Source organism: Mesorhizobium sp. ZC-5, assembly GCF_025753855.1.
GTDB lineage: Bacteria > Pseudomonadota > Alphaproteobacteria > Rhizobiales > Rhizobiaceae > Neomesorhizobium.
In genome coordinates this window covers 1-56,051 of the sequence record NZ_JAOWPT010000012.1, presented here as the reverse complement: position 1 = coordinate 56,051, position 56,051 = coordinate 1, and the positions used below count along the sequence as shown (strand labels likewise).

The 56,051-nt window shown below is 61.3% G+C and carries 55 protein-coding genes and 1 pseudogene (1 of these 56 running past the window's edge); 24 read left to right on the top strand and 32 right to left on the bottom strand.

The window, feature by feature from the left end:
• Together OHD58_RS24260 and OHD58_RS24255 are read right to left on the bottom strand one after the other, a co-directional pair.
• Window positions 1-578 carry the 5' portion of a winged helix-turn-helix domain-containing protein gene (locus OHD58_RS24260; RefSeq protein WP_263806173.1) on the bottom strand. 31 nt of this gene lie to the left of the window's left edge, so only the first 578 of its 609 coding nucleotides appear in the window; the start codon lies at window positions 576-578; its stop codon lies off the left edge, out of view.
• 217 nt (window positions 579-795) lie between these two features.
• A complete protein-coding gene (locus OHD58_RS24255; RefSeq protein ID WP_263806172.1) occupies window positions 796-1,272 on the bottom strand; it encodes a hypothetical protein in 477 nt (158 codons plus the stop codon).
• A 368-nt stretch (window positions 1,273-1,640) separates the two neighbouring features.
• Here OHD58_RS24255 and OHD58_RS24250 point away from each other — a divergent pair, with 368 nt between their 5' ends.
• On the top strand, window positions 1,641-2,633 hold the full coding sequence (locus OHD58_RS24250; RefSeq protein WP_263806171.1) for a hypothetical protein: 993 nt from the start codon (window positions 1,641-1,643) through the stop codon (window positions 2,631-2,633).
• 258 nt (window positions 2,634-2,891) lie between these two features.
• Here the strand turns inward: OHD58_RS24250 and OHD58_RS24245 are convergent, their stop codons facing one another.
• The 3 genes from OHD58_RS24245 to OHD58_RS24235 form a co-directional block, all read right to left on the bottom strand.
• Window positions 2,892-3,752, bottom strand: coding sequence for an alpha/beta fold hydrolase (locus OHD58_RS24245; protein ID WP_263806170.1), 861 nt, complete (start codon window positions 3,750-3,752; stop codon window positions 2,892-2,894).
• Window positions 3,753-3,875: 123 nt separating this feature from the next.
• Window positions 3,876-4,337, bottom strand: a complete 462-nt coding sequence (locus OHD58_RS24240) for a GFA family protein (protein WP_263806169.1) — start codon at window positions 4,335-4,337, stop codon at window positions 3,876-3,878.
• 172 nt (window positions 4,338-4,509) lie between these two features.
• Complete coding sequence (locus OHD58_RS24235; protein ID WP_263806168.1) at window positions 4,510-4,962, bottom strand: hypothetical protein; 453 nt, start codon at window positions 4,960-4,962, stop codon at window positions 4,510-4,512.
• Between the two features lie 280 nt (window positions 4,963-5,242).
• On the opposite strand from OHD58_RS24235, the gene OHD58_RS24230 reads away from it, so the two are divergent.
• On the top strand, window positions 5,243-5,887 hold the full coding sequence (locus OHD58_RS24230) for a TetR/AcrR family transcriptional regulator (RefSeq protein ID WP_263806167.1): 645 nt from the start codon (window positions 5,243-5,245) through the stop codon (window positions 5,885-5,887).
• 199 nt (window positions 5,888-6,086) lie between these two features.
• Complete coding sequence (locus OHD58_RS24225) at window positions 6,087-6,320, top strand: hypothetical protein (protein ID WP_263806166.1); 234 nt, start codon at window positions 6,087-6,089, stop codon at window positions 6,318-6,320.
• A 56-nt stretch (window positions 6,321-6,376) separates the two neighbouring features.
• Here OHD58_RS24225 and OHD58_RS24220 read toward each other — a convergent pair whose 3' ends face one another.
• Window positions 6,377-7,036 (bottom strand): lytic transglycosylase domain-containing protein, encoded by a 660-nt coding sequence (locus OHD58_RS24220; protein WP_318528293.1) that lies wholly within the window; start codon window positions 7,034-7,036, stop codon window positions 6,377-6,379.
• A gap of 198 nt (window positions 7,037-7,234) precedes the next feature.
• On the opposite strand from OHD58_RS24220, the gene OHD58_RS24215 reads away from it, so the two are divergent.
• A complete protein-coding gene (locus tag OHD58_RS24215; protein WP_263806165.1) occupies window positions 7,235-7,792 on the top strand; it encodes a methylated-DNA--[protein]-cysteine S-methyltransferase in 558 nt (185 codons plus the stop codon).
• Window positions 7,793-7,803: 11 nt separating this feature from the next.
• Here the strand turns inward: OHD58_RS24215 and OHD58_RS24210 are convergent, their stop codons facing one another.
• Window positions 7,804-8,130 (bottom strand): hypothetical protein, encoded by a 327-nt coding sequence (locus OHD58_RS24210; protein WP_318528292.1) that lies wholly within the window; start codon window positions 8,128-8,130, stop codon window positions 7,804-7,806.
• 309 nt (window positions 8,131-8,439) lie between these two features.
• On the opposite strand from OHD58_RS24210, the gene OHD58_RS24205 reads away from it, so the two are divergent.
• Window positions 8,440-8,652 carry a cold-shock protein gene (locus OHD58_RS24205; RefSeq protein WP_149760505.1) on the top strand — a complete coding sequence of 71 codons (213 nt, stop codon included), beginning with the start codon at window positions 8,440-8,442 and terminating at the stop codon, window positions 8,650-8,652.
• Window positions 8,653-8,853: 201 nt separating this feature from the next.
• Here the strand turns inward: OHD58_RS24205 and OHD58_RS24200 are convergent, their stop codons facing one another.
• The 5 genes from OHD58_RS24200 to OHD58_RS24180 all read right to left on the bottom strand — a co-directional run bounded on the left by OHD58_RS24200 (window position 8,854) and on the right by OHD58_RS24180 (window position 15,339).
• Window positions 8,854-9,471 (bottom strand): glutathione S-transferase family protein, encoded by a 618-nt coding sequence (locus tag OHD58_RS24200; RefSeq protein ID WP_263806163.1) that lies wholly within the window; start codon window positions 9,469-9,471, stop codon window positions 8,854-8,856.
• Window positions 9,472-9,628: 157 nt separating this feature from the next.
• Entirely contained in the window at window positions 9,629-11,314 is a 1,686-nt protein-coding gene (locus tag OHD58_RS24195; protein ID WP_263806161.1) for a putative bifunctional diguanylate cyclase/phosphodiesterase, read from the bottom strand.
• A 41-nt stretch (window positions 11,315-11,355) separates the two neighbouring features.
• The gene (locus OHD58_RS24190) at window positions 11,356-13,047 is read right to left on the bottom strand and encodes an ATP-binding protein (protein ID WP_318528291.1); all 1,692 of its coding nucleotides are present in this window, start codon (window positions 13,045-13,047) and stop codon (window positions 11,356-11,358) included.
• A gap of 247 nt (window positions 13,048-13,294) precedes the next feature.
• Entirely contained in the window at window positions 13,295-14,158 is an 864-nt protein-coding gene (locus OHD58_RS24185; RefSeq protein ID WP_263806158.1) for an EAL domain-containing protein, read from the bottom strand.
• 278 nt (window positions 14,159-14,436) lie between these two features.
• Entirely contained in the window at window positions 14,437-15,339 is a 903-nt protein-coding gene (locus OHD58_RS24180) for an EAL domain-containing protein (protein WP_263806157.1), read from the bottom strand.
• A 193-nt stretch (window positions 15,340-15,532) separates the two neighbouring features.
• Between OHD58_RS24180 and OHD58_RS24175 the strand changes: the two genes are divergently transcribed.
• A complete protein-coding gene (locus OHD58_RS24175; protein ID WP_263806155.1) occupies window positions 15,533-16,735 on the top strand; it encodes a pyridoxal phosphate-dependent aminotransferase in 1,203 nt (400 codons plus the stop codon).
• A gap of 38 nt (window positions 16,736-16,773) precedes the next feature.
• Here the strand turns inward: OHD58_RS24175 and OHD58_RS24170 are convergent, their stop codons facing one another.
• On the bottom strand, window positions 16,774-17,169 hold the full coding sequence (locus tag OHD58_RS24170) for a cupin domain-containing protein (RefSeq protein WP_263806154.1): 396 nt from the start codon (window positions 17,167-17,169) through the stop codon (window positions 16,774-16,776).
• Between the two features lie 225 nt (window positions 17,170-17,394).
• Between OHD58_RS24170 and OHD58_RS24165 the strand changes: the two genes are divergently transcribed.
• Window positions 17,395-19,446 (top strand): elongation factor G, encoded by a 2,052-nt coding sequence (locus OHD58_RS24165; protein ID WP_263806153.1) that lies wholly within the window; start codon window positions 17,395-17,397, stop codon window positions 19,444-19,446.
• A gap of 613 nt (window positions 19,447-20,059) precedes the next feature.
• On the opposite strand, the gene OHD58_RS24160 is transcribed toward OHD58_RS24165, so the two are convergent.
• A complete protein-coding gene (locus OHD58_RS24160) occupies window positions 20,060-20,956 on the bottom strand; it encodes a LysR family transcriptional regulator (protein ID WP_263806152.1) in 897 nt (298 codons plus the stop codon).
• Window positions 20,957-20,981: 25 nt separating this feature from the next.
• A complete protein-coding gene (gene trxB, locus OHD58_RS24155) occupies window positions 20,982-21,956 on the bottom strand; it encodes a thioredoxin-disulfide reductase (protein WP_263806151.1) in 975 nt (324 codons plus the stop codon).
• Window positions 21,957-22,225: 269 nt separating this feature from the next.
• Here trxB and OHD58_RS24150 point away from each other — a divergent pair, with 269 nt between their 5' ends.
• Together OHD58_RS24150 and OHD58_RS24145 are read left to right on the top strand one after the other, a co-directional pair.
• The gene (locus OHD58_RS24150; protein ID WP_263806149.1) at window positions 22,226-22,708 is read left to right on the top strand and encodes an Lrp/AsnC family transcriptional regulator; all 483 of its coding nucleotides are present in this window, start codon (window positions 22,226-22,228) and stop codon (window positions 22,706-22,708) included.
• A gap of 10 nt (window positions 22,709-22,718) precedes the next feature.
• Window positions 22,719-23,516 (top strand): glycosyltransferase family 2 protein, encoded by a 798-nt coding sequence (locus tag OHD58_RS24145; protein ID WP_263806148.1) that lies wholly within the window; start codon window positions 22,719-22,721, stop codon window positions 23,514-23,516.
• A gap of 3 nt (window positions 23,517-23,519) precedes the next feature.
• Here the strand turns inward: OHD58_RS24145 and OHD58_RS24140 are convergent, their stop codons facing one another.
• Both OHD58_RS24140 and greA read right to left on the bottom strand, forming a co-directional pair.
• Window positions 23,520-24,602: a glycosyltransferase family 4 protein gene (locus OHD58_RS24140; protein WP_263806341.1), complete on the bottom strand. Its 1,083-nt coding sequence runs from the start codon at window positions 24,600-24,602 to the stop codon at window positions 23,520-23,522.
• A 26-nt stretch (window positions 24,603-24,628) separates the two neighbouring features.
• A complete protein-coding gene (gene greA / locus OHD58_RS24135; RefSeq protein WP_263806147.1) occupies window positions 24,629-25,102 on the bottom strand; it encodes a transcription elongation factor GreA in 474 nt (157 codons plus the stop codon).
• Between the two features lie 302 nt (window positions 25,103-25,404).
• Here greA and OHD58_RS24130 point away from each other — a divergent pair, with 302 nt between their 5' ends.
• The gene (locus OHD58_RS24130) at window positions 25,405-26,544 is read left to right on the top strand and encodes a PQQ-dependent sugar dehydrogenase (RefSeq protein ID WP_263806146.1); all 1,140 of its coding nucleotides are present in this window, start codon (window positions 25,405-25,407) and stop codon (window positions 26,542-26,544) included.
• Between the two features lie 63 nt (window positions 26,545-26,607).
• Here OHD58_RS24130 and OHD58_RS24125 read toward each other — a convergent pair whose 3' ends face one another.
• A complete protein-coding gene (locus OHD58_RS24125; RefSeq protein WP_263806145.1) occupies window positions 26,608-27,132 on the bottom strand; it encodes a tetratricopeptide repeat protein in 525 nt (174 codons plus the stop codon).
• Window positions 27,133-27,333: 201 nt separating this feature from the next.
• Here OHD58_RS24125 and OHD58_RS24120 point away from each other — a divergent pair, with 201 nt between their 5' ends.
• A complete protein-coding gene (locus tag OHD58_RS24120; protein ID WP_263806143.1) occupies window positions 27,334-28,224 on the top strand; it encodes a DMT family transporter in 891 nt (296 codons plus the stop codon).
• Here OHD58_RS24120 and OHD58_RS24115 read toward each other — a convergent pair.
• Entirely contained in the window at window positions 28,214-28,564 is a 351-nt protein-coding gene (locus tag OHD58_RS24115) for a DMT family protein (RefSeq protein WP_263806141.1), read from the bottom strand. The two genes, OHD58_RS24120 and OHD58_RS24115, sit on opposite strands and share 11 nt — an antisense overlap.
• Window positions 28,565-28,721: 157 nt before the next feature.
• Here OHD58_RS24115 and OHD58_RS24110 point away from each other — a divergent pair, with 157 nt between their 5' ends.
• The 5 genes and pseudogenes from OHD58_RS24110 to OHD58_RS24090 all read left to right on the top strand — a co-directional run bounded on the left by OHD58_RS24110 (window position 28,722) and on the right by OHD58_RS24090 (window position 33,592).
• A complete protein-coding gene (locus OHD58_RS24110; RefSeq protein ID WP_263806140.1) occupies window positions 28,722-29,147 on the top strand; it encodes a DUF3775 domain-containing protein in 426 nt (141 codons plus the stop codon).
• Window positions 29,148-29,225: 78 nt separating this feature from the next.
• Entirely contained in the window at window positions 29,226-30,170 is a 945-nt protein-coding gene (locus tag OHD58_RS24105) for an extensin family protein (RefSeq protein ID WP_263806139.1), read from the top strand.
• Window positions 30,171-30,689: 519 nt separating this feature from the next.
• Window positions 30,690-31,403, top strand: a pseudogene (locus OHD58_RS24100) (extensin family protein); the annotation flags it as partial.
• A gap of 83 nt (window positions 31,404-31,486) precedes the next feature.
• Complete coding sequence (locus tag OHD58_RS24095; protein WP_412177287.1) at window positions 31,487-32,188, top strand: LssY C-terminal domain-containing protein; 702 nt, start codon at window positions 31,487-31,489, stop codon at window positions 32,186-32,188.
• Between the two features lie 96 nt (window positions 32,189-32,284).
• Window positions 32,285-33,592, top strand: coding sequence for a hemolysin family protein (locus tag OHD58_RS24090; RefSeq protein WP_263806138.1), 1,308 nt, complete (start codon window positions 32,285-32,287; stop codon window positions 33,590-33,592).
• 63 nt (window positions 33,593-33,655) lie between these two features.
• Here OHD58_RS24090 and OHD58_RS24085 read toward each other — a convergent pair whose 3' ends face one another.
• On the bottom strand, window positions 33,656-34,261 hold the full coding sequence (locus OHD58_RS24085) for an NADPH-dependent FMN reductase (protein WP_263806136.1): 606 nt from the start codon (window positions 34,259-34,261) through the stop codon (window positions 33,656-33,658).
• Window positions 34,262-34,347: 86 nt separating this feature from the next.
• Between OHD58_RS24085 and OHD58_RS24080 the strand changes: the two genes are divergently transcribed.
• The gene (locus OHD58_RS24080; RefSeq protein WP_263806135.1) at window positions 34,348-34,767 is read left to right on the top strand and encodes a winged helix-turn-helix transcriptional regulator; all 420 of its coding nucleotides are present in this window, start codon (window positions 34,348-34,350) and stop codon (window positions 34,765-34,767) included.
• Between the two features lie 54 nt (window positions 34,768-34,821).
• Here the strand turns inward: OHD58_RS24080 and OHD58_RS24075 are convergent, their stop codons facing one another.
• Together OHD58_RS24075 and OHD58_RS24070 are read right to left on the bottom strand one after the other, a co-directional pair.
• The gene (locus OHD58_RS24075; protein WP_263806134.1) at window positions 34,822-35,712 is read right to left on the bottom strand and encodes a hypothetical protein; all 891 of its coding nucleotides are present in this window, start codon (window positions 35,710-35,712) and stop codon (window positions 34,822-34,824) included.
• A 312-nt stretch (window positions 35,713-36,024) separates the two neighbouring features.
• On the bottom strand, window positions 36,025-36,420 hold the full coding sequence (locus tag OHD58_RS24070) for an acyl-CoA thioesterase (protein ID WP_263806133.1): 396 nt from the start codon (window positions 36,418-36,420) through the stop codon (window positions 36,025-36,027).
• A gap of 193 nt (window positions 36,421-36,613) precedes the next feature.
• Here OHD58_RS24070 and OHD58_RS24065 point away from each other — a divergent pair, with 193 nt between their 5' ends.
• From OHD58_RS24065 to OHD58_RS24050, 4 genes are all read left to right on the top strand, one after another.
• Complete coding sequence (locus tag OHD58_RS24065; protein ID WP_263806132.1) at window positions 36,614-38,227, top strand: GMC family oxidoreductase; 1,614 nt, start codon at window positions 36,614-36,616, stop codon at window positions 38,225-38,227.
• The gene (locus tag OHD58_RS24060) at window positions 38,227-39,438 is read left to right on the top strand and encodes a mandelate racemase/muconate lactonizing enzyme family protein (RefSeq protein WP_263806131.1); all 1,212 of its coding nucleotides are present in this window, start codon (window positions 38,227-38,229) and stop codon (window positions 39,436-39,438) included. The genes OHD58_RS24065 and OHD58_RS24060 overlap by 1 nt, the downstream gene beginning before the upstream one ends.
• Window positions 39,439-39,705: 267 nt before the next feature.
• The gene (locus OHD58_RS24055) at window positions 39,706-40,140 is read left to right on the top strand and encodes a hypothetical protein (RefSeq protein ID WP_263806129.1); all 435 of its coding nucleotides are present in this window, start codon (window positions 39,706-39,708) and stop codon (window positions 40,138-40,140) included.
• Window positions 40,141-40,146: 6 nt separating this feature from the next.
• The gene (locus OHD58_RS24050) at window positions 40,147-41,274 is read left to right on the top strand and encodes a hypothetical protein (RefSeq protein ID WP_263806128.1); all 1,128 of its coding nucleotides are present in this window, start codon (window positions 40,147-40,149) and stop codon (window positions 41,272-41,274) included.
• 28 nt (window positions 41,275-41,302) lie between these two features.
• Here OHD58_RS24050 and OHD58_RS24045 read toward each other — a convergent pair whose 3' ends face one another.
• Together OHD58_RS24045 and OHD58_RS24040 are read right to left on the bottom strand one after the other, a co-directional pair.
• A complete protein-coding gene (locus OHD58_RS24045; protein WP_263806127.1) occupies window positions 41,303-41,866 on the bottom strand; it encodes a helix-turn-helix transcriptional regulator in 564 nt (187 codons plus the stop codon).
• Entirely contained in the window at window positions 41,867-42,745 is an 879-nt protein-coding gene (locus OHD58_RS24040; RefSeq protein WP_263806126.1) for a S1C family serine protease, read from the bottom strand. It abuts the gene before it with no gap.
• Window positions 42,746-42,911: 166 nt separating this feature from the next.
• Between OHD58_RS24040 and OHD58_RS24035 the strand changes: the two genes are divergently transcribed.
• Window positions 42,912-43,880, top strand: coding sequence for a S1C family serine protease (locus tag OHD58_RS24035; RefSeq protein ID WP_263806125.1), 969 nt, complete (start codon window positions 42,912-42,914; stop codon window positions 43,878-43,880).
• Window positions 43,881-43,937: 57 nt separating this feature from the next.
• On the opposite strand, the gene OHD58_RS24030 is transcribed toward OHD58_RS24035, so the two are convergent.
• The gene (locus OHD58_RS24030; protein WP_263806123.1) at window positions 43,938-44,588 is read right to left on the bottom strand and encodes a 5-formyltetrahydrofolate cyclo-ligase; all 651 of its coding nucleotides are present in this window, start codon (window positions 44,586-44,588) and stop codon (window positions 43,938-43,940) included.
• A 426-nt stretch (window positions 44,589-45,014) separates the two neighbouring features.
• Between OHD58_RS24030 and OHD58_RS24025 the strand changes: the two genes are divergently transcribed.
• Window positions 45,015-46,460, top strand: coding sequence for a hypothetical protein (locus tag OHD58_RS24025; RefSeq protein ID WP_263806121.1), 1,446 nt, complete (start codon window positions 45,015-45,017; stop codon window positions 46,458-46,460).
• 27 nt (window positions 46,461-46,487) lie between these two features.
• On the opposite strand, the gene OHD58_RS24020 is transcribed toward OHD58_RS24025, so the two are convergent.
• From OHD58_RS24020 to OHD58_RS23990, 7 genes are all read right to left on the bottom strand, one after another.
• Window positions 46,488-47,399, bottom strand: a complete 912-nt coding sequence (locus tag OHD58_RS24020; protein WP_263806120.1) for an NAD-dependent epimerase/dehydratase family protein — start codon at window positions 47,397-47,399, stop codon at window positions 46,488-46,490.
• The gene (locus OHD58_RS24015; RefSeq protein WP_263806118.1) at window positions 47,396-48,220 is read right to left on the bottom strand and encodes a glycosyltransferase; all 825 of its coding nucleotides are present in this window, start codon (window positions 48,218-48,220) and stop codon (window positions 47,396-47,398) included. Before OHD58_RS24015 ends, OHD58_RS24020 begins: the two co-directional genes overlap by 4 nt.
• Window positions 48,221-48,248: 28 nt before the next feature.
• On the bottom strand, window positions 48,249-49,469 hold the full coding sequence (locus OHD58_RS24010; RefSeq protein WP_263806116.1) for an NAD-dependent epimerase/dehydratase family protein: 1,221 nt from the start codon (window positions 49,467-49,469) through the stop codon (window positions 48,249-48,251).
• 111 nt (window positions 49,470-49,580) lie between these two features.
• Window positions 49,581-51,203, bottom strand: coding sequence for an FAD-binding protein (locus OHD58_RS24005; protein WP_263806115.1), 1,623 nt, complete (start codon window positions 51,201-51,203; stop codon window positions 49,581-49,583).
• A 131-nt stretch (window positions 51,204-51,334) separates the two neighbouring features.
• Window positions 51,335-52,309 carry a hypothetical protein gene (locus tag OHD58_RS24000; protein WP_263806114.1) on the bottom strand — a complete coding sequence of 325 codons (975 nt, stop codon included), beginning with the start codon at window positions 52,307-52,309 and terminating at the stop codon, window positions 51,335-51,337.
• Window positions 52,310-52,420: 111 nt separating this feature from the next.
• Complete coding sequence (locus tag OHD58_RS23995) at window positions 52,421-54,223, bottom strand: NAD(P)/FAD-dependent oxidoreductase (protein WP_263806113.1); 1,803 nt, start codon at window positions 54,221-54,223, stop codon at window positions 52,421-52,423.
• Between the two features lie 136 nt (window positions 54,224-54,359).
• Window positions 54,360-54,920, bottom strand: a complete 561-nt coding sequence (locus OHD58_RS23990; protein WP_263806112.1) for a Kazal-type serine protease inhibitor domain-containing protein — start codon at window positions 54,918-54,920, stop codon at window positions 54,360-54,362.
• A 125-nt stretch (window positions 54,921-55,045) separates the two neighbouring features.
• On the opposite strand from OHD58_RS23990, the gene OHD58_RS23985 reads away from it, so the two are divergent.
• Entirely contained in the window at window positions 55,046-55,879 is an 834-nt protein-coding gene (locus OHD58_RS23985; protein ID WP_263806111.1) for a hypothetical protein, read from the top strand.
• Window positions 55,880-56,051: the final 172 nt, after the last annotated feature.

The window sequence follows — 56,051 nt, the reverse complement described above, 5'->3', positions numbered from 1 at the left end:
TCTAACCCGAGATGATTGATTTCATAAGACCCTCGGCTAGAGCTTGACATCAGTTTTTCTTTCTTCAGATAACGGAGCGGCCATCCAAAGTCTTCAAATCCAACAGACCAACCGATCACTCGATATCCCGTATAGATATGAGCAGTTGTAACGGCAGGCGTATCTCGATGCTCCTTAAACCAAGCAGCGATGACAAGATTTTTCTCAGGCTCAGTTTCGGCAGGATGCTGTTCGGCAAAATTCACCAGTGAAAGATCTGATGAGAAATCTAGATCAAGAACCTCGGGTGTTGTTGGTTTACGAGGGCGTGCCGGACGGCTTGTTTTTGGCGGAGATGGCACTTCTTCCTGCTCTTCTAGGTCTATGACCTCAGCGTTCTCTGACATCTGGCCATTACCACCCGCCAACATAACAGTCGCTGGTGAGGAACCGTTAAGTCGCTGCTGGACTATGGTAGTCGGCTTCAAGGCATTCTGAATAGCAGCTGTTATTTGGCTAAGATCGCCGTCCGGAATATCAGCCTCTAGCATTATGAAACGAACCTTAGCGCCGCCTTTTGACAACTGTTGCTTCGCCATTTTCCACCCCCTTGCCTCAACGAACAATAAGAGAACATTGGGTGGATCGCAAGATTCGTCAAGCGATTTTATATTTGTATGCAGTGTCTGAATCGCAGAAAGAAAGAAACTACCGTGAAGGCGCTTACTTTGCTTTGAATGAGGCGACGGTTATAGTGTAATAAATAATGGCGCATTCCCTCGAAGATCCCTCTCTTGCGATTTCTAGAACTCAGAGTCACTCACACCCCTCGCCCCCAAACCCCTTGACCATCCGCGCCACCACCGCGTCATAAGCCTTCATCTCCGCCTCCCCATATTCCAGCCGGAAGAACGCCGCCTCGTCGGCGCAGAGCGGCACGGCGCGCATGTAGAGCACGCGGCCGTTTCGCGTGCCCGACCAGCTGGCGCCGGCGCCGTTGCCCTGCCGGTAGCTGATTTTCCAGCCGTCCGCCTCGTCAGACGCCATGCGCCCGGCCACTTCGGTCTCGAACGGCGTGTCGAGCAGGTTGGTGCCCCACACGGCAAGCGTCGCCGTGCCGTCGGCGGAGCGGCTGGTGCCGCCGTCGCTGTTGTCGGCCTCGGCGACCGCCGAAAAGCCGGGCGGCAGCGGCATGAGATAGGAAAAGCGCGCATTGCCGTAGACGCCCCAGCCATCGGCCAGCGCGGGCCAGGCAAGGCCGGCCGCAACGAGAATGATTGCCCAACGCCGCATGACACCTCCTCCGGTTGCAGCCACCATATCCCCGCCCCAGAGCTTGTCGAGGGGCGAGCTTGTTGCGCCTCCCCTTCTCCCCTTGTGGGAGAAGGTGGCCGAGCGCAGCGAGGTCGGATGAGGGGTGCTGGACGGAGCGAGACGCTTCAGAAACGGCACGACGGCAACGCCAGGCAACGATCTTGAAACATCGCATTCCTCGCAGCACCCCTCATCCGCCTTCGCTGCGTTCAGGCACCTTCTTCCCACAAGGGGAGAAGGGAGAGCCGTCATCTTTGTCATCATCTGTCAGGAATTTTCTCTCCCTTTTATCCCCACCCCTCCAGCCGCCCCGCATAATCCTTTCCATGAGCTTGGAAGGAACGGCAATGGACTGGAACCTGGCGATCGAGCGGAACACGGAGGCGCTGAAGCGCATCCTGGCGATGCTCGTCGCCATGGCCGGGCTGGGCTCCCGGGGACAGTTTACTTTCTTTCCGCAGGAAAGCGCGCTGCCTCACGGTTCGGCGCTGGCGGAAAAAAGTAAACTGTCCCTTGCATTTACCCTGCCGCGCCATCTCCACACCACCGTGCTCCGCCTGCTGCGGCCGGCCGAGTCTGCCGTGCGGCGGCTCATCATCGTGGCGGCGCGCGGGATCGTGGTGGCGCCGCCATCGCCGTCGCGCCGGCGCAAGGCGAAGCCTGCGCCGACGATCCTGCGCAACGGCATCGGAACCGGCATCCTGATGCCGCCCGGACCCCCACCCCTTACCCCTACCCTCAAGGGGGAGGGAGGCGTCCTCGCCGCACAAGGTCCAGCAGCGAACGCGTCAAGCGCAAACGCGCCAAAATCCCCCTCCCCCTTGTGGGGAGGGGTAAGGGGTGGGGGTAAGAGCGCATCTACCCCCACGCTCACGCTGCCGCTGTTCGACCGGCTTCCGCGATGGGAAAGTCGCCCCCGCCGTCCCATCCCCAACAGCGTGCCGCGCATCTCGGTGCCCGGCTACACCACACTGTCTCCCATCGTGCCCCGCCGTCTGCCATCGCCCGACGACCCGGTCGACGCCACGCGGCTTGGCCGCCGGCTCGCCACGCTTGCCTCGGCCCTCGACGACCTGCCGCGCCAGGCAAAACGCTTCGCCCGCTGGCGCGCGCGCCGCGATGCGATCATCGCGCAGGAAAGAAACGGCGATGCCGCCGCGCCAACCGGAGAACCGCGCCGCAGCAAGCCGCACCGCATATGGCCGCTGCGCCCCGGCCGCCCACCCGGCCAGCACCCGAGGCGGGGCCGGAAAAAATCCCGGCACGAGATCCACGAAATCCTGAAAGACCTGCACGGCCTTGCCTTCGACGTCCTGGAGGAGCGCCGCGACACGTCCTGACGACGGCCGCTGCGATTGCTTCTCCAGCCTGGGTTCCTCGCCCCCGCGGAGCGGGGGAGAGGTGGCTCGGGCCTGAGCTTGTCGAAGGGCCGAGACGGAGAGGGGGCGCTTCCAAAACAAGAAGCCGAAAAATGCGAGGCGCCGGCTCAGGCGGCCCGCTCTCACGGTCGCGAGGGGCGATTCGTTAATCCCCCTCTCCGGTTTGCTTCGCAAACCACCTCTCCCCCACATGCGTGGGGCGAGGAATGCGCGCCCGCCCTACTCGAACATGCCCTTCGGCGTCTCGCCCTTCAGGAACTGCTCGATGAACCCGTGCAGCACGGCCGCCTGGCCGATCACCGCCGTGTGCGAGGTCGCCGGCAGCACGGCCAGCCGCGAGGCCGGCAGCGGCTTGCCCATGTCGCCCATGCCGCCGCCGCCGAGCAGGCGGAACATTGCCACCGCGTGCTCCAGCGTGTTGACGTCGGCATCGCCGGTAATGATCAGCACAGGCGCCTTCAGCGCCTTGACGTCCGCCTCCCATTCCATCGGCTCCTTCTCCAGCTGGATCAGCTTTTCCACCAGCTTGGGAAAGCCGTCCGGGTCGGCGGCGAGCTTCTTGTAGTCCTCCGCGAACGGCATGTTGACCATCATCTCCACCGTCATCTGCGGGATGAAGGCGGTGAATTCCGGTTGCCAACCCTTGAGGTCGTAGGCGACCGAGGCGGCGATGAGCTGGTCGACCTTCTCCGGATGGCGGATGGCGAACTGCAGCCCGGCCCCCGCGCCCATCGAGTAGCCGAACACATCGGCCTTCTCGAGCCCGACCTTGTCCATGAAGGCCGCGACATCGTCGGCGAGGTTCGGATAGGTGATCGGCCGGTCGATATCGGTGGTGCGGCCGTGGCCCTGGAACTCCAGCGCATAGACCTTGTGGGTCCTGGCCAGCATCGGGACGATCTCGCCCATCGACGGGATGTTCATGTAGGCGCCGTGCAGCACGATCAGCGGATCGCCCTCCCCGCTCGTCTCGTAATACATCTGCATGCCGTTGACCTCGACACGCTCGCCCTTCGGCGCGTCGTCGGCAAAGGCGGGTGCTGCCATCAGCGCGAAGGCGGCAATCAGGGTACGCAACATCGGTGTTCTCCTCGTATGATCCGATCTGGATGCCTGTACGACGAACGGCGGAGCGCGGTCCCGACATCGGCGCAAAAAAATTTGCCGCCCGGTGTTGCGGGCCAATCGATGTGCTGCGCTTCGCTACGCGCCAGGCGGCGTCCACTCCCGGTAGCCCTTCATCAGGCCTTCCCATGCATCGTCGGGCGGCAGCTTTTCGAAGGAGTGCGGCGCACCGGTCTTCGCCCACGCAAAACCCTCGGCTCTCCAAGTTTCCACGAATGGCGCAGTGCCGCCGGTGTCGTCGATCATGGTGGAGCGGATATTGACGAACCAATCGAGCCCTTCCGGCCGGGTGAACATCCAGCTCATGCAGCGCGGACAGAAATAGTGCCGCGTCGCACCGTGCAGTCCGCCGATCACCGGCTCGCCCTGCGTGACTTCAAAACCGTCGGCGGGAATGGCGGCAGAGAGGGAAAAGGCCGACGAACTCATCCGCTGGCAGCCGGTGCAGTGGCAGGCCATCGTGACATAGGGCGCTGCGCTCACTTTGAACCGCACCTGGCCGCAACGGCAGCCGCCCTCGCGCGGCAGTTTCCAGTGCATGGCAAAAGCTCCTCCGTTCGTGTCGACGGTTTTATCGCCTGCACGAACGAGAAAGCAAACCGGGGGACGACGGCAGGCGCGCTATGCTGCCATCAGCTTGCGTGGGAACGACGCATCGGATTTCATTTCGTTTGGGGATGTTCGCCGCCCGCATGAAGCGCGGGCGAACGCCTCATGCCGCGACGGACTGCGTGCCGTGCTCCCAATGGTACTTGAACTTGCCTTCCACCGGGGTGCGCTGGATCTCGTTGCGCTCGAACATGGTGGTGAGCGCAGCGCCCACCTGGTTGACGTTGTGGGCATGCCCTTGCGCCTCGAGCCCGTGCACGATGTCGCTGATGCCGCGCCTCTCGGCGAAGAAGCCGTCGTCGCGCAGCCGCTTGACGCGGTCGCGGCAGGAATCGCCCAGCGGCGTCGGCGTGACCCGGCGCCTGGTGCGGACCTTCGGGGCGGTATCATCGCCGGTCGCCATGGCGACGCCATTGGCGATCACCGCACCGGCGCCGAAACGGGCGCGCTCTATGATCGGTATGAGTTTGTCCAGATAGGTGCGGACAAAGGAATCCTCACCTTCCAGTTCGATCGTTCCCGCTTGCGTGTTGATCAGTACCTTCGCGTTCGTCATTCAGCGCACACTCCCAAGCCATCCCCAAGCCAAATGTATCAAAAAAATCGGCAAATGATAGTTTCCCGCGCCAAGTTGTCAGGGCCGCACACTGTTTTCATGTCTTTATGCCCTCTATCGACCGCAACTATTGTGCGAAATGCCGAATTCACCAACCGCGCCGGGAAATGACGTTGCGTCAATCCTTGTTGAGGCAGCCGGAATAGCTTCAACTTGTTGTGGTCCCGTACAGCGTATATAATTCGTGCAGGTACGGAAGAAGAGCAGGACCACCACGCAAATGCCGGTCACCGTCCAGAGCCGCCGGGAACGTCACAAGGCCGAGCTGCGCTCAGAGCTTGTCGCCGCCGCCCATGCGCTGGTCAAGGACGAGGGCTATGAGGGCCTCACCATCCGCAAGCTGGCGAAGCGCGTCGGCTATGCGCCGATGTCGGTCTATTCCTATTTCGCCGACAAGCAGGATATCCTGCTGGCGCTCGCCGAAGACGTCTTCGAGCAGTTGGCGCGGCGGGCCGAGCGCAACCTGCCAGAAGAACCCCTTGCGGCGCTGCGCCACGGCATGCGCGAGTTCGCCGCCTTCGGCCTCGAAAACCCGAACGAGTACCGCATCATCTTCATGACCCAGAAACCGCAGCCGGCCGACCCGGAGATGGCGGCGGAACTGGAGAAGAAAAACCCGGCGCTGCTGTCGATGCGCAAATGCGTGATGGCTTGCCTCGAGGCGGGCCTGCTCAAGGGCGACGAGCACGCCATCACGACCTTCCTGTGGACCACCACCCACGGTGCGATCTCGGCCGTGATCAACTTTCCGCAGTATTCGTTCGGCCCCGGCCAGGACTATGCCGACGCCGTCATCGAACTGGCACTGGCCGCTATTCGTTCGCGCGAAGTGCAGCCGCTGTCAGGACCAGCCGCCCTCTGCTGAATTCTGCCCGCCGGCAGCGCACAACCGCATCGTCATTCTCTGCATCGCCATTTCACGAGGTACCGCCGCTCCGGGTTTTCGGCGCGCTCTCGAAAATTTTACCGTACATGTACGAAATTATGTTGAAAGTCTCCCGATTGGCTCGTATATGTACGAAGTAGCGTACGCGTATAAGAATTATTGCCAACGGAGAATGACCATGAAGACGATTGCTCTCACCCTCGCGGCCCTCGCCGTCACTTCAGGCGCAGCTTTCGCAGGCGATTTCGCCGCAACCCTCCACTATCCGGAAGCCCGGAGCGTCAGCCAGCCGGCAACGCCCGAACTCGACCGCACGTCGACCGGTTCGATCGTCCGCAAGATCGTTTCCGGCAAGCACCAGACCAAAAGCAACGCCGACGCGATGCCGGCGGCCGACACGCTCAAGAAGTAAATGAGATATTCCGCATAGCAGAAGGGCGGCCCAAGCCGCCCTTTTTGCATGTTTAATCAGGAATTGGACGCCATCCGCCGTCGCCGGTCCTTGCCGAGCCCGGTTTCGTCGAGCAGGCCCTTGCGCTTAGCGTCATAATAATAGCCGCGCTGGTAAAGCCGGTCGGCGAGATCCTGGTTGCCGTCCGCGACGAGGAAAGCGCCTTTCAGATACTTCACCGCGTATTTGAGATTGGTCTCAGCGTCGAGCAGGCCTTTCGCCGGACCGGTGTAGCCCATGCCGCGCGCCGTCGCATGCTTGATCTGCATCAGACCCCAATGGCCCTTGTTGTAAGCGCGCGGATTGAACGTGCTCTCGCGCTTGACCACGCGGCGCACCAGGTCGACCGGTACTTCATAGACCGCGGCGTATTTGGCGATCAGCGTGTCGAGATCACTGCTGGGCGTATTGGCCTTGGCATAGGCGTTCGGCGTGAAAGCCACCTCGGTCACCGCTGCCTTGGCTTCGCTGGTTTCCGCGAATGCTGCCGGTGCAGTGGGATCCGGGGCGAAGGATGTAGGCACGACCGCCACGGTGTCCGGCAACGTCAGGTCGGCACTGGAGGACATGGCAAGGCTTGCCGACGTGCTGTCGCCGGTCGACGTACAGGCGGTCAGCCCGATCGAGGCAAGCATGGCGCCAACCGCCAGGAAGGTCCGGATTTCGGACAAAAACACCTCTCGTTCCATCAAAAAACAGGCGTCGCGCCCTGGTTCTCCTTACATCAAGGCCGTTGTGTCAGCAACGTGTCTGGAATCGGGTGTTCGAAAACGCCGCGGCACACTAGATTACGGTGCATGGGTAGCTGACGGCCGTTCCTGAAATGTCCGTCGGACCAGTTCATGATCAAGAGACAAGACCGTTGGGAATTTGCCATGTCTTCCTTGCAAAAATACCACGTATTCGAAACGCCGCTCGGCTGGCTCGGTATCGCCTGGAGCGAAAAGGGCCTGACTCAGTTGCAATTGCCTTCGCATGACCGCACCGCGACGGAACGCCGGCTGCAGCGCCGCACGGTCGACGGCGTCGAAAGCGATCCTCCTGCCTGGGTGGCCGAGATTGTCGAGACCCTGAGGCGCTATGCAGCGGGCGAGCAAGTCGATTTCTCCTCGGTGCCCGTGGACCTCACCGGCATCGATGCCTTCCGGCTGGCGATCTACGATGCCGCCCGCAAGCTCGCCTTTGGCGAGACCACGACATATGGCGAACTGGCAACCCGCGCAGGCTATCCGGGCGAAGCGCGCGATACCGGCCAGGCTCTCGGCCAGAATCCGGTACCGATCGTCGTGCCGTGCCATCGCATCCTGGCAGCCGGCAACAAGATCGGCGGATTTTCGGCTCCCGGCGGAAGCACCACCAAGGAAAAGCTACTCAACATGGAAGGCGTGCGCGTCGGTCCGCCACCGCCGGCTCAGACTGCATTCGGGTTTTGAGGCGCGATCGCTCAGTCGCGACGCAGCCGGAAGATCGGGAAATCGTCGTCGAAATCCACGACCTTGCATTCGTAGACCGGACAGGATTTGCGGTCTGCGGAGGGGATGAAGACCGTTTCCGCCCTCTCCTCCTGCTTGCAGAAGCGATCGTCGCTGACGTAGCGGCCATAAAGCTGAAGCGATGGATTGCGGGTCGATCGATAGCGCATGATGGCCGCGCCATCCCGGCGGATCGTCGCCTGGACCTCCTGGCAGGTCATGCTGGTCGAGTTGTAGCGGGTGATCGCGTGCGCCGGCATGGAAACCAGCAGGACCGACATCGCGAGCAGAAATTTCATCATGGTCCAGCCTCCACGGAGGGTTCTTCGTCTGAAGATACGGACGGCAACGGTGCTCTGTTTCACCCGTTGCAATGGATTTAGGCGACGTTAGGGCACCTGCCAATGCCCGTTCGAGGAATAGTTGCCCAATGCCTCTTGTGTTGGCGGGCTTTCCGGCCTATATCCGTTCCGTTGATATTTCGGCCGATCGATCTAGTGGCCCCGCGGAACCCGCGTTTGCTGACGTCTATCTCCAAAATCTCGATACAACCGGTCTGACATCTAGTCGGACTATTCACGTTGCAAACTTTGTCAAGGAATACGCATATGGCTACTGGCACCGTTAAGTGGTTCAACAGCACCAAGGGCTTCGGCTTCATTCAGCCGGACAACGGCGGCGCGGACGTTTTCGTCCACATCTCCGCTGTCGAGCGCGCTGGCATGACGAACCTCGTTGAAGGCCAGAAAATCAACTTCGAGATCGAGCAGGACCGCCGCACCGGCAAGTCGTCCGCTGGATCTCTTAGCAAGGCAGCCTGATTTTTTCGCGCGCCCCGGGCAACCGGAAGCGCGCGGCAAGTCACGGATGTACTGGCGGCCGCGCCAAGAGCGCGCGAGTGCATGATGACGAACCGGACGTCGACGCAGCAGATTGCTGCCGACACCGGAACCGAGCATGTTACAGATCAGGCTACCAAGCAGTGGAAGGCGGGATCAGTCCCGCCTTTTTTGCGTCTGGCGTTAAGCCGACGGCGTCCAGTCGAGCGGCACGTGGCCATCGTCGGCCTCGACCCGCCGCAGCCACGCCGACACCGCAGGAAACGATCCGAGATCGAATCCATGCAGACCGGCGTCATGCGTGTAGGCATAAAGAGAGATGTCCGCGACCGAGATTGCATCACCGACAAGGAACGGTGTGCGCTTCAACTGGGCTTCCATGACATCGAGCGCCTTGTTGCCGCCCGCAAGCGTCGACGCCAGCCGCTCCGGCGTTGCATCCTTCGCTCGCTCGGGAAATCTCAACAGCGCGCGCCTCACCGCCACATAGGGTTCGTGGCTGTATTGTTCGAAGAACAGCCATTGATAGGCCAGACCCCGCTCATAGTGCCGTGCGGGGACAAAGCGCGTTCCCTCCGCCAGATAGAGCAACATGGCGTTCGATTCAGCCAACAGCCTTCCGTCCTCGAACTCCATCAGCGGCACCTTGCCATTGGGGTTCTTGGCCAGAAACTCGGCATAATGGGTCGAACCATCCATCGCGTTGGTCTCGACGTGGCGAAACGGCTCGCCAAGCTTCGCCAACAGCAGCCTGGGTTTGTAGCAATTGCCGCTGTCGGTCATGCCGTAGAGGGTGATCACGTGGCGCTTCCTCCCAATTCCGTTGCAAATACCCCGGACGATGGAGCGGCTTCCAGTCAGTTGTTTTTGGGAAAGCATCAGTCGCGCTGATGCCGGGCATCGATGTCCCAACCGGTCCGACACCGACGGTTGTTCAGGCGAAGCCGGATCTCAGGAATCAACGGCTCCCAGCATAGCCCGCAGTTCTGCTGGGCGCGTTGCTGCGGGCGAGCGAGGTGGGCCGCAATTCGCTGATCGAAACCGCCTCCAGATCCTCCAGAAGGATAGCCTGGGAAAAATAGTAGCCTTGGGCATATTTGATCCGCGTCGCGGCCTGCAAGTACGCCAACTCCTCGAAGGTCTCGACACCTTCGACGATCACGGACATGCCGAGCGAATGTCCCAGCGCCTCGATCGCCTTGAGGATCGATTGGTTGCGCGGCTTCTTGTGGATGTCCGTAATGAACGAACGATCGACCTTCACTTCGTCGGCGGTTATGTCGGCCAAGGCCGACAGCGAGGAATACCCGCTGCCAAAATCATCGATCGAAACGCGCGCGCCGGTTTTCCTGACCAGCGGCAATATCCGCGTCTGGAAGACGCTTTTTGAAAGAAACGCCTCTTCGGTCAATTCCAGCATGAACCTGTCCGCAAAGCCGGTCACGTCCAGCGCAGCTACCAGGGATTCCATGAAATCCGGGTTGTCCGCCTGTCGGGCAGCGACATTGATGCTGATCGAACAGCCGGCGCCGAACGCCTCGTTGATGCGGTCGATCGATCGTATGGTCTCGGCGAGAATAAGATGAGTAAGGTCATCCATGAGTCCCAACTCAATGGCGAGTTGCAGGAACTCTCCAGGCGGCTGGATGGCGCCGTCCTCGTCTCGCCAGCGCATAAGAACCTCGATACCGGCAACGGCTCCCGAGCGGAGATCGACCTTTGGTTGATATGCGCAGCAGACCCGACGGTCGCGGATTGCAAGCCTGAGCCTCTGTTCCAGGCGGCTGCGCTCGGCCGCCGCGTGTTCAATGCTGGAATCGAAGAATTGTATCGAACCCTTGGCCTTGCCCTTGCTCTTGTACATCGCGCGATCCGCATTCGAGCGAAGCATCTCATAGTTGCTGCCGTCGCGCGAATAGATGCTGACGCCAATCGAAGCCGAGGTAAAAACTTCATGTCCCATGACGAAGAAAGGGTCTTTGATCCGGCTGGCGATCCAGCCGATGGTTTCGACAAGTTCATCCATCTCGCCGAAAGGTGAAATCAGGAGGGCAAACTCGTCGCCTCCGAGGCGCGCCAGCATGTCTGATGAACGCAAGCTGCCGCCCAGACGTTCAGCGATTTTCGCGAGCAGTTCGTCGCCTGTATCGTGTCCGTAGTAGTCGTTGACCTGCTTGAAGCCGTCGATATCGAGGAAGGCCAGTGCGAAAGGCGGCTGGCCGTCCTCGATAAGGGACTGGACGCTCCGCTCGAACAACGCGCGGTTCGGCAGCCTGGTCAGGTCGTCGAAATACGCTTTCTGGATGAGTTCACGTTCCCGCTCGTCGTGCTCCGTCTCGTCCAGTGTCAGGTCAACCCGGTAACTCTGCGCACTGCAAGAGACATCATACCTCCTGCTGCGGAATTTCCGGCCGGGATTTGCATTGCCTTCCGTTGTCAGTTCATGCGCCAACAAACCAAGTTTGTTGGAATAAACGGTAGTCCCTAGCGCAGACCTGATCTCGATGCCGAATCCGGCGCCTTCGAGAATGGCATTCAACGGATGGAATGTTGCGGTCGCTCCAGATTGATCCCGACCACCAGCAGCCCAATCGGTGGCCGGACTGGTTTGATCAGTGAGACTGTGGGCAATTTCCGGTGACATTTTATTGCAACAAAATCCAAGACTGCGATCGGTCGTTCGATCTAGCGCTTCAGCAACGTATATCGCTCGGGATCGAGGGGGCGAAGCCGCTCGTGCTCCGCCGCCAAAGCCTGCAAGCCACGCGTCAGGGCGCTTTGGGTTTCGGGAGCCTTCTCGATTTCGGGCGTGTTCTCTTCCATCAACCAGGGGGTCTGATTGGTGGTGGCGCGGCGCCAGCGCTCGACTGCTCGTTTTACGAGCTCCCCACGTCCGAGATTCTTGACCTCATGCGAGTCATCGGTCCCTGGCTCGCTGCAGGGCAACAGTTCCCTGGGCAAGGTGTTGAACGAAAACCGCGCGGGCAATGGCATGCCTTCCCCGATACCGACCACCTCTCCGGTGCCGAGCGACGGAATGAAGGACAGCAGATTTTCCGTCGCATAGGAGACCGCGGATCGCATGATGTGCTGATCGCTGTCGTTCGCCATGCGCATGAAGAAGAGCGTGCTGCATTGCGAAATAATCGTCGGATCCAACTCGGCCGGCCGTTGCGTAACCAGGCCAAGGTGGACGCCATATTTGCGACCTTCCTTGGCGATTCTCGATAAAGCCCGGCGTGCCGGAGCAAACCCGAGCGAATGATCGGCGGAAGCGTAGCGATGCGCCTCCTCGCACACCAGGAGCAGCGGAATACCGCCATCGCTCCACAGACCGAACTCGAATGCGAGACGGGCGGTCACGCAGACGATTGCATCGACGACTTCGCCAGGAAGACTCGCCAATTTCAGGATGGTGACGCCGCGCTTTTCGGAATCAAGATGGAACAGCTGGTTGAGCACCGCCGCCATCGTATCGCCGCCTACATTCGCGTTCTCGAACATGAATGAATAGCGCTGGTCGTTCTTGATGCCCTCGATGCGCATCATCAGCCGGTGATGAGCCATCCGCGTGGAGCGATTCTCCAGCTTGCCCATCCGCTCATCGATAAGCGAAAGCAGGTCCTGGACGAGGTAAGGGGACGGAGTGTCAGCCGTGAAACCGCCGATCTTGTGGCTCTTGCGCGACAAGATGGGGCGATCGCCGCCGTTTTTGTAATTCAGGTAGACCCCTTTCGCGACGGGGATCAGTTCGGCCAGGATCTCTACTTCTTCAGGGATCGCTGGTTTTCCACCATAGATGATGTCGGTCATCTCATCAAAATTCAGCAACCAGAACGGCAGCTTGAAATTGTGAGAGCCAATGACGATCGCGTCTTCGGCGAAGCTTTTGCCGTACTCGTTGTGAACGTCGAGCAACAGAATGCGAACGTCCGGCCTCGCCTTCATAAGCTCACCCAGAATCACCGCCACTCCGCTGGACTTGCCAACACCGGTCGATCCCAGAACGGCGAAATGCTTGGTCAGCAAACCTTCCACGTTAACGCTGGCGGGAATCGATGCGTCCTGATGCAGATGCCCGATCGAGATCGAGCTTTCATCGGCGGGCGCGTAGATGAGGTTGAGGTCCGACCGGGATATCACTTCGGCCTGGTCGCCGATTGCAGGGTAGTTGCGAACACCGCGGCGAAAAACGTTTGCCTGGCCGGGAGCGAGAACGATCTCTCCCATCAGATCGACGCGAGCGACAGCACTGTAACCCGGGGCCGACCTACTGTCGGATTGGGTGTTGGTCACCTCGGAAATCATGCCTACGGACAGCGTCTGTCCGCATTTGATGGCGACGAACTTGCCGATCGTGGCGCGTTCGGTGCCCAATGAAGGCAATCCGCTCAATCCGATCCGGGCTTCCGAACCGCGACAGGACAGAACCTGCCCGAGGGACACCTTTGCCCGATTGCCGCCGATCTCGCTGGAAATTCGCTCTTCAAAATTCACAGTACGCCCCCGCCTGCCAATCCGGCCATTGATATCAGGTTTCAAATTTCGGTGGAGTTAAGCGCAAGCACTTAATAATTTGACATGGTGAATACTTTATTCATTGAAGCGGACGGTCGGACGATGCTTAACTCCGGGTTGGCATGATCTTGCGGTCCTGCTCCGTGAAGTAGGTAATCGGCCGAGGCCTGTCGTCTACGATCGTCCCGACTAGAGCCGGGCGCGCCAGCAGCACACCCTGCAGGTAGTTGGCGTTCGATTTCAATGCTGCGTCCAGTTCAAAAGGCGTTTCGATACCCTGCACCAGGAGGTTGGCGCCAAGTCCCTGAAACGCCGTTATGACCGCCGGAAAGAGCACGGCGGTTTCGGCGCTGTCCTGTACGTTGCGGAACCAGGCTCCATCGATCTTGATGACGTCCGGCTCGATCCGCATGATGCGGTCGATCGCGGATTTACCCACCCTGAATTCGGCAATCGAAACCCGCACTCCATAGTCACGCAACGCATCCACGGTCGCCGCAAGCGCTTTCGTCGATAGCGTCGGTGCATCAAGGATTTCGCACGTGATCATGCCGGGAGACAGGTCCGATTCTTCGGCCAGTCTGGTGATCGAAGCCAGCAGGCCTGAGTTTTGACCCTGCATTTCGAGGCGCGGATCCACCGTGAGATAAAGCTGCAGGCTCGCGGCGTCGTCGGCGCCGAGATTGCGGTGATTGCGCAAATGCAATGTCCGGCAGACCGCTTCGACAAATCGCCTGTCCGCCGATGGCACCACATCGAAAAATTCGGTGGCGGTCGTCTGCTGGCCCTCGCGATATGGCGCCACACGCGCCTCAAGGGCGAAAGGAACGAGGTTCGATCCTTCGCGTCTGAAAATCGGCTGGTAAGAGGTTTTCAGGCGATATTGCCCGTAAATTCCGATCTCCAGCCCGACCTCATCGACAAAGATCGCCCTGTCGACTTCGTATTCCTCCGGGAAGCCCTCAGCCATGGACCGACCTCTCCAGGCATGGAAGCACCGAGTTGGAGAAGCAAGGGCGGCATAGCGATGCCGAGCACCAATGCGGTCGTTGCGACCGGTGCCCGAAAAACGTGAATGCCAGCGATCCGAACGGATGCGCCGGGAAACCCAGACCCTTATACACGACCTGCCCTGTTCAGCTCTTCTTCGGCTTTGGGCAGAACATAACAGGAGGAGTTTGACCGGCAGTTAATGCAACCGGGACGATTTGTGGTTTGTCGTCTGCTACTGATCCGATGCCATTTCGGCTATGGCAATTTGACCCGCCGGCCGAAGACGCCGCGCGCAGGTCCCTTGTGCTCGTGAGGTCCGGTCCCGGGGTATTCGCTCGATGTCGCTGCGCCGGGCGATTTGCCAAGCGCCGGGTAATCGAGTGCCAATCGCGTGGAGGCGATTTGCGGTCTCGCCAAGACGTAGCCCTGCACCATCGACGCACCGGATTTCTCGGCGAGTTCCAATTGCCAGGATTCCTCGATGCCTTCGAATACCGTTTTTATGCCTTGCTCGGTGAAAGCCGAAACCATCGTCGACAGCAAGGCGAAACCCGGTCCGGTCTCCATCAGCCGCGTGATCCATTGGGCATCGAATTTGACGATGTCGGGTTTCAGCCCTCTTACGCGGTGAATATCCGAATCCGCCGAACCGTAGTCGTCGATGGCGATGCGGAAACCGTGCAGCTTGAGCGCCTGCACGAAGCGGTAGAGTGCAGCCTCCGATGCGGATTTCTGCTCGGTGACTTCGCAGACAACCCGCCTGGGGTCGATGGCGGCAGCCTGGAGCACAAGCCGCATATCGCTCAAGGCGGCGTCGGCGACGCTCTTCTCATCGAACACCGACGGATCGAAATTGATGAAGATCGATGCCTCGGGATCAAGGCATACGCCGGCATTCTGTAAATGTAATGTACGCGTCAACGTCTCGACATGCAGCCGCTCACTTGCCGGAACCGAATTGAAGAAAGTGGTGGGCGGGACGGGCTCGCCATCGCGTAGCGGCCGGATCAAGCCTTCGAAGGCTCCCGCGAAAAGTCGGTCTTCCTGAAAGGTGAAGATCGGCTGGAAAGCCGTCTTCAACGCAAAAGGGCCCCAGACGCCGGCAAAGGTGCCGTCGTCTTGCCGGATGATTGGAGCGAATCCGCTACTGCCCGACACGTTCATTGCTCCGGCATTCCGTCAGGATTGACGGAGAACCATAGCTGCTCAAGATTTTACCGCCCGTTAACGGGTTGGAAACGTCTGGACGAACCATAGCGACATTGTCGGCCCTTGCGGAAGCCGTGATGTTCGGACATTAAGGCGCGCTGCTTGCGCAAGCGGCGCAAGCCTATCCTGGAGACAAATTGTCATGGCCTTTCTTGCCGATGCCCTTTCCCGCGTTAAGCCTTCAGCGACCCTCGCTGTCACGCAGAAAGCGCGCGACATGAAAAACGCCGGGCGCGAGGTCATCGATCTGAGCGCCGGCCAGCCGGACTTCGACACGCCAGACAACATCAAGAACGCGGCGATCGAGGCGATCCGGCGCGGCGAGACGAAATATCCGCCGGTATCGGGCATCGTGCCGCTGCGCGAGGCGATCTCCAAGAAATTCAAGCGCGAGAACAACCTCGACTACAGACCGGAGCAGACGATCGTTGGCACCGGCGGTAAGCAGATTCTTTTCAATGCTTTCATGGCGACGCTTAACCCCGGCGATGAAGTCATCATCCCGAGGCCGTACTGGGTCAGCTATCCCGAAATGGTTGCGCTCTGCGGCGGCACGTCCGCCTTTGCCGAGACCTCGATCGACAACGGCTTCAAGCTGACGGCGGCGGAACTCGAAAAGGCGATCACGCCGAAGACGAAATGGCTGCTGATGAACTCGCCGTCCAACCCATCCGGCGCTGCTTACACGGAAGCCGAACTGAGGGCGCTGGCCGACGTGCTTTTGAAGCACCCGCATGTCTGGGTGCTGACGGACGACATGTACGAGCATCTCACCTACGGCGACTTCGTGTTCAAGACGATCGCCGAGGTTGAGCCTAAACTCTACGACCGCACATTGACCATGAATGGCGTGTCGAAAGCCTATGCCATGACGGGCTGGCGCATCGGCTACGCGGCGGGACCAGTCCAGTTGATCAAGGCAATGGACATGATCCAGGGGCAGCAGACTTCGGGTGCCTGCACCATCGCGCAGTGGGCGTCAGTCGAAGCGCTGAACGGCCCGCAGGACTTCGTCGCCAAGAACAAGGCGATCTTCCAGAACCGGCGCGACCTCGTCGTGTCGATGCTCAACCAGGCGCGCGGCATCACCTGCCCGTCGCCCGAAGGCGCGTTTTACGTCTATCCGTCCTGCGAGGGGCTGATCGGCAAGAAAACGCCCGGCGGCAAGATCATCGACAATGACGAGACATTCTGCACCGAACTCCTGGAGGCGGAAGGTGCCGCGGTGGTGTTCGGTTCGGCCTTCGGTCTCGGACCCAACTTCCGCATCTCCTACGCCACGTCGGAAGCCTTGCTCGAGGAAGCCTGCACGCGCATCCAGCGCTTCACCGCATCATTGAGCTAAGAATGCCCTGCCCTTCGCTCCGGCGGAGGGCAGTCGCCTCACCCGCCATACTGCTCGTCGGTAACCTTTTCCAGCCAGTCGGCAGCCTTGCCGTCGAGCGCTTCCTGCATGGCGATGTGGGCCATGACCGTCGACTGGCCGGCACCGTGCCAATGCTTTTCGCCTGGCGCGAATGAAACCACGTCGCCTGCCTTGATCTCGAAAACCGGCTCGCCCCAGCTCTGGGCGCGACCGGCGCCCGAAACCACAAACAGCGTCTGTCCGAACGGGTGCGTGTGCCAGGCTGTGCGTGCACCGGGTTCGAATTGGACCATCGTGGCCCGCAGCCTTGCGGGCGCCTCCTTCTCGATGATCGGCGTCTGCAGGACGCGGCCGGTGAAATATGCGTCGGGCGCAACAATAGTCTGAACGCTCCCGCAGGGTATGATCTTCATCGTTGGTAATCCTCAGCCGTTTGCGGTTAGACAGTACCTTCGGCCGATATGAGTTGCAGCGCAACCGCATGGCAGTCGTTCGCCGGCGACCTATAGTCCCTATTTTTCTTGCCCCATTCGCAAAGCCGTGTGACGATAAGGCAAGGCAGGAGGCTGACAAAAATACCCGCGACGGTCGACAGGCCGGCCGCCGCTCACAGGGAAACGCCTGAGTGGAGGTCAGTCATGGGTAATCGCGCCGGAGGACGACGCACGGGACCGAAATGCATCGCCATAGTCGGTCCCTTTGCAAGCGGTAAGACGACACTTCTCGAAGCAATCCTAGCCCGAACGGGCGCAATTCCCCGCCAGAACCAGGTCTCGTCCGGCAATACGGTGGGAGATCACTCGCCCGAAGCCCGCGCTCACCAGATGAGCATCGAGGCAGCGGCAGCGACAACCGAATTCATGGGCGAAAGCCTGACCTTCATCGATTGCCCCGGCTCCATCGAATTTTCCTTCGAGGCCGAACCGACGCTCGCAGCTTGCGACATCGCCGTCGTGGTCGCGGAAGCCGACGAGAAGAAGATCCCTGCCTTGCAGCTCATCATGCGCAAGCTCGATGATCTCGGTGTCCCGCGCATTCTGTTCCTCAACAAGATCGACAAGGGCGACGCCGGCGTCCGCGACACGCTGAAACTGCTGCAGCCGACCAGCAGCGCGCCTCTGCTGCTCCGCCAGATTCCGTTGCGCAAGGAAGGCATCGTGATCGGCTCGATCGATCTGGCGCTCGAGCGCGCCTACATCTATCGCGAATATGCCGAGAGCGAGATCGCCGAGATTCCGAGCGACGAAAAGGCCCGCGAGATCGAGGCGCGGTTCTCGATGCTCGAAACGCTGGCCGACCATGACGACCAGTTGATGGAGCAATTGCTGGACGAGATCGATCCGCCGAAGGATGCGATCTTCGACGATCTGGCGGCAGACGTGCGCGACGGCCTGGTCACCCCCGTTCTCATCGGTTCGGCTGAAAAAGGCAACGGCGTGCTGCGGCTTCTGAAGGCCATTCGTCACGACGCTCCGGACGTCGCCGCGACCCGCAAGCGACTCGGCGTGCCCGAGGGCAGCAACACCGTCGTCCAGGTGATGAAGACCATACACACCGCCCATGGCGGCAAGCTGTCGATCTCGCGCATTCTTTCCGGCGCGGTGACAGACGGCGCCGAACTGACCATCTCCGGCGGAGATACCGCAAAAGTCTCCGGCATCTACCGCATGCTCGGCAAGGACCAGGCAAAGCTCGCATCCGCCAAAGCCGGCGATACGGTCGCGCTGGGCAAGCTCGACGACGTCAAGACCGGCGCCACGCTGAGTTCGGTCAAGGGCGGCATCCCGGCGCTGGTCGGCTTGGAGGTTCCGCAGCCTGTTTACTCAGTGGCGTTGCGTTCAAGAGAACGCAAGGATGATGTGAAACTCTCGGCAGCCATCCACCGCATCGCCGAAGAAGACCCATCGCTGCGCATCGAGCACCATCAGGATTCCAGCGAGATGGTCATCTCGGGACATGGTGAAATGCATTTGCGCGTCACCATTGAACGCCTGGAGGGCAGGAACCAGATACCCGTGGACGGGCATGCACCGGCGGTTCCCTACCGCGAAACCATCCGCAAATCGGTGTCGCAACGCGGCCGCCACAAGAAACAGTCGGGCGGCCACGGCCAGTTCGGCGATGTCGTGATCGACATCAAGCCACTGCCACGCGGCAGCGGCTTCCAGTTCACCGACACGATTACCGGCGGCGTCGTTCCCAAGACCTACATCCAGTCCGTGGAGGCCGGCGTGCGCGACTATCTGAAATCGGGGCCAATGGGATTCCCGGTCGTCGATGTGTCGGTCAACCTGTCGGATGGCTCGTACCATTCGGTCGACTCGTCCGACATGGCATTCCAGATGGCGGCCAAGCTCGCCATGAAGGAAGGCATGGCGGCATGTTCGCCGGTTCTGCTGGAACCCATCATGAAGGTGGACATCTATACGCCCAACGACGCGACCGCGAAGGTGACTGCGATCGTACCGCAACGGCGCGGACAGATCCTTGGCTTCGACGCTCGGCCCGGCTGGCCGGGCTGGGATGTGGTGGAAGCGACCATGCCGCAATCGGCGATCGGCGACCTCATCATCGAATTGCGTTCCGCCACTGCGGGCGTCGCCAGTTATAGTGCCCACTTCGACCACATGGCGGAACTGACCGGCCGGCTGGCGGACGAAGCGATGAACGCAAACGGCAAGGCCGCCTGAGCTTCGCATCAAACAAAAAAACGGCGCCCGGGTACCGGGCGCCGTTTTTTGCGGACCGTAACCGCGGGAGGCGGTACGGCAGGTCCGCCGCGGTCTGCCGCCATGGTGGCGGACGAATAAAGCTGGACGCGAAGGTTGCTGAGCCCGTCTGCCGAGTGATGCCCCCATCTCCCGGCGGACAACATCGCGTCCTGACAACAGGTCTACCTGTCCGTCTCGCCGGCCATAAGGTTACCTGACGTTACATGTGACTGTTACGTCAAACGCAGGCGGCGTTATATGTAACCCGACACAGCGTTTCCGATGCTACGTTCGCCGAAACCCGATTGCATTTTAGAGACGAAAAAATCGTCGGGAAGCTCGAGAAAAAAGGCAACAAAAAAGCCGGATCGAAACGATCCGGCTGAGTTGATTGGAAGTGCCCGTTAGGGCTAAACCTCCAGAGGGGAACACTCACTGGGCGCTAATGGGAGGAGGAACGCGCCCAGGAGATGATTGAGATATGGGCGCCTCTTGCCCAAAAAACAAGCTTTCCCTCTGCATTTCACCCATGCATTTTTGCATGAGTGCGTATTTTTAGAATTTATGTAGAAAAACTAGACAGTTAGCGCCGTCAGAATGACCAGCTGCGGGCTTTTGAGAATACGAAATCACGGAAAGCCTTGAGCTTTGCCTGATTTTTCATCGCTTCGGGATAGCAGAAAAACGTGTCGAAGGACGGCACTTCGATCTCCGGCAGGACCTGCACGAGGCTGGAATCCTTGTCAGCCATGTAATCCGGCAGCATGGCTATGCCCACACCCCGCTTGACCACCCGGCGCACCGACATCAGGTCGTTGATCTGCAAGGTTGCCGGCCGCCGATCGCCATCAAGCCGGCCAAGCGTTTCGAGCGAATTCAGTTCACGCAGGAAATTGGGCACCGGTTCGCCGAAGGTGATGATGCGATGCTTGTCGAGATCCTTCACCGTTGTCGGCCTACCGTAGCGCTCGAGATAGGACGGCGCCGCGAAGAGATGCAGGTGCACGGTGAACAACCGGCGCTGGATAAGGTCAGGCTGCTGCGGCTGGCGCAGACGGATAGCACAGTCGGCCTGCCGCATCGTCAGGTCGAGTTCCTCATTGGCGAATACCAACTGGAGCTGGATGTCGGGATAGAGGTCGGTGAACTCCTGGACGCGGTCGGTCAGCCATCCTGTACCCAGACCGACCGTGGTCGTCACACGCAGCACGCCCGACGGCCGATCCTTCGCTTCTGTCAGCCGCGTGCGGACGTTCTCGAGCTTCATCAGCACGTCGTGAGCGGTGCGATAGAGGATCTCGCCCTGCTCGGTCAGCACCAGGCCGCGGGCGTGGCGATGGAAGAGCGGCACGCCGACATCGTTCTCCAGCGCGCTCACCTGCCGCGAAATGGCCGATTGCGAAAGCCGCAGCGTCTCGGCTGCATGGGTAAACGACCCAGCCTCCGCCGCTGCGTGAAACACGCGTAACTTGTCCCAGTCCAGTGACATGCCGACCCCTCAGTCTATCGGCGGCTTATTCTGCCGCTTCGCGATGCACGTCCATTTCAGCAAGATACTTCTCGGCCTCCAGTGCCGCCATGCAACCCAGTCCGGCAGCGGTCACCGCCTGGCGATACACGTCGTCCGTCACATCGCCGGCGGCAAATACGCCGGGCACGTCCGTCTTGGTCGAATCCGGCGCGGTCCAGAGATAGCCGTTCGGCTTCTGCTTCAGCTTGCCGGCGAAAAGCTCGACCGCCGGCGCATGGCCGATCGCCACGAACACGCCATCGACCGGAAGCTCCGAAACCGTCCCGCTCTTGGCGTTCTTCAGACGAATACCGGTGACCGACGGCGGCAACGGCTTGTTGCCGGGCACGCCGGTGATCTCATCGACGATCGTATCCCAAAGCACCGTGACGTTTTCCTTCTTGAACAAACGCTCCTGAAGGATGCGCTCGGCCCGGAATTCGCCGCGGCGATGAATGACGGTGACGTGCCTGGCGAGGTTGGAGAGGTAAAGCGCCTCCTCCACGGCCGAGTTGCCGCCGCCGATCACCACCACCTCCTTGCCGCGATAGAAGAAGCCATCGCAGGTCGCACAGGCCGAGACGCCGAACCCCATGTAAGTCTGCTCGCTCGGGATGCCCAGCCACTTGGCCTGGGCACCGGTCGCGATGATCAATGCATCGCTGGTATACGTGACGCCGGAATCGCCTTTAAGCTGAAACGGCCGGCTCTGGATATCGACCTCGACGATCAGGTCGTGGATGATTTCGGTACCGACATGCTCGGCCTGCTTCGCCATCTGTTCCATCAGCCAGGGACCCTGGATCGGGTCGGCGAAACCGGGATAGTTTTCAACGTCGGTGGTGATCGTCAGCTGGCCGCCCTGCTGCATTCCGGCGACCAGGACCGGCTTCAGCATTGCGCGTGCCGCATAGATCGCGGCCGTGTACCCGGCCGGGCCGGAGCCGACAATGAGAACGGGCGCGTGTTTCACGGTCATAGGTGTTACCTTCTATGTCGGCCGGCACCAAAGATGCGCCGGGCGGATATGAATCCATTCCGCCGTAATTTAGGTGTTGCCAGACCCCTGATGCAAGGCGACGAATCGTTCCTCCCCGGAAAGCTTTGGCATTCCACCGCGGGTTTTGGCCCAATGCCATGAAATCCTTGTCAAGGCCGTGGCAGAACTTGGCCGAGCGGGCATCTTCCGATAGTTTAATTTCAAGCGAGCGACAGATTCTTGCGCCGCCGATGCCCGGAGTGAATTAAATGCCGCTGAAAGCAGACCTCGATTCCATCGACTGGAAGATATTGAGGGAACTGCAGGACGACGGCCGCATGACCAACGTCGAACTGTCAAAGCGGGTCGGCATCTCCGCACCACCGTGCCTGAGGCGCGTCAAACGGTTGGAAGACGCCGGCATCATCCGCGGCTACCGGGCATTGCTGAACAGCAAATCCCTGGGTTTCGATGTCGTCGCCTTTTGCCTTATCGGCCTGCATCACCAGCATGAGGTCGAGTTGAAGGCGTTTTCCGACCGCACCCGCAACTGGCCGATGGTGCGGCGCGCCTGGATGGTATCGGGCGAATCCGATTTCCTGCTGCATTGCGTGGCAAGCGACCTCGGGACATTCCAGAGCTTCGTCATCGAGGAACTGACCTCGACACCGAACGTCGACACGGTGCGTACGGCACTGACCATACGCCAGATCAAGGACGAAGGACTGGTTGCCATCGACGATCCCGCGTGAAGGCCGTTCGATGAACCGGTTCGAAAGGCCGATCTCGGCCTTCATCATCTGCAAGAACGAGGTCGCGGTGCTCGGCGATTGCATCGAGAGCCTCGATTTCTGCCGCGAGATCGTCATCGTCGATTCTGGTTCTACGGACGGCACCCTCGCCCTGATCGACGCATACATCGGCCAGGGCTACCCGATCCGGCTGATCTCGAACGAATGGCCGGGCTTTGCCAAGCAGAAGCAGTTTGCGCTCGAACAGTGCACCCAGCCCTGGTGTCTGAGCATGGATTCCGACGAGCGGCTGGACGATCGCATGAGGGCCACCCTTGCGGCGATGCCGTTCGAAGAGGCGAAGCTTTCGTCCTACGCGATCGTTCGCCGCGATTATCTGCCGGGCTACGGCTACCAGCCGTCATACGTGCACGCGAAGGCATTCCTCAGGCTGGTGCGCAAGGGAACAGCGCGGTTCGACGACAGCACGCTGGTTCACGAGGCGCTGATCGGAGAGGGACCGATACATACGATCCCCAAGGGCGCAATCCTGCATTTCCGAAATATGTCGATCAAGGAAGATGCGGCAAAAACAAGCTCCTACGCCGACCTGAAAGCCAAGGAGCAATTCGCGCGCGGTCGCCGGACAAATCCGATGCGGCTCTTTTTCAAGCCCATCGGCTGGTTCCTGAAGAGCTACGTCGCGCACCGCAATTTCCTATGCGGGGTGCCGGGTTTCATCTACGCGATGATGTTCGCGCACTACGCGTTCCTGGTGGAAGCAAAGCTCTACCGGCTGTCGCTTGGCGACAACGCGCCGCCGGAATAGCTTTCAGCCCTTCGACCACATCTTTTCATAGACGTCGCCGATGGCGCGTGCCTCGCGCTCCAGAGGAAACCGCTCAACGACGTCAGCAAGGCCTGCCTCGCCCTGTTTCCGGGCGAGGTCGGGATCGGCGAGGTAAGGCTTGATCGCTTCCCGCAGCGCATCGCCATCGCCTGCGGGAACCACAGCACCCGTCTTGCCCGGCACGATCAGTTCGGCATAGGCGCCCGCGTCGCTTGCCACGACGGCGGTGCGTGACGCCATCGCCTCGAGCGGCGTCAGCCCGAACCCTTCGTTGCGCGACGGCGCCACATAGAGCGATACGCGCCGGTACCAGACTTTGATATCCGGCACTTCACCGAGGAATACGATCCGTTCCGACAGCCCTGCCCGCTCGATCTTGGCCTTGAGTTCGTCGGCAAAGCCCCGATGCTCGGGCGTCACGCGACCGGTGATCACCGCCGTCCAGTCGGGAAACCGCGGCAAAAGCTCAACCATCGCCTCGACGAAGAGGTCCGTCCCCTTCTGGTGGCGGATACGGCCGAAACAGCCGATCGCGTAGCGGCCGGGCAAACCCGAATTCGCGAAATCGTCATCCTTCGTGCGCGGCGGATGAAATTCCCCAAGGTCGATGCCGTGCATGACGACGGTATGCGGCACTTCGAGGAAGCTGCCCGAGCGCCCGCTGGTCGCAATAATGGCGTCCATGCGGCGGATCAGCCATTTCGTGTAGGGTTTGTGATCGCGCTGCGCGGCGGAGGTGAAGAGCAGTTTCACCGGCGCACGGAAGATGTCCCGCAGCACGATGCCTGCCAGCATTTCCGGATTGCGCCGTGCATGCCAGATGCGGAAAGGCCGCTTCTTCGGGCGCTTCAGCAAGCCAAAAAGCTGCCGGAACCGGAGCTTCGGCAGCGTGTCCGGCAGGCCCGGCCCGATCGTGGCGATGCCGAGCGTCCGCATCTGCACCGGCACCAGATGGATGATCGTGCTGGTGACGCCGGAAAGCCGGCGCTTGAAATTCGGCGCGATCACCTCGATCGCGCCGATGTCAACATGTGTCGGATCAGCCGGCGCCGTTTTTCCGGTCATCGCCATCGGGCGGTGGCTTCAATTGGTCAGATGAACTGGACCCGGACGATTTCGTAGCCGCGGGCGCCGCCCGGCGCATTGACTTCAATCGTCTCGCCGACCTCCTTGCCGATCAGCGCGCGGGCGATCGGCGACGAGATCGAAATGCGACCGGATTTCACGTCGGCCTCCTGGTCGCCGACAATCTGGTAGGTCCGCTCTTCCTCGGTATCCTCGTCGACGACCACGACGGTCGCGCCGAACTTCACCTTGTCTCCGGAAAGCTTCGAAACGTCGATGATCTCCGCGCGGGCGACCAGATCCTCGAGTTCGTTGACACGGCCTTCGTTGAGGCTCTGCGCTTCCTTGGCGGCGTGATATTCGGCATTTTCGGAAAGATCGCCATGAGAGCGGGCTTCCGAAATGGCCTCGATGATGCGCGGACGCTCCTCCTGTTGGCGCCAGCGCAGCTCTTCCTTGAGCGACTGGAATCCTCCGGCGGTCATCGGGACCTTGTTCATGATATCTTCCTTCCTGCCGCGGACTCCCCGCGATCCTTTTCACATTCAAATTCACCGGTGAGACACAAAAAGAAAACGGTCCGGCAGCCTCGGCTAACGGAACCGTTTCACCTGAATTTCACCGAATATAACAACTCTTGTGTGATTTTCACGTCAAATTTTGCCGACGCAAGGGTAACCAGAGGGGCGACCCACCAGCCGGTTTCACCGGTTTGTGATTGCAGCGTCATCGGTCGACTGGAGCTTTTGCCCTATTTTCGATCGAGGCTTCCGACATCGCCCAAACGATAGGACAGACGATCATGCTCAACACCTCCGTCCGCGCCGCCGTGCTGCTGTCGACCGCCTCCTTCAGCGCTTCCCCCGCTTTTTCCGAAGGTCAGGTGTTCGACACCGAGGATATCAGGGTCGAGGCCGAGGTTTTGACAGATCAGCTCGAAAATCCTTGGGGGTTGGATTTCCTGCCCGGTGGCGACGTGATCGTGACGGAACGGCCGGGCCGCATAAGGCTTTTGTCCGGCGGCGAGCTTTCCGAGCCACTCGCCGGCGTTCCCGAAGTGGTGGCGCGCGGTCAAGGCGGACTTCTCGATATCATCGCCGCGCCGGATTTCGAGGAATCCGGGCTGATCTTCTTCAGTTTCTCGGAAGCGGGCCGGGGCGGCACCGGGACGGCGATCGCCAGTGCGAAGCTTGCCCGCGACGGCGCTCCCCGGCTCGAAGACGTCAAGGTCATCTTCTCGATGGCCAAGAAGTCCAGCACCAGCCGCCACTTCGGCTCGCGGCTGGTCTTCGCGCAGGATGGCACCTTGTTCTTCACCATCGGCGACCGTGGCGAAGGAAAACGCGCCCAGGACATGAACGATCATGCCGGGGCCGTCCTGCGCATCAACACGGACGGCTCCGTTCCCGCCGACAACCCTTCCCCTGACGGATCGAAGCATCTGCCGGAAATCTGGTCGAAAGGTCACCGCAATCCGCAGGGTATGACTTTCGATCCACTTGTCGGCAACCTGCTGACCGTCGAGCATGGTGCCAAGGGCGGAGACGAGATCAACAAGCCGGAAGCCGGCAAGAACTACGGCTGGCCGGAAATTTCGTATGGCGTCGACTATTCGGGCTCAAAGATCGGTGTGGGTACCGAGGCGCCGGGCTTCGAGCAGCCGCTCTACTACTGGGATCCGTCGATCGCGCCGTCCGGACTGGCGGCTTATCAGGGCGAAATGTTTCCCGAATGGAACGGCGATCTTCTGGTTGGCGCGCTGAAGTTCCAGTTGCTGGTCCGGCTCGACCGTGACGAGGCTGGGAAAATCAGCAGCGAAGAGCGCCTGTTCGACGGCGAATTCGGTCGTATCCGCGATATCAACGTCGCCCCCGATGGGTCGATCTGGCTGCTGACGGACGAGAATCCGGGAGCGATCGTCCGGCTTTCACGCGCGGACTGATGAAAAGCCCGGCGGTTCAGAACCGCCGGGCTCGCGCATATGATCCTGCGACGTGCAGGAAAATCAGCCCTTCACGTAGGCGTCGATCTGGCCAGCAAGTTCGGTGTATTCACTGCAACCCTTGCCGCAGCGCTTCTCGATCTCGCTAAGCTGTTCCTTCGCCGAGGCAACATCGCCGAGCTGAAGATGGGCCTCGCCCATATATTCGCGCACCAGCGTGTACTCCGGATTGTTGCGCAACGCCTCCTGATAGTAGCCGAGACCGACGAGCACGCGACCCTGCTTGCGGTGCGAATAGCCGAGGTAGTTGAGGATGCGTGGATCGGTCTTGTCCTTGGCCAGGCTCAACACTTCGATGGCTTCGCCGTAGCGGCCTTCCATGGCCAGCGAACGACCGGTCTCATAGATGCTGTCGTCATCCACCGCGCTGGTTTTCGGCACGCATTTCTTGGACTTCGTGTCATAGACCTTGCCCTTCGCACAGCTTGGCGCAGGGGCAGCGCCGCCGCCAGCGGAAAAAGCCGGCGCCACCAGCAAGGGCGCGGCAACAAGCATGGACGCCAGGCTGACTATCAATCGTGCTCGCATCAGAATTCCTCCAAGAGACTTGAGTACACTAACGGCTTTGAAAGCACGTTTCTTCCGGGAATTTTGTTTATCAGTCTGTAGTCTTTATCACATCGACGTGAGGCGGCTGGCACAAGATACGCCGCTTGCGGTGAGGATGAGAGGTGTTATGCAGCCTCAAACCTCTCATCAAGCAGCATAAACTCCTCACCAATTAGCATCATGACCCGAATTCAGGCCAATCTCGTTCTGCTCACCGTCGGCGCCTTGTGGGGCATGGGTTTCGTCGCGCAATCGACCGCCATGCAGGCGATCGGCCCGTTTCTCTTTGTCGGGCTGCGCTTCGGCATCGCCGGCATCTCGATGCTGCCTTTCGCCTGGCGCGAGGCGCGTCGCAGCGAAAAGTCGCTGTCCGTTGCACATTGGCGGGCGTTTATCTGGATCGGCATCCTGCTGTTCGGCGGCATGGCAGCGCAGCAGACCGGGCTGATGACCACGACCGTCACCAATTCGGGCTTCCTGACCGGCCTTTACGTGATCATGGTCCCGCTGCTTGCGGTCGTCCTTTTCCGCCAATGGCCGCATCCGGCGATCTGGCCGGCGGCCTTGCTGGCCTTGGCCGGCATCTGGTTCCTGTCCGGCGGCGAAATCACGACATTGACCACCGGCGACTGGCTCACTGTCCTGTGCGCCGCCTTTTGGGCATTGCAACTGATCTACATCGGCCGGCATGCCAACGACACGGGACGCCCGGTGACACTGGCGGTGGTCCAGTTCGCCGTTTGCAGCATCCTCGGATTGCTGATCGCCTTCACTTTCGAGAAAATCGACTGGAGCGCGGCGCGGATCGCGGCGCCGGAAATCCTCTTCACCGGCATCTTCTCCGGCGGCATCGCCTTTACCCTGCAGGCGGTCGGCCAACGCTACACCACCGCTTCGCAAGCAGCGATCTTCCTCGCTTCCGAGGCGATATTCGCCGCCATCTTCGGCATCCTGCTGCTCGGCGAGCAGCTGCCGGCGACAGGCTTCCTCGGTTGCGCGCTGATCTTCTCGGCGATCCTGATTGTGGAACTCGCACCGGCGTTTGGCCGCAAAAGCCCGGCTACGCCTTGAAGATCAGCGCCGCCCCTCCGGCGATCAGCGTGAAACCGAGGACGTGGTTCCAGGTGATGGCCTCCTTCAGGTAGAAGACCGAGAAAACCACGAAGACCGCCAGGGTTATAACCTCCTGCATCGTCTTCAGTTCGGCTGCCGAATAGACCTGATGGCCGATGCGGTTGGCGGGCACCGCCAGCCAATATTCGAAGAACGCGATTCCCCAGCTGAACATGACTGCGGCATAGAGCGGTGCCGCCTTGAACTTCAAATGCCCGTACCAGGCGAATGTCATGAAGACATTCGACATCACGAGCAGAATGACAGGAAGTACCTTCGGAGAGAGAAGCATTGCCATTTGGCGGGGATCCGGGCGAGAGGGTGGGCGCTGCATTTCATTCCCGCCGATTGTCCTGTCAATGCCAGCAGCTGGAAGCCGGAAGCTCTTCCCTCGATTTTTTCACCATTGCGTGCATTATGAGACGCGACAACACGCGCCCTCCCGGAGAATGTCCGTGCAGAAGCGTCTGGAAAAGGAATGGGATCTCGCCATCGATCCCGACACCGTTCGGTTCTTCATCCTGAAGGCCAAGGCGATCAGTGCCGCGGTCAATGAGGATTATGCCGACGGCAGCGAACACGAGGTCGAGCTCGACGGTCAGTCGCGCGATTCACATTTGCATGACGGACTGGCCGAAGAGGCCGAGGAAAACCTCACCGAGGAAGAACTTCGCGAGTTGATCAACGATCTGAACGTCGACGAAGCCGCCGAGCTGATCGCGCTCGCCTGGATCGGCCGCGGCGATTATGAGGCGGCGGAGTGGAACGAAGCGGTGAACGAGGCGCGCCAGCGCACCAACAAGCGGGTTTCCAAATATCTGATGGGCATGCCCATGCTCGGCGACTGGCTTGAAGAAGGCCTGGAAGCACTCGGTGCTTAGCCCGCGAGGATATCAACCGTAATCCATCGTGATGGCCGGCACAGTTGCCGCACCGGCGCGGCGCACCATTTCGAAGCAATGGGAACAACGCCGCCAGACCACTGTACCGGCCAGGGCCGCATCCGTACCGTGATCATTCTTGCGGCGGTTTTCGCCGCCGGCACCGCGCTTGGCGAGACGTTGCCTGCAAAGGCGCCAAAGCCCGTGCCGCGAGATCCCGCGCAACAGACCGCCCCAGCCAAACCCGCCGATACGCCCCTGCCCGATCCGCGTCCCGCGGTCGTCGAGTCCGGGCCAGAATCGCCACCTGCAAAAATCGACGAAAAGCCTTCGCCGAGGCAGCAGCCCGAACAGCCGGCGGAGGTCGACGAAAAGCCGACACCGCGCCCGCAAACCGGGAAGCCGCACTCGGAAACCGACGACGAAAAGAAAACCGATTCGACGCCGCCAGTGCTCGAATCCCCGCCACGTCCGGAAACATCGCCGGAGCAGGAGGCGGCTTGCCGCAAGCGGCTCACCGCCCTGGGCGCCAAGTTCGAAGAACGCCCGCCGCTTACCGATCCAAGCGGGTGTTCCCTGCCCCGTCCGCTTTCACTGACCGCTCTCAGCGGCAGCATCGACGTCCAGCCCGAAGCACTGGTGAATTGCGCGACTGCCGAGGCGGTCGCCAAGTTCTCGGCCGACGTCGTATCGAAGCTCGCCAAGCAGGAGCTGGGTTCCGAGCTCAAGTCGATCCAGCAGGCCTCCGGTTACGTCTGCCGCCCGCGCAACGGCACCAGCAAATTGTCGGAACATGCCTTCGGCAATGCGTTCGACATCGCGAGCTTCACACTCGTGGATGGGACGGTGGTCGAGGTAACCGCCACCCGCAACCCCAAACAGTCTCAGTTCCTCTCGAAGGTGCGCACCGCAGCCTGCGGCCCGTTCAAGACAGTGCTCGGTCCCGGCAGCGACGCGGACCATGCGACGCATTTCCATCTCGACCTCGCAAAGCGCCGCAACGGCTCGACCTTCTGCCAATAAAGAGCGGCTTCGCCGGATTCCCGCCACAGGCGTAAACGCCGCTGCTGAGTTTTCCTTTACCCTTCGCACCTATCCTGGTGTCCGGGGACAGGACGCCGATCAATGCTGTCAGAATTTCGCAAGGCCGTTGCCGTCTGTTCGACGGTAATCGACGCACAACGAATGCGCGTCGCGGTCGGCGTCGCCCTCGCCGGCGCGATCCTGGCTTCGGCCTGCTCGACAGAAGCTGTCCTGCGCCCGGATGTCGATGTCGGTGTCCAGACTTCAGCCCTATCGCCCACCGACTTGCCGGTGGCGGAACAATCGCAGCCGGAATTTGCCTCGCCACAGGTCGCGGCCATGCCGGATTATGCTTCCGAGCCGGATCTTGTGTCACGACAGCCACGCAGCCTTTCCGAACAGGCGGAAGACTTGGAGGGCCAAGGACAGACCAGTCCCGACCTTTCCCAGCAGGCAGACCTGATGGTCGAGGAGCCGGCAACTGAACCCGTCTATGGCACGGAGAGCGATGAGCCTGCGCCGCAAAACGACATCATTGCAGAGCCGGAGGCTCTGCCTGAAACGCGTGTCGCAGCAGCCAATCCCGGTCCCGGATTGCAGCGCCTGGTGCCGTCGAACCCCTATCTGACCGGTTATCCGCGCCTTGAGGCGCCTCGGGAGCCTCGCGCTTCGTCGCCGCAAGCCATGCCCGCCGACGAGGTGGCCTGCCGCCGCGAACTGAAACGCCTCGGCGTGAAATATCGCGATCTGGCGCCCATCCACGAGAGCAAGTCCTGTCGCATAGACCACCCCGTATCCGTGTCGGGCCTGTCGGGCGGCATCAAGATGAAACCCGCAGCGACATTGAATTGCGAGATGGCGGTCACCTTCGCGCGCTGGACGAAAAAGGAACTGGCTCCAGCCTCCCGCTACCGCTACCTGTCCGGCGTCAAGACGATCCACCAAGGGTCGAGCTATTCGTGCCGCAGGATAAACGGCACCCATACGTCATCGGAGCATTCGCGCGGCAACGCACTCGATGTCATGCGGATCGAGCTCGACAACGGCCGCGATATCGACGTCAAGAAACCCGGCTGGTTCGCATTTCGTCAACGAGGGTTCCTCAACACCGTCCGCGCCGATGGCTGCGAATACTTCACCACCGTGCTTGGTCCCGGTTACAATTACGACCACCGCAACCATTTCCATTTCGACATCAAGCCGCGAAAGAACGGTTATCGCGCCTGCCGGTGAGGCGACCATCCGCCGGACCTTTGCCTTGAGAGGCTGCGATTGTGTAATCTGTCCTCATGCAGGACGGGGCCGACCACAGCCAGATTCATAAACGCCGACGGTTGAGATCAACCGCTCGCTGGTTGGCGTTGCTTACCGTTTTCTACCTCGCCGTCGCCTATGCGCTTTTGCCAATGCTATGGACCTGGCGGGACGACGATGAATCCCCCGCATCGACCTACATGCTGACGGTCACGCCGCAAGGGATACCCGGCGACCCGATCAATGTCGGGCTTATTGGCTCGAAGGAAAATGTCCTGCGCGCCTTTGCGGCAGCGAAATGGGATCCGGCGGATGCGATCACCTTGCGCAGCAGCATCGAGATCGGCGCCAGTGTCGTTCTCGATCGCCCCTATCCGGATGCGCCCGTTAGCACGCTGCTCTATGAAGGCCGCCGCCAGGACCTTGCGTTCGAGAAGCCGATCGGAAAAAGCGCCGACCAGCGGCATCACATCCGTTTGTGGCTGACCTCGGCTGATGCCGAGGACGGCAAACCGAGATGGCTCGGCTCGGCAAGTTTCGATCGTGGCGTCGGCCTGAGCCACGATACCGGCCAGATCACCCACCACATCGGTCCGGACGTCGACGCCGAACGCGACACCGTCATCCTCGACCTCTCGAATGCAGGGATGCTGTCGCGGCAGTACCAGATTCCGGGAAGAGGTCCGACAACCAGCGGGCGCAATGGCGGAGGCGACCCTTATTTCACCGATGGAATGGTGACGGTTGGCGTTCTTGCCCCGTAGCGCGACAATCCTTGGAACCCGGCCAGCCAGCAATCGGTTCTCATTTTCCACGTTGGCCCTTCAATTGTGGCAGGGCGCAATGCTAAGGGTTGCGGCATGCTTTATGTCGAGATTGCCACGGTCGTCGTCCTGATCCTCGTCAACGGCCTGCTTGCCCTGTCGGAACTGGCGATCGTTTCGTCCCGCCCCGCCCGCCTCAAGGCGATGATCGACCGTGATATCAAGGGCGCCGGGCGGGCACTGGCGCTCGGCGCCAATCCCGGCAAATTCCTATCCAGCGTCCAGATCGGCATTACCCTGGTGGGTGTTCTGTCCGGTGCCTTCTCCGGCGCGACGCTCGGTGAGCGGCTGTCGCATCTGCTTGTCGACTACGGAATTCGCGATGGCATCGCCGATGCGCTCGGCGTCGGCATCGTGGTGGCCGTGATCACATATGCTTCGCTGATCATCGGCGAGCTTGTACCCAAGCAGATCGCCCTGCGTAATCCTGAGGGCGTTGCCGTCAAGGTGGCGCCGGCAATGACCATCCTCGCCAAGGTGGCGGCACCACTGGTCTGGCTGCTCGATATTTCCGGCCGGGGCGTCCTGCGCCTGCTTGGCCAGAAGGAGGAAAGCGAGGAAAAAGTCACGGACGAGGAGATCAAGATGCTGGTCGCGGAGGCCGAGCATCACGGTACCATCGAATCCGACGAGCGGCGCATGATTGCCGGCGTCATGCGGCTCGGCGACCGGGCCGTGCGTGCCCTGATGACACCGCGCACCGATGTCGACTGGATAAACCTGCAATCGGATGAACAGACGACACGCAAGACGCTGATGGAAACACAGCACTCGCGCCTGCCGGCCGGCGACGGCAGCGTCGACGCGATGATCGGCGTCATCCAGACCCGGGAAGTGCTGGCGGCGATGCTCGCGGGCCAGAAATTCGATCCGTCGCGCCATGTGCGCACGGCACCCATCGTCCACGACCAGGCCGATGCGCTCGACGTGCTGACCACCTTGAAGGAATCCGACATTCCGGTCGCGCTGGTCCATGACGAGTACGGACATTTCGAAGGCATCGTGACGCCCGCCGATATTCTGGAAGCGATCACCGGGGTGTTCCGCGCCGATATCGAGGCGGGCGACCAGGAAATCGTCAAACGCGAGGACGGCTCATGGCTGCTCCCGGGCTTCCTGCCGGCAGACGAGCTGGCCGACCACCTGAACTTCATGCTGCCCGAAAACCGCGACTACGAAACCCTTGCCGGTTTCATCCTTTCGCAGATGCATCGCTTGCCCGCGACGGGCGAATGGGTCGACGCGCATGGCTGGCGCTTCGAAGTCGTCGATCTCGACGGACGCCGCATCGACAAGGTCCTCGCCAGCCGCCTGCCTGGAGCACGGCGCGAAGTACGCCGGTAAATCACGAAACAAGCGCATGAGAAGCGCCGCGAACGGCGCTTCTCATGCCAATAGCTGTTGGAATCAGGCGGCCTTTATATCGGCTGTTTGCGCTTCGGCGGCGCGGGCTGTTTTCAGCGCCTTCGTCCACCAGACAAGCTGATCGAGCATGTCGCTGGCTGCCTGGTTGAGGTGGGCGAACTCGCTGAGTTTCTTGCCTTCGCTCTTGGCGGCAAGCATGTCCGGCCAGAGGATATGAACGCCGGCGCGGATGGGCGCCATCTGCAACTCGACGGCGTGGAGCCGCAGCTGTTCGACAGCACGGGCGCCGCCGACGCCACCATAGCCGAGGAAAGCGACGGCCTTGTTGTTCCATTCGTTGTAGGCGTAATCGAGCGCGTTCTTCAGAACGCCCGTCGGCCCGCGATTGTACTCAGCGGCCAGAACGATGTAGCCGTCGAGTTCGGCGATCTTTTTCTGCCACTTCTGCGCAACCTCGTTTTTGGTTGGCGTGTAGGCGAGCCCGCCAACTTCGTCGAAGAAAGGCATCGGGTAGTCACGCAGATCGAGCACCTCGACATCGACGTCGCCTCGCGCTTTGGCAATGTCGCGGATCCATTCTGCGGGCTGGTCGGCAAAACGCCCTGCACGTGTGCTGCCGATTATGATACCTATCTTTGGCTTGGCCATCATTCTCTCCTTTGGAAACTCTGGTATCTTTTGGATACCAGAGCTATATAGGAGAGTGAAAAAGCGACGCGCAAGGAGGCACTTTTTTGAAACCTGCTCTCCATCATGAAAGCGAGGACTGCCGGGCGGTCAGCGATATCCTGGGCCGTGTCGGCGACAAATGGACCGTGCTCGTCGTCGGCTACCTGAGTGCCGGCCCGATGCGTTTCAGCGAACTCAAGCGAGGCATTGGCGGCATCTCGCAGAAAATGCTGACCATCACGCTACGCGGCCTGGAACGCGACGGTTTCGTCACCCGTACGGTGTTCCCCAGTATTCCGCCAAGGGTAGATTATGAATTGACCGATCTCGGACGCGAATTGCGCGTTCCGGTAAACGCGCTTGGCGAATGGGCCCGGGTGAACATCGCGCGGGTTAAGGAAGCCCGTGCGCGATTCGATTCCGCACTGCCGAACCAAGTCGCACCATTGCCTCCCGCGACTTCACGTCATCCGACCGCGCGCTAATTTGACGCCTGGTTTGCCCGCCGTCGACGCGCGACGGCGGGGCACCACTTTGGATCACCACGGACGATACCATCCCTCCAGAACTGTCTGGTTGTCGCGATGATTTCCGCCCAGAGTGGCTGCGTAGTAGGCAACGGCTGCGCCTATCGCCAGCGCAGCGGCAGTGAGGAACGCTGCGATCACAGATGCGTGTCGAGCACGCTCGGCTGCTTCTCGAGCCTGCGCCTCGATTGCGCGTGCCTGCTCTACCAACTGGTCGACACGGGTGGCTGCCTCTTCCGGCGGAATACCAGTCCGCGAGGCTATCGTAGCCACCAAATAATCCCGGTCGGCCGAATCGATCTGATCGCCGGTGGCAGCGGCGAGAAGAATACGCCCGATCGCCTGGCGATCCGCCTCAGTCACCGCTGGAGCGTCGGGCCGCCCACGAAGTGTTCGGTCCACGAGCAAAGCCGAGGGATCCATAGCGTCTACAGCCTGGCCGGCCGCGGACGCCGCGGCGGTCGCAGTTTGGCCCGCAACATTCGCCGCCCCCATCACGCCTGACAGTGCAATGCAAGCCGCCACGAGAGTTGCAAGGCCCCACATGACAAGCCCGTTGGAGCCATCGCGAATGTCCGATTCCGCTTCGGTTGCATCGCCTACCCGGCGACGCATGCGGCCGGTCAGATAACCACCGCAAAGCGATGCAGTAATTTGTACCCAAAGGACCCAAAGGCCACCGACGACAGAGATCCAGAACAACGACGTGGATTCACCTTCGCGCGCCGAAGTCATGGACAGACCTATCGCCGAGCCGAAGGTCAGCAGCACGAAAGAAATTGCACTGGCTACAACGACGCCGGCCAGGATTGCAGGCCAATCAATATAAGAAGCTCCGGTGTCGCGCGCATCGGCTTCTTGGACGACGAGGGTCTCGCGACCAACTGTTTCTGAAATCGTCATGTCATCCTCCGATCAGCGCAGGCCGAGCGCGGACAATATGAACAGAATGACAACAACGAGACCGACGAGATAGATGATACCGTGCATTGCATAGTCCTCCATTAGGTCTCTGATAACAGACTCATGGAGACATTGTTCCGCCGCAATTCGACCGCGTCCCGTCTGGCTGAATGAGTTTGTTTTTTCGCTGTGGAGCAGAAAAATCGCTTGCGGCGCGACCAACCGCTCTGCGCGGCCGGGCGAAGGGCAACTCCCACGCTGAATGGGCTACGATTCCTGGCGTCCAACACGACTACCAGGCTCGGGCAAAAACTATTTCTCTTCCGGGACCGGCTTGGGTTTCCCATCCTGGTCGAGCGCGACCATGACGAAGTCGGCGTCGGTAACCTTTTCCATCAGGTCGGACAGATAGCGCTGCGCCCACGCCTCGACCTTCAGTGTCATGGACGTGCGGCCGACCCGGTTCACATGCGTGTAGATGCAGAGCGTGTCGCCGATCTTCATCGGCTTGGCGAAGGACATTTCCTTGACCGCCGCGGTGACGACGCGTCCCTTGGCGCGCTCGGCGGCACGAATGCCGCAGGCCAGATCCATCTGCGCCATAACCCAGCCGCCAAAAATATCGCCGGCCGCGTTGGCATCGGACGGCATGGCCAGCGTCCTCAGAGTCAACTCACCCGTCGGCCTGCCTTCGGCGTAGTGAACCATCCGAACCCTCTCGATCAATTCTACAGGACATGGATGGCAGCAACAGACTGCGACGGCAAGGCGATGGCCGACGGATAACGACGCTTACCCGCAAGCACGGTCGCTTTTTTCACAAGCCATGCCGGAAGGTCCGGTGACGGGCCATCGGCGCCACGTCTAGTGTGGGCCAAATTCCGGAGCCGCCACCACCACTATGCAGACCTATGACTTCATCATCGTCGGCTCCGGTTCGGCCGGTTCGGTCGTGGCGGAAAAACTGTCGGCTTCCGGACGATTCTCCGTGCTGGTGCTCGAGGCCGGCGGCAGCGACATGCGCTTCTACGTGCAGATGCCGCTCGGCTACGGCAAGACCTTCTTCGATCCGGCGGTAAACTGGAACTACAAGACCGAGCCCGATCCCGGCCTCGCCGGCAATGCCGATCACTGGCCGCGCGGCAAGATCCTGGGCGGCTCCAGTTCCATCAACGCCATGGTCTGGATCAGGGGCGCGCGCGAGGACTTTGACGCCTGGTCGGCAGCCGGCAATCCCGGCTGGGGTTTCGACGATCTCCTGCCCGCCTTTAAGGCACTGGAGGACAACCAGGCTGGCGCGAACGAATGGCGGGGCACCGGCGGCCCGTTGCACGTAACCACCTGCGAACAAGCCGTCCATCCGCTGACGAAACGTTATCTGGCTGCCTCGCAACAGGCTGGCCTGTCCCTCAATCCGGACTTCAACGGCGAGCGACAGGAAGGTGTCGGCGTCTACCAGATCTCAACGAAGAATGGCCGCCGTATGTCGGCGGCCCGGGCCTTCCTGCGACCGGCCATGCGGCGGAAAAACGTCCGCGTGGTGACGAACGCGCTGGCAACCAGAATCCTGTTCGAGGGCAGTCGCGCCGTCGGCGTCGAATATGAACAGAATGGCCAAAAGGAAAGCGTCCGCGCGGCCCGCGAGGTTATTATCAGCGGTGGCTCGGTTAATTCGCCGCAACTGCTGCAGCTATCCGGCATCGGTCCAGCCAAGTTGCTTAAAGACCTCGGCATTCCGATCGTCAAAGCCAACGACAATGTCGGCGCCAACCTGCAAGACCATATCGGCATCAACTACACTTTCAAAGGGCGCGAGCCGACACTGAACCAGATCCTGCGCCCCTGGTGGGGCAAGCTGGCGGTCGGCATCCAGTATCTGCTGCTGCGCTCCGGCCCGCTGTCGCTGTCGATGAACAATGCCGGCGGTTTCTTCCGCACCAGCCCCGGCATGGCGCGTCCCAACATGCAGCTCTATTTCCAGGCCTTCTCGACGGTCATCCCGAAGAGCGGCGAGCGGCCCATCCTCACGCCCGACCCATGGCCGGGCTTTTCCATCGGCCTCTCCAACTGCCGGCCGTCGAGCCGCGGCGAGATCATGATCCGCTCCAGCAATCCGCGCGACTATCCGAAGATCGTCGCCAATGCCTTGTCCACGGACGAGGATGTGGTCGAGATGCTGGACGCCGTGAAGTTCGTGCGCAGGATCGCGTCGATGCCGGCCATGGCCGACATCATCGAGGAAGAGGTTCTGCCTGGCCCGTCAATCACTTCGGACGCGGAACTGATTCAGGATTTCAGGAAGCGCTCGGGGACGGTCTATCATCCCGTCTCCACCTGCCGCATGGGACCGGACCCTTCGCATTCCGTCGTCGATCCGCGCCTCAGGGTGCACGGCATCGCCGGCCTGCGCGTCATCGACGCATCGATCTTTCCCGATAATATTACCGGCAACACCAACGCTGCCTCGATCATGACCGGATGGAAGGGCGCGGACCTGATTCTGGAGGACCACTGATGAAAATCACCGACGTCAGGACATTCGTGGTCGGCAATCCGCCGCCCGGCATTGGCGGCAAGTATTTCATCTTCGTCAAGCTGACGACTGACGGCGGCGTGGTCGGCTATGGCGAGGCCTACAACGCCACGTTTTCCGCTCACGTCACCGCGCGCATGATCGAGGACATGGCCGAACGCTACCTCGTCGGCCGGGATCCCCATGATATCGAGACGTTTTTCCGCCGCGCCTATTCTTCCGGCTTCACGCAGCGGCCCGACGTCTCCGGCATGGGCTGCTTCTCGGCATTGGAAATGGCCTGCTGGGACATCATCGGCAAGGAAGCCAACAAGCCGATCTACAAACTGCTTGGCGGCCAGGTGCACGAGACGCTGCGTTCCTACACCTACCTCTACCCGCACACCGGCAGCGTCCACAGCGAGGATGCCCAGGGCAGAAACGTCTACAACGACCCCGACCTCGCCGCCGCCTGCGCGCTTGAATATGTCGAGCAGGGCTTCAACGCGGTGAAACTCGACCCAGCCGGGCCTTACACCGCGTTCGATGGCCATCAGCCGCGTTTGATTGACATCGATCTGTCGGCGCGCATGGTCAGGGCGATCCGCGAGGCGGTCGGCAACCGCGCCGACATCCTGTTCGGCACCCACGGCCAGTTCACCGCGTCGGGCGCGCTCAGGATGGCGCGCGCCATCGAACCTTACGACCCACTCTGGTTCGAGGAGCCGGTGCCGCCGGACATGCCCGAAGTGATGGCGCAGGTGGCACGCGGCACCTCGATCCCGATCGCCACCGGCGAACGGCTGACGACAAAATTCGAGTTCGCCCGCGTCATAGAGAACCGGGCAGCCACCATCCTGCAGCCCGATCTCGGTCGCTCCGGCGGCATCCTCGAAACCAAGAAGATCGCGGCGATGGCCGAGGCCTACCACATCCAGATCGCGCCGCACTGCTATTGCGGACCGATCGTCGGCGCCGCCAACATCCAGCTTGCCGCGACACTGCCCAACTTCCTCATCCTGGAATCGTTGAAGCAGTGGGACGGCTTCCACGCAAAGCTGCTGAAGAAGAAGATCGAGTGGCAGGACGGCAACGTCATTCCTTCCACCGAACCGGGCCTCGGCGTCGAACTCGACGAGGCGGTTTGCGAAGCGCATCCCTATGACGGCAAGGAACTTCATTTGCAGATGATGCAGACGCCGCTGATGCCGTGAGCGCGGGAATATTGCCTTAGCCAGAACCGATCTGCGGGCAGATTAGCGAATAATTTCAGCTTGTTGAGATGCGTCGATGAATCCATCGCACAACACGTTGATTCAATTTATGAGCCTGTTGAATCAGTTTGCGAGGTAGCGCGCGAGTTCCGGGCATGAGCGGCGGCAACTGCCCCCGCAAAAAGCGGCTCTGTTCGATTTAGCGCCCGGTTCAACTCTTCGTGGAATCGGATAGTATCGCGGGCGGCAACGGAGGGGATTTCCGAAATGACGCTGATCCAGAAGCTGGCGATTTTTTACGCGCTGATATTTTTCGCCGTTGTCGGGATCTGCTTCGTGCCGGCATTCATGGACGAAAGGGGCTACACCTTCGGCCTGTTCTCACTGCAATGGTACGACCACCTGCTGCACGCCTTCTCGGGTGTCTGGGCAGGCATCGCCGCCTTCGTCTCGCATCGCCAGTCGGTGCTCTATTTCAAGCTGTTCGGCGCGATCTATCTGTTCGACGGCGTGCTCGGCCTGCTCACCGGTGAAGGCTGTCTCGACGCAGGCATCTTCATCAACGGGTTCCGGCCACTGACCGACATCGACCTGCCGACGCGCTTCTTCGCCAACGCGCCGCATCTGGCGATCGGCGGCTTCGCGGTGTTCGTCGGCTTCTGGCTGTCGAAGCGGGTCTCCGCGTCGCTCGCGCCGGCCTGAGCACCGATGTCTGTCCTGCGGCTCTTGCGGCGTATTATCCGCTGGTTCGTCATTCTCGTCGTCGTGATCCTGGCGATCCCGGTCCTCGGGCTTGCCTACGGGTTCCTGACGACGGATTCGCTCGACGCCACACCGTTGCCGGGCACAGCCGAAGGCGCGCCGCCGCAAGCCGTGGCTGATCAATTGCGGGGCGAGATACCCGGCTACAAACGGCCTGAGGAGTCCACCTACCTCACCTATCCCGAATGGGCGATCGTCTATGCGGCGCGCGAATATGCCGGCTTCGTCGAGGAGGAGCGCGAAAGCCAGTTCCCCTATTGGGCCTATATCGGCCGTTTCTGGCAGGACTACGCGACGATGATCCGCGCCACCTCCGACGCACCATTCAACTTCGCCAACCACCAGATGATCGCGGTCATCGGCACCAGCCATACGATCGAACACGTCATCCAGTGGGCTTATGAAAACACCGTCGGTCGCATCACCGAATGGACCTCGCGCCAACGCATCGGTGTCGACATCTACCAGGCGAACGTCGCCGCCGAATATGCGGCCTTTCTCGACCAGGTGCCCTGGTATCAGTTTCCCTATGCCGAAAAACGCGCCGGCCTGATGGCCGTGGTGCGCGCGCCCGGCGAGGACCAGGTGCGCACCAGCGAACGCAAGCTCGCCTTCGGCCTCGCCTATTGGATCAAGCAGGGCTACGCGAACGCGATCAAATCGGCGCTCGCCGCGACATCGGACCCGGCTTTCCTCGATATCCATGTCTGGGCGAAAGGCCCGGTGGCGCAGGCGATCGCCGGAGAACCCGATACAACGCTGGAGAAGGATTTCGGCGCCGATGGCGCCGTCTTCGTGACCAAGCGTTATCAGGTATTCACCGACATGATCCCGCGCCTCATCGCCAAGGGTGTGCGTTTCGTCGAAATCGGCGGCAACGACGAGATCCTGCTGACGGTCCTGTCGAACGACGCCATCGAGCCGCCGGCCGGCACAAGACTGCTGTTCGGCTACCAGCTTCCCGCCGATCCGGCGGTGCGCCGCAGCGGCCTGACAGTCGCCGTGCGTCAGCTCCATATGGTCCTTCCGGCGCTTGCCGGGCAGGCGCGCCTCGAACACGTTTACGATTATTAGGCGATCGCTTTGTGGTCCGAACGTCGGCCTACAGATAGATCAGACCGTGCCTCAGCCCGATTGCCACGGCATCGGCCCGGTTGCGGGCCTGCAGCTTGGTGAGCACCGCGGCGACATGGAACTTCGCCGTGTGCACCGAGATATCCAGCTGGCGAGCAATCACCTTGTTGGAAGCGCCGTCGGCAAGCAGCGTCAAGGTTTCCAGTTCTCGTGGCGTCAGCGCAGCGTGCAGGCTCCCGCCCGCAGCGTGTTCGCCCGCCGGATGCAGGTTATCGCCAGGCCTTGCCTCGACAGGCAACAGACGGTAACCGGCCCGCGCAATCCTAGCCGTTGCGCTGATCAGGGCCGCGTCGGCATTGGCCGGCAATACAGCATAAACATTGGCACCTGGGACCGCATCGCCAAGCAGGACGTGCGGCGCCACGCCGTCGAGCAGTTCGGCGTCGGTGACGACGACATCGAAACCGTCCGGCTGCTCCAGTTCGGACTGCATGGCCACGGATAACCCGTCGTTTTCCAGCGCATGCGCGAGTTCGTCGGCGCGCTCCGTATCCGACAGCGCGATCAGCACGCTCAATCGGCGTTCGGCCATCTATCCTCGCTTGTGACCACGCGCACCGATCGTCACCTCTATCTGGTGTTCCTTGCCGCCTCTGAGCAGGCCGAGCGCGATCGTCTTGCCGACGCTGTCCGGACCAAGGCGTCGGATCACGTCGCGCACGCCGTCGATCCTTTCGCCGCCCCAAGCTGTGATGATATCGCCGAGCAACAGCCCGGCCTTCTCCGCCGGCCCTCCCTCCTCGAGGCTCATCACCATCGCACCATGTGCATTTGCCTGCCGCACTGGGTGCAGGCCGGCGCCAAGATAGCCGCGCGGCACATGGCCTTTCTCGGCGAGCGTCGCCGCCACCCGTTCGACCGTTTCAGCCGGGATGACCAGCGGCTGCCGGCGCGGACCAAAAAGCACGAGACCGACAAAGCCGCCCGCAGCATCAATCGCGGCACCGCCTTCGGCACGCGGATCGATGCTGGCCGAAAGCCGGATGCGGCGGTCGATCAAGCCGCCCCGCATGCTGCGCCAGGCAGGCCCGGCTTCCGCCACGATGCCATAGCCGGCAAGCAACGAGGTTTCTCCACGGCCGACCGCGATCACAAGGTTTCCCGCTTCAACCGGTCCGGCGGCTTTTAATGTCGGCGCCTCTGCCGGAAGCTCCGATTTGAGCACGGCTATTCCGGTCGTCGGGTCCCGCCCGATGAATTCGGCCGGCACTCTGTCGCCGGACGGCAAGGTCAGTTCGATCCCCTCCTCAGCCTCGATGGTTTCGCTTGCGGCGACGAACAACCCGTCGCGCCAGTGGACGGCGCTCGACGAATGATGGCGGCTGGCGTGAACGGCGGCGATTGCCGGAGCGGTGGCGGAAACGAGGCCGGCGATTTCCCGCGAGAAGTCCGCAAGACTGGCGTTCGGCATGATCTTTCTCCTCTAATTCGATTGCGAGGAATCTCGTCCATTTCGCCCTGCGTTCCTACTCGCCTCACGGCTAGGTCGACACCGGACTGGCCATTCGGGCAGGTCGCAGCAAGCCAACCCGCAAACTCATATAAGCATCGACAGCCGCCAACGCTGGAGAAACGCGATGCTTGATCGAGCGGACAACACAAACAATCCCGAAACTTCAACCGACGAAACGCTGCTTGATGCCTATTCGTCGTCGGTCGCGAATGCCGTCGAGACGGTAGGCCCGGCGGTTTGCAGGGTTGAGACACCGGCAGAAAAGCGTGCGGGTCTCGGATCCGGCGTGGTGATCTCCTCGGATGGCCTGGTCGTCACCAATAGCCACGTGGTCGGCCAGGCGAACACCGTCCGGGTTATCGTCCCCGATGGATCGACCGCGGAAGCACGTGTTCTCGGCCGCGATCCCGATACCGACATCGCGCTGCTGCGCGCCAATTCGAACTTCGGAGCGGTTGCCGAACTGGGCGACAGCAAATCCTTGCGGCGAGGTCAGATCGCCATTGCGATCGGCAATCCGCTCGGTTTCGACTGGACCGTCACCACCGGCGTGGTTTCAGCTCTCGGCCGCAGCATGCGGGCTTCTACGGGACGGCTTATCGACGATGTCATCCAGACCGATGCCGCTCTCAATCCTGGCAATTCCGGCGGCCCCCTGGTGGCCACGAACGGCAAGGTCATCGGCATCAACACCGCTGTCATTCGAGGCGCCCAGGGCATCGCGTTTGCGGTAGCGGCAAACACCGCCCGCTTCGTCATTTCGGAGATCATGCGGCACGGCCGCGTGCGGCGCGCCTTCATCGGCATTTCGGCCGACACCGTGCCGTTGCCAAGGAGGACGGCGCTTGCCGCCGGCATCGCCGCGACGAGCACCTTGCGTGTCCGCAGCCTGGAGAACGACGGACCTGCCGCCCAGGCGGGAATCTCGGTTGGCGACCTGATACTGGCGGTCGACGGCCACCCCGTCACCGGCGTTGACGACCTGATAAGATTGCTGGACGGCGAACGCATTGGCAGGCCCGTCGGGCTCAAACTCGTCCATGCCGCCCGGATTTCCTTGCGGACGGTAACACCGATTGCCCGCGTTTCCTGACCTCTTCGCCTCGCCTGGATTCTATTAGCAGTTGCTGAACAATCTGCCGATCCGCGCCTAGTCCGTCACGATCCTATCCATCGGGATGTCGTGCGGCTGCGGATAAATGGTTGAAATCGCAGCCGTTCTGTAGCCAATGCCGATTACCAGCGGTTTTGCCGGCATGGCCGCCAGCGTACGGTCGAAAAAGCCGCCACCATAACCCAGGCGGAATTTACTGGAATCGAAGCCAACGACGGGCGCAATCACCACGGTCGGCTGCACAGGCGGTCCCTCCGCCGGCACCGGGATATTCCAGACCCCCTTTTCGAGTCTGTCGCCCTGGCGCCAGGCACGGAAGACGAGCGGGCGGCCTTTCTCGATGACGACCGGCAAGGCGATCCTGCCACCGCGCTCGAACACGGTCTCCATCCACGATCGCAGATCGGGTTCTCCGCGAAACGGCCAGTACAGGCTTATCAAGTGATTGGAAACATTACCGATTGCGCCGTTGAGTCCCTCCCCGATGCGTCCAGCCATGGCGGCCCGTTCGTCTGCCGAAATCTCCAACCGCGCGGCAATGAGACGTTCGCGTTCCGCCTTGCGCCAACGCATGACGTCCGCTCGTGCTTGCGGATCGGCGGCAAATCCAGGCTCCAATTCGTGCATGAAACATGGCGGCGAAGCATAGGAACCGCTTCCCTCATGCTCGTCGTCCGGCGCTGACATTTGCTCTCTCCTTGCGACAGGGCCATCAGGGTACTGCGTGGTTGGCAAACAATGCCGCGTCCACGCGACGGCCAAAAGCATTTTAGCGTCATATGCGCGTCAACTTCGGAGGCCGAGCAAGCCACCTCCCGCGTTTCGCAGTCGCCCCCAAAAATATGACGCAATCGAAGAAACGGCAGCAATAGCTGCGCCAACGAAAAGGGCTCATGCAATTATAAGTTTCAGAACAACCTCGTAAAAATTTAATAAAACCAACGCTTACAGAATATTGTTGCCCGCCAAAAAACGCAGTGATTTACTATACTTAGTTTTCAATGATGAAGAGCGCTTCCCAGTCGAAGGGAGCGGATGTAAAGTTAGGTTACCAAACTGTGAATACAGATTGTCTGTACGGGTAGCGCAAGGGGTGTGCCGGTTATGAATTTCATGGGTCTTATGAAGCGCGGCGACAAGGTGGACAAAGCCATCGAAGAGCTTCAGGAGGAGATGGCCGAGGCGTTCGACGAAAGCCTCTTCCTGGATGAGGCGCCGACCCAGATGGAGGGCCCCGAGGAAGTCTCCGAGACGTTCGAAGACAATCTCATTTCAGAGGAAGATCTGCTCGCCGACGAAGAACCGGCGGAGGAGAGCCCGGAAGCTGGAAGGCGTCTGACATCGCACACGCAGAACCGGTTGGCGGCGCTCACATCTTTCGACGAACTTTACCGCGATGCCCAGATATATCTGCAGGAGATCAACGCGAAGCTGTCGGAGGTGACCACATCCCACCATCTGACCCGCGAATTCTTCAACATCATCCACGCCGATATCCATCGCGCCAATGAACTGGAATTCACCAATGCCACGCTGGTTTCCGAAAACAGGAAACTTATCGAGCAGCTTCACGATGTCGGCCGAAAGCAGCAGGAACGCGACAACGCTGTAGAGATGCTGCAGCATCGCGAAGCCGGACATCTTCAGGACAAGGAGAGCCTGCGTACCGCCCTTTCGGCAGCCAAGCTCGAACTCGTCGAGGCGACCAACACGATCTCCAGGACCGAATCCGAACTGGGCGATCTGGTGAAGACATTGTCGACCAGGACCGTCGAGGCTGAACGGCGCCTGCGCGAAAACGAGGTGCTGCGCGAAAAGCACGTCAATCTTTCCATCGACCTCGACAATTCGTTGAAGCGCGAGGCCGAGGCGCGCCGCAAGCTCGACGAGATTTCGACAATCCACGCCAACGAGGCGTCGCGTTACTCCGACCTGCTCGCGACGCTGGCCAAGAGCGAAAAAGAAACAATGCGACTGCAGAAGGCACTGGAAGTCTCGCAGGCGAAACAGGGCGAGATGAACGAGGTCGCCCGCAATCTGGAATCTGAGAGAGAATCCGAGATACAGCGGACCGCCGCCGAGATACGTGGATTGAAGAGCGAGATCCAGAGCCTGCAGTCGCGGATCGAACTCGCTTCGAACGAAGCGATCGAGACCGCCAACGAAGTTGCGAAGCTCAAGGTGCAATTGAGCGACGCGATGACGGAAAAACACGTCGCGGAAGAGAAGCTTTCCGCGCTGCGCAAGGAAAACGACAACGACAAGCTGCACCTTTCCGCCGCAAGCGCCAACATCTCGCAGATGTCGCTGCAGCAGGCATCGGAGCAGATGCAGCTCGATATCCACAAGCAGGAATGCGAAGACCTGCGCGCAGAGATCGCGGCGCTCAACGATCGCGTGAAAGAGCTTCTGCCTTTCGAGCGGCTCTATCGGGTCGCCAAGGCGCGGCAGCGCGAAGTGACCAACGGTGCTTCCGACGTCAGCGGCGTGGCGATTTCAGATGCAGCAAGGGCCGCTTCCCGCCGCACCAACGGTGCAAGCCGCCGGCGCGCCAGCTGACGCTGGACGATGAATGGCTGGACGTCCTCAACGGGGCGTCCCGCCAGCCACTTGCGACCGCACGAACTGTTCGAGCGCAACGACCCCGCCGGGCCGCCAGCCAAGTGCCCTGATCTTCTCCGTCGCCATCACATTCGTCGCCGCGCGATCGGCTTGCGAAGGCAGCGGGTGTCTGCATCGCGCGACGGTACTGGCGACCGACAGCAGGTCGCGGCGATCGATCAGCAGGTCCGATATGTTGAATATCTGGCCGGAGACAGCCTTCTCGGGCGCCTCGAGCACCAGCTTCACTGCTTTCGCGACATCATCGCCATGGACTTCCGTTCCCGCGTGAGGCTCCACCGATCGGCCGGCAAGGTAGTCGCGAAAGAGACCCGTCCATTTGTGCTCCAGACCGGTACCGGCAGGTCCGTAGACACCGGTAACCCGCAGGCTCGTGCCGCAGAAACCATCGCCGCTCATGTCTCGCAGATCGCGTTCCGCCGCGAGTTTCATTTCCCCGTAAAGCGTATCGGGATGCGGCATGGTCTCTTCGGTAAGCACGGCGCCCGCCGGCTGGGTGCCGTAGACTGCGCGGCTCGAAAGAAACACGGTGCGCTTGACGCCCATCGCCCTTGCCGCCTTGAACAGCGCCGCCGACCCCTCCCTGTTCCTCAAACGAAAGCCCGCGGCATCGTCCCCTTCGCCGCCGCGGTATTTGCCGGGCACATGATCGAAGGCGGCGTGGATAAAAAAATCAATGTCCTCGAAGGCCATGGACTGGTCACGAGCCGGGTCGAGCGTTCCCTCGACGAATTTTATCGGCGCAGAAAAAACCCCTTCAGGCGGCGCGGTCCGGCCCATGACGGCTACAGCGTGCCCTGTCGCCAGCAGATGTTCGACGATGAAGCGTCCGACGAAACCGGTACCGCCGGAGACCAGCGTCGCAGCACCATTCATCCGCGTTGCACCGGATTTGGCAGACCGGCGATATCGGGAATGCCCTCGCCGCTGTGATAGGCATGCCAGAGATCGATAAGCAGCTGCAATTTGTCCGCCTTGGGATGACCTTGCTCCCAGGGCTTCTCATACTGGTAGTGCAGCACCGAGATCGACTTCCAGTCCCACAAATCCGGCAGGTTGAACCAGACGTATTGCAGCATGTTGAAAAACACCGGCAGGCCGTGCCAGTCGGGGAAAAACTCCTGCAGGAAACTCTGGTCCGTGCGTTTCCAGAAGGCTTCCGGCCGGTCGAGCTTTTCGAGCATTGCCGTGAAGGTTTCCCGGCAAGGTTTCGCCGTGAACACCCCCGAATTCAGCCGATGGAAATCACCCAGTGTCTCATAAACATTCGGTGCCGCCGAGAATTCGGGATAGCCGAACAGCCGGTCGATGTTTTTCAGCACCAGCGCGTCCGCGTCGATGAAAACGCATTTTTCGTATTCCGTCAGCTGCCAGAGCCGCAGTTTGGCGAAATTGTCGAGCGGCGTGTGGAAGGCGGGCTTGTTGCCCTTGGTGAAGGGTGCGGCACCGTGCAGTTTGGCGCGGGCATGCCGCTCGTTGAACGCTTCCGATGTCGGCAGCAATTCCGCTCCGATCAATCTCGCGCCAAGTGCTGTAAGGGGCGCAAGATCGGCTTTCGCGACACCGCCGGTGTGCAGCACGACGATATCCGCCTCGGTGCCGGTCAGCCGCAGCGACCGCACCAACGCCAGTGCCCCCATCGCATAGTCGCGATTGGTGACAAGCGTCACATAGGCATGGCCACGATTGCTGCTCAATGAAGTTCGAGGCCTGCGAGAAACGCCATCAGGACACGCTCTTCAGCCGCTTGCCTTCCGGGTCGTGTTCGATGGTCGCCGCGATGTCCTTGGTCCAGGCGGAGATCGCCGGCACGCGGTTGCGGTCGACGCGATAGGCATATTTTTTCGCCACATCGACCACTTCGGCCAGCAAACCTTGTTCCAGCGTGATCGGGTCGAGCCCGAGCTCCAGAAACTGCTCGTTGTGGACGACGAGATCGTTCTCGGCCGCTTCCTTGCGCGGGTTGGGCAGGTAGGCGACCTGGGCGCCAGCCATGTTGGCCACCAGTTCGGCCAGGTCGCGCACCCGGTGCGTCTCGGTCATCTGGTTGAATATCTTCACCTTGTCGCCGCGCTTGGGAGCGTTCTTCAGCGCAAGCTCGATGCAGCGCACCGAATCCTGGATATGGATGAACGCACGGGTCTGGCCGCCCGTGCCATGCACGGTCAGCGGGTAGCCGATCGCCGCCTGGATGAGGAAGCGGTTGAGCACGGTGCCGTAGTCGCCGTCGTAGTCGAAGCGGTTGATCAACTGCACATGCCGCCGCGTCTGTTCGGTATGCGTGCCCCAGACGATGCCCTGGTGCAGGTCGGTGATCCGCACTCCGTCGTTCTTGGCATAGAACTGGAACAGCAGCTGATCGAGGCACTTGGTCATGTGATAAATCGAGCCGGGATTGGCCGGGTACAGGATATCCTGCTTCACCGTCTCGCCGCCGATGGTCTCGATGCCGACCGGCAGGTAACCTTCCGGGATCGCCGCGCCCACGGTCGAATAGCCGTAGACGCCCATGGTACCGAGATGCACCAGATGCGCGTCGAGGTCGATCTCGACCAGCGCGTTGAGCAGATTATGGGTGGCGTTGACGTTGTTGTTGACGGTGTAGTTCTTGTGGCGGTCGCTCTTCATCGAATAGGGCGCGGCGCGCTGTTCGGCGAAATGGATGATTGCATCCGGCCGGTTGTCGGAGAGCCAGCGTTTCAGGACTTCGTAGTCACGGGCCAGGTCGATCAGGTGGAAATGGATGCGGCGGCCGGTTTCCTGGTGCCAGATGCGGGTGCGTTCCTGGATGGAATCCATCGGCGTCAGCGACTGCACGCCGAGCTCGGTATCGATCCAGCGCCGCGACAGATTGTCGAGAATGTGGATTTCGTGGCCCTGGTCTGAGAGATGAAGCGAGGTGGGCCAGCCGACGAAACCGTCACCGCCGAGAACCGCAATTTTCATCGAATCAAATCCCTTCGAATGGTCGAAATTGCTCTATCCCCCGATTGTGACAGCAATAACATACCGCGCCGGAGCTGTTAGCATAGCCGGCAACAGATTTTTGTGGATCGGTCAGGCGACGCCGGAAAGGCTCTTCAGCGCGCGGTAGAAGGTCGAGCCGAAGAGTTCCGTGGGGTCGAGCTCGCGTTTTTTGGCGAGGAACGCCGGCAGTTCCGGATAGCTCGCCAGCAACTGCTTGCCGGTATAGTGCAACTGGTAGGGCAGGAAGAACCGGCCGCGATGCTCCAGCGTCAGGTCGATCAGGTCGCGGGTCAGTTGCCGCATCGCCGCATTGCCCGCATCGCTGGTGCTCTGGTTGATGTAGAGCACCAGCGAAAACGCCGGCTCGGGCGCATAGGTGAGCGCCGTGTCTTCCTTGTGCACGATCCTGATCGACGCATTGAGGATCGGCAACTTCTGATTTGCCATGATTTCGCGGGCGCCGGCGATGAAGGCGTTGTATTCGCCGCGCGGGATGAAATATTCGTGCAGGATGTCGGTTTCGCCCGGCAGGTCGTTGAACAGATACGGCACGGAATCGTGCATCGGATTGTTGCGGCTGACGAGACAGGCCTCGCCTTCGCCCATCGCCGCGGTGCGCGGCACCGTGCAGGATTCGAATTTCGGCTCCAGGTGCTTTTCCATGTACCATTTGAGGCTCTGGAAAAGGCCGCCTTCCTTGGCCAGGTTCATCACCAGGCGCTTCAGCTTGACCCCGGTCGCCTCATCCAGCGCCGGCATATCGGCCGGCGGCTGGTCGGCGACCTTGTCGTAGCGATAGACGATCATGTCTTCGAGGAAATTGCCGGGCGCGGTCGACAGGTGGCCGTAGAACAGCCCGATGTTTCTGTCCGGCTCCAGCGTGTTTTCGAAGAAATCCGGAAAATCCTCGGAGCGGATGATCTGGCGCGCCGTGTGGTAGACGGTGTTGTCGACGACATCGAGCACGGCGGAAAGGATGACGCCAAACAGCCCGTAGCCGCCGACAACATGGTTGAAAAGATCGGAATTTTCGCTGCGTGAACAGGAGACGATGCTGCCGTCGGCGAGCATAACGCGCATCGATCGAACGCTGCCGGCCACGGAACCCGCCTGGTGGTCCATGCCATGCGCATTCACCGAAATCGATCCGCCGACGGAAAAAATGTCGGTCGACTGCATCGCCTTGACCGCGAAAAGCGGATGAAGCTGGTTCTGGATGGCGTGCCAGGTGGCGCCCGGCTGCACGGTGACGGTTTTCGCCGCGGCATCGAACTCGATCTTGTCGAACTTGCGCATATCGAGCACCAGCGCGTTATCGTCGAAGGCATGGCCACCCATGGAATGCCTTATCGCTGCGACGGAAACCTTCAATCCGTTGGCGCGGGCGAAGGCCAGCGCCGCCGCGATGTGCGCTTCTTCGCTGACTTCCACGATGCCGAAGACCGGCGTGAGGGAGAGTTCACTGACGTCGTTGATCTCGCCGCCCTTGGCGAGCCAGGGCAGCGCAGGGTCATGGGCAGGCGCATTGGCGGGCGGCTGCAACGGCAAGGCGATGCCGTCGACGTCACTTATGCGACCGGCATTCTGCGGGCCTGAGGGATCGCGCGTCAGCCGTGCGATCGTCGCTCCACCCCACAGCACCGCTCCGCCAAGCACGGCGGCACCCAGGAGAAGCCGCCGCGAGATCCTCGAACGCCTGCCTTCAGCCGTCATCTCACCCCCCCGACCGCCACACGGATAGCGTGAGGTTGAGAGAAAAACCATAGCGATGCACCGCTCAACTGCGCTTTGGCGAAACAGCATCGACGGGCGTACATGCGGCTTGATCGCCAGGCATGGAGCATTCAGCCGGCGTCCTTGACGTCAGCGTCGTTGGCCGCGCCGACCTTGCGGATAAGCGCCGCCGTAGCCAGCAAAGCGGCCATGTCGGCAACGATCGGTTGGACATGCAGCTTGTAGTCGAGCGATGTCGAAATGTCGGGAAGTTCGAAGAAATTCCGTTTCAGCGGCAAAAGCAGGAAGCCGTCATTGCCTTGAAGAGCAATGCGCGCCGGTTCGTCCGGCCAGGTTTCGCCGAGCCATTGCAACGCCTGGGCAAGACGGCCCGCCACCAGCGGCCTTGCCGCATCCGCATTGTCGGTGCGGAATTCATAAAGGCCGTCGAGCGCGGGAACGCCGGATTCGATCTCGGTAAGTTCGCTGCCGCCGAACTGCGATATCTGCCCTGCCCTCCTGGTAGCGACCAGCAGGCCCGGAAACGGCTTGACCTGTTCGAAAGCGACGACGACGCCCTTGAACAAGGTCGCGGTTTCGTTGGCGCCGATCTGTTTTGCCGTGAGATGCGTCTCGTAGATCTCGAACGGGAACCCCTCGTACTTCCCGGAAATCACGTCGTCGAATTCCTGCCGGTCGAAGTTTCCCGTAGCCTCGCGCGGCAGGCGGTCGAAGGAACCCGGCTTCGCCGCGTTGCGATAGTTTATGTCCGCCACAAAACCGAAGATGATCGGCAAAAGATGCTGGCGGAACGACTGCTGCAGACCCTTGGCGGGCTTCGTCCCGATTTTGTAGGCCAGGAGGGCTCCTACGCAGGCAGCACAGTAGAGGACGACGTGCAGAAATGAGCGCCACTGTTCGGCGGGATCGGCGAACTCGTTGAACAGTAAGGCAAGCCCCACCACCACGACGGCCAGCAGGCCAAAATACAGCGGCAGCAGCCACCTCGCCCGAGTGGCCTTGCGCCGCTCGCTCTCGTAGAGTTCGAGATCTTGTTTGATCGAGGCGATCACCGCCTCGCCCGGCATGAAATCTCTTGCTTCCATTCGTGCCCCCTTCGCCCAGATGCCCATCATAGCAAGTCCGGCGGGCAGGTGGACAGAGACAAGAATAGCGAGACGGCCGGACTGCTTCCCCGGCCGTATTGTCGTAGCCTTCTACGACAGGTGATGCACCTTCTGCAGGCCGTAGACCGGCGTCGCAATGCCTTCCATGCGGGCTTTCAACTGCAGGGCCAGATAGAGCGAGTAGTGGCGCGACTGATGCAGGTTGCCGCCATGGAACCACAGCGCTTCCTGCTGGGTCGGCTTCCACATGTTGCGCTGCTCGCCTTCCCATGGACCGGGATCCTTGGTGGTGTTGGAGCCGAGGCCCCAGCATTTGCCCACCTTGTCGGCGACTTCCCTGGAGATCAGGTCGGCGGCCCAGCCGTTCATCGAGCCGTAGCCGGTGGCGTAGACGACCAGGTCGGCCGGCAGTTGGGTGCCGTCCTTGAGGACCACCGAGTCCTCCGTCAGTTCCTGAACATCCGAGCCGCTCTTCAGCTTGATCGAGCCGTCGATGACGAGATCGCATGCGCCGACGTCGATGTAGTAGCCCGAACCGCGGCGCAGATATTTCATGAACAGCCCGGAATTGTCGTCGCCCCAATCGAGCATGAAGCCGGCCTTTTCGAGCGCCGCGTAGAAATCCGCGTCGCGCTCCTTCATCTGCTCGTAGAGCGGTATCTGGAATTCGTGCAGGATCTTGTACGGCAAAGACGCGAAGATCATGTCGGCCTTGCGCGTCGTCACGCCGTTCTTGACTGCCTGTTCGGAATAGAGCGCGCCGAGCCCGATATCCATCAGCGTGTCGGAACGCACGACGTGGGTCGACGAGCGCTGCACCATGGTGACGTCGGCGCCGCCTTCCCAGAGTGCGGCGCAGATGTCGTGCGACGAGTTGTTGGAGCCGATGACGACAACCTTCTTGCCACGGTACTTGTCAGGGCCTGGGTGCGTCGAGGAATGCTGCTGCTCGCCCTTGAAAATATCCTGGCCCGTGAACTTCGGCCAGTTGGCCTTGGCCGACATGCCGGTCGCCAGCACGAGTTGCTTCGGCTTCAGCGTGATTTCCTTGCCGTCACGCTCGACGACGACGGTCCATTCCTGCTTTTTCTCGTCATAGCTCGCGCTTTTCGCGGTCGTCGAGTTCCAGTAATTGAGCTCCATCACCCTGGTATACATTTCCAGCCAGTCGCCGATCTTGTCCTTCGGCGCGAACACCGGCCAGTTTGCCGGGAAGTCGATGTAGGGCAGATGGTCGTACCAGACCGGATCGTGCAGGCAGAGCGACTTGTAACGCTTGCGCCAGCTGTCGCCGGCGCGCTCGTTCTTCTCGATGATGATGGTTGGGACGCCGAGTTGCCGCAACCTGGCGCCGAGCGCGATGCCGCCCTGGCCGCCGCCGATGATCAGCGTGTATGGCTGCTTCGACAGGCCGAGTTCGGCGCTCTCCTCCTCACGCTCTTCCCGCCAGGTCTTGCGGCCCTTGCCGTGGCCGTGCTTGGCGCCGAGCGGCCGCGTGAAGCCGGCCTTCTCCTCGTGGCCTTTCAGCTCGCTCATCGTCGTGAGCAAGGTCCAGATGCGGCCGTCCTTGAGGCGGATCAGCCCGAAGCCGCGCGCCACGTCCGTTTCGAATTCGATCCAGCTTTCGGTGACGCCGTCGGCTTCGCTCGCTTCCTCGCCTTCGGCGATCTGCCAGCCCGACGGTTTCACCTTCGGCAATTGCGCCGTCAGCATGTCGCGGATCTGGTCGTGGCCCTCGAGCGTCTTCAGGTTCCAGGTGAAGGTGACGAGATCGCGCCAGTAGCAATCGGGCTGGAACAGGTTGACGGCGGCGGCGACGTCGCCGTCCGCCAGCGCCTTGCCGAACTTTTCCAGAAAGGCGGACACACGGGTGCTGGGCGTCTTCTCAAGCATGGCTTCCTCCCTTTTAGCGGCGGAAATCATGCCCCGGTAAAGAAGCGGGTTCAATGCCGACCGGCTTGGCCTTTGGTGCGGGTCGGCCGGAAGGCCCCCGGCAAGGAAGCCGGGGGCCTTTATTGGCGGAGGCGACTTAGCAGCCGCCGTCGGAGATCACCCTGTAGCCGGCATTGTCGGCCTCGCAGGAATTGGGGAAGGTGCGGCGGTCGCCGCCGCGCCGCGCGCAGACCGGCGCGTATTCGCGGGTGCAGAAGCGCGGCTCCTCGCCGCCACCACCACCGCCGCCGCCGCCACGGCATTCGCCACCGGAGATGATGCGGAAGCCGGCATTCTCCGCCTCGCACGAATTGGAGAAGGTCTGGCGAGTGCCGCCGCGCCGCGCGCAGACCGGATTGTATTCGCGCGTGCAGGCACGCGGCCCGCCACCACCACCGCCGCCGCTGCGGCATTCGCCGCGGGCGATAACACGGTAGCCGTCAGCCTCGGCCTGGCAGGCGTTGGGGAAAGTCTGGCGGTCGCCGCGGCGCTGCCCGCAGACCGGCGCGTATTCGCGCGTGCAGAATTGCGGCCGATCGGGCGGGAACGGACGGCCGGGTCCAGGCCCGGGCGTTTCCTCGACCACGCAGGCCGCAAGCAGCGTGCCGAACAAAAACACCACCGCGCCAATGCGCAAGAACGATGTCAGGAACCTCATCTGGCAGTCTCCCTCTCCCCCGGCCACGCGACACACGTTCGCGCTGCACTGATCCTTGCGATTCCACAGCGAAACGCAATCCCCGCCTTGCGCAACCGATGTTTCATTGCGACGATAGCAGCGTCATGGCCGGACAAGCGCACTCCGTTCTCGTTTTCGACATGGCCCGCACCGGCGAGCCTGACGGCGAGCATTTGATCGCCGGTTTTCCCAGCATCGAAGCGGCCGAGGCCTATGCACGGGCCCGCACCCGCGCCTCGGTCGAGGAATTGCGCGCGCCGGGCCAATCGGCCGCCGAGCTCAGAAGCTTGTGGCACGTCTACGGCGAGGACTGCTCGGTGCTGGGCCACGAATTCACCGGCCGCGCCGCGCTCGACTTCTACATCGCCAATCCGGCGGCGCGCGAGGAGATCGACTGGGCAGCGCTTGCGCCCGGGACACCCACCGAGGCCGAGCAGGCGCCGCGCAAACTGCACCGCTACCATGTCGCCGCCCTCGTCACAGAGGCGGCGAACCATTCGGTCTGGGTCGGCGGCTTCCTGAACTGGCCGCAGCGCCCGACCGGCCCGGAACTTCTGGAACACTACCGCGCCGACGCGATCGCCGCGTTCGAGCGCCAGGGCATCGCCGATGCCAGGCCGGCGACGATCCATGTGGCGCAGGCGCACGAACTGCCCGACGTGCCGCGCGCGCCGGGCAGCCAGCCGATGAAGCACTGGCATATCGATCTCGATTTCATCTGCCACGACGTGAAATTCGGCATGGACCTCGCGGCGGTGTTCTCGTGGCCGCAAGAGCCGCGCGGCGAAGACCTCGCCGCCATGACCCGCTTGATGATCGCCGACGCGATGTCGGTACGCGGCGACGGCCCCTCCTGGGCCGACGAGGCCGAGATCGTCAGCCTCGCGGTGCGCGAAACCGACGCGACGCCCACCTATCCCGACCTGCCGGCGGTGTGAGGGTTCCCTTCGACAAGCTTGGGGCAGGCACCTGGTTGACGTTGCGGGCAAGCCCCCTCTCCGTCTCGGCTTCGCCGATCCACCTTGTAACTTGAATACGTCCGCATCTGCTAAGGTAGCGGGTGCGGCGGCGGACGGGAGCACGACACACCTCTGGGCGCTCGAGCCCGTG

Excerpts from the sequence above, each read along its gene's own strand:
- OHD58_RS24255 (WP_263806172.1), bottom strand. The coding sequence starts at position 1,272 with ATGCGGCGTTGGGCAATCATTCTCGTTGCGGCCGGCCTTGCCTGGCCC.
- OHD58_RS24250 (WP_263806171.1), top strand. The coding sequence starts at position 1,641 with ATGGACTGGAACCTGGCGATCGAGCGGAACACGGAGGCGCTGAAGCGC.
- OHD58_RS24245 (WP_263806170.1), bottom strand. The coding sequence starts at position 3,752 with ATGTTGCGTACCCTGATTGCCGCCTTCGCGCTGATGGCAGCACCCGCC.
- OHD58_RS24240 (WP_263806169.1), bottom strand. The coding sequence starts at position 4,337 with ATGCACTGGAAACTGCCGCGCGAGGGCGGCTGCCGTTGCGGCCAGGTG.
- OHD58_RS24235 (WP_263806168.1), bottom strand. The coding sequence starts at position 4,962 with ATGACGAACGCGAAGGTACTGATCAACACGCAAGCGGGAACGATCGAA.
- OHD58_RS24230 (WP_263806167.1), top strand. The coding sequence starts at position 5,243 with ATGCCGGTCACCGTCCAGAGCCGCCGGGAACGTCACAAGGCCGAGCTG.
- OHD58_RS24225 (WP_263806166.1), top strand. The coding sequence starts at position 6,087 with ATGAAGACGATTGCTCTCACCCTCGCGGCCCTCGCCGTCACTTCAGGC.
- OHD58_RS24215 (WP_263806165.1), top strand. The coding sequence starts at position 7,235 with ATGTCTTCCTTGCAAAAATACCACGTATTCGAAACGCCGCTCGGCTGG.
- OHD58_RS24210 (WP_318528292.1), bottom strand. The coding sequence starts at position 8,130 with ATGAAATTTCTGCTCGCGATGTCGGTCCTGCTGGTTTCCATGCCGGCG.
- OHD58_RS24205 (WP_149760505.1), top strand. The coding sequence starts at position 8,440 with ATGGCTACTGGCACCGTTAAGTGGTTCAACAGCACCAAGGGCTTCGGC.
- OHD58_RS24195 (WP_263806161.1), bottom strand. The coding sequence starts at position 11,314 with ATGTCACCGGAAATTGCCCACAGTCTCACTGATCAAACCAGTCCGGCC.
- OHD58_RS24185 (WP_263806158.1), bottom strand. The coding sequence starts at position 14,158 with ATGGCTGAGGGCTTCCCGGAGGAATACGAAGTCGACAGGGCGATCTTT.
- OHD58_RS24175 (WP_263806155.1), top strand. The coding sequence starts at position 15,533 with ATGGCCTTTCTTGCCGATGCCCTTTCCCGCGTTAAGCCTTCAGCGACC.
- OHD58_RS24170 (WP_263806154.1), bottom strand. The coding sequence starts at position 17,169 with ATGAAGATCATACCCTGCGGGAGCGTTCAGACTATTGTTGCGCCCGAC.
- OHD58_RS24165 (WP_263806153.1), top strand. The coding sequence starts at position 17,395 with ATGGGTAATCGCGCCGGAGGACGACGCACGGGACCGAAATGCATCGCC.
- OHD58_RS24160 (WP_263806152.1), bottom strand. The coding sequence starts at position 20,956 with ATGTCACTGGACTGGGACAAGTTACGCGTGTTTCACGCAGCGGCGGAG.
- trxB (WP_263806151.1), bottom strand. The coding sequence starts at position 21,956 with ATGACCGTGAAACACGCGCCCGTTCTCATTGTCGGCTCCGGCCCGGCC.
- OHD58_RS24150 (WP_263806149.1), top strand. The coding sequence starts at position 22,226 with ATGCCGCTGAAAGCAGACCTCGATTCCATCGACTGGAAGATATTGAGG.
- OHD58_RS24145 (WP_263806148.1), top strand. The coding sequence starts at position 22,719 with ATGAACCGGTTCGAAAGGCCGATCTCGGCCTTCATCATCTGCAAGAAC.
- OHD58_RS24140 (WP_263806341.1), bottom strand. The coding sequence starts at position 24,602 with ATGACCGGAAAAACGGCGCCGGCTGATCCGACACATGTTGACATCGGC.
- greA (WP_263806147.1), bottom strand. The coding sequence starts at position 25,102 with ATGAACAAGGTCCCGATGACCGCCGGAGGATTCCAGTCGCTCAAGGAA.
- OHD58_RS24130 (WP_263806146.1), top strand. The coding sequence starts at position 25,405 with ATGCTCAACACCTCCGTCCGCGCCGCCGTGCTGCTGTCGACCGCCTCC.
- OHD58_RS24125 (WP_263806145.1), bottom strand. The coding sequence starts at position 27,132 with ATGCGAGCACGATTGATAGTCAGCCTGGCGTCCATGCTTGTTGCCGCG.
- OHD58_RS24120 (WP_263806143.1), top strand. The coding sequence starts at position 27,334 with ATGACCCGAATTCAGGCCAATCTCGTTCTGCTCACCGTCGGCGCCTTG.
- OHD58_RS24115 (WP_263806141.1), bottom strand. The coding sequence starts at position 28,564 with ATGGCAATGCTTCTCTCTCCGAAGGTACTTCCTGTCATTCTGCTCGTG.
- OHD58_RS24105 (WP_263806139.1), top strand. The coding sequence starts at position 29,226 with ATGGGAACAACGCCGCCAGACCACTGTACCGGCCAGGGCCGCATCCGT.
- OHD58_RS24090 (WP_263806138.1), top strand. The coding sequence starts at position 32,285 with ATGCTTTATGTCGAGATTGCCACGGTCGTCGTCCTGATCCTCGTCAAC.
- OHD58_RS24085 (WP_263806136.1), bottom strand. The coding sequence starts at position 34,261 with ATGGCCAAGCCAAAGATAGGTATCATAATCGGCAGCACACGTGCAGGG.
- OHD58_RS24075 (WP_263806134.1), bottom strand. The coding sequence starts at position 35,712 with ATGACGATTTCAGAAACAGTTGGTCGCGAGACCCTCGTCGTCCAAGAA.
- OHD58_RS24070 (WP_263806133.1), bottom strand. The coding sequence starts at position 36,420 with ATGGTTCACTACGCCGAAGGCAGGCCGACGGGTGAGTTGACTCTGAGG.
- OHD58_RS24065 (WP_263806132.1), top strand. The coding sequence starts at position 36,614 with ATGCAGACCTATGACTTCATCATCGTCGGCTCCGGTTCGGCCGGTTCG.
- OHD58_RS24060 (WP_263806131.1), top strand. The coding sequence starts at position 38,227 with ATGAAAATCACCGACGTCAGGACATTCGTGGTCGGCAATCCGCCGCCC.
- OHD58_RS24055 (WP_263806129.1), top strand. The coding sequence starts at position 39,706 with ATGACGCTGATCCAGAAGCTGGCGATTTTTTACGCGCTGATATTTTTC.
- OHD58_RS24050 (WP_263806128.1), top strand. The coding sequence starts at position 40,147 with ATGTCTGTCCTGCGGCTCTTGCGGCGTATTATCCGCTGGTTCGTCATT.
- OHD58_RS24045 (WP_263806127.1), bottom strand. The coding sequence starts at position 41,866 with ATGGCCGAACGCCGATTGAGCGTGCTGATCGCGCTGTCGGATACGGAG.
- OHD58_RS24040 (WP_263806126.1), bottom strand. The coding sequence starts at position 42,745 with ATGCCGAACGCCAGTCTTGCGGACTTCTCGCGGGAAATCGCCGGCCTC.
- OHD58_RS24035 (WP_263806125.1), top strand. The coding sequence starts at position 42,912 with ATGCTTGATCGAGCGGACAACACAAACAATCCCGAAACTTCAACCGAC.
- OHD58_RS24030 (WP_263806123.1), bottom strand. The coding sequence starts at position 44,588 with ATGTCAGCGCCGGACGACGAGCATGAGGGAAGCGGTTCCTATGCTTCG.
- OHD58_RS24025 (WP_263806121.1), top strand. The coding sequence starts at position 45,015 with ATGGGTCTTATGAAGCGCGGCGACAAGGTGGACAAAGCCATCGAAGAG.
- OHD58_RS24020 (WP_263806120.1), bottom strand. The coding sequence starts at position 47,399 with ATGAATGGTGCTGCGACGCTGGTCTCCGGCGGTACCGGTTTCGTCGGA.
- OHD58_RS24010 (WP_263806116.1), bottom strand. The coding sequence starts at position 49,469 with ATGAAAATTGCGGTTCTCGGCGGTGACGGTTTCGTCGGCTGGCCCACC.
- OHD58_RS24005 (WP_263806115.1), bottom strand. The coding sequence starts at position 51,203 with ATGACGGCTGAAGGCAGGCGTTCGAGGATCTCGCGGCGGCTTCTCCTG.
- OHD58_RS24000 (WP_263806114.1), bottom strand. The coding sequence starts at position 52,309 with ATGGAAGCAAGAGATTTCATGCCGGGCGAGGCGGTGATCGCCTCGATC.
- OHD58_RS23995 (WP_263806113.1), bottom strand. The coding sequence starts at position 54,223 with ATGCTTGAGAAGACGCCCAGCACCCGTGTGTCCGCCTTTCTGGAAAAG.
- OHD58_RS23990 (WP_263806112.1), bottom strand. The coding sequence starts at position 54,920 with ATGAGGTTCCTGACATCGTTCTTGCGCATTGGCGCGGTGGTGTTTTTG.
- OHD58_RS23985 (WP_263806111.1), top strand. The coding sequence starts at position 55,046 with ATGGCCGGACAAGCGCACTCCGTTCTCGTTTTCGACATGGCCCGCACC.